This window comes from Rhizobium centroccidentale (assembly GCF_030182565.1).
GTDB lineage: Bacteria > Pseudomonadota > Alphaproteobacteria > Rhizobiales > Rhizobiaceae > Rhizobium.
On record NZ_JAQJCG010000020.1, the window covers coordinates 56,167 to 112,528 of the forward strand.

General features: G+C 60.4%; 56 protein-coding genes (1 of these 56 cut by a window edge). 29 read left to right on the top strand and 27 right to left on the bottom strand.

Features of this window, described 5'->3' with window-relative positions:
- The 3 genes in view from PH562_RS23275 to PH562_RS23285 are tightly spaced (at most 18 nt apart) and all read left to right on the top strand, a layout consistent with a single transcriptional unit that may run on beyond the window.
- Positions 1-143, top strand: partial view of a PrkA family serine protein kinase gene (locus tag PH562_RS23275; protein WP_113230881.1) — the 3' portion only. 1,804 nt of this gene lie to the left of the window's left edge; 143 of the gene's 1,947 nt are visible here — the last part of the coding sequence; its start codon lies beyond the left edge, outside the window; it ends in the stop codon at positions 141-143.
- An 18-nt stretch (positions 144-161) separates the two neighbouring features.
- Complete coding sequence (locus tag PH562_RS23280; RefSeq protein WP_285176006.1) at positions 162-1,433, top strand: YeaH/YhbH family protein; 1,272 nt, start codon at positions 162-164, stop codon at positions 1,431-1,433.
- On the top strand, positions 1,433-2,983 hold the full coding sequence (locus tag PH562_RS23285) for a SpoVR family protein (RefSeq protein WP_113230879.1): 1,551 nt from the start codon (positions 1,433-1,435) through the stop codon (positions 2,981-2,983). The genes PH562_RS23280 and PH562_RS23285 overlap by 1 nt, the downstream gene beginning before the upstream one ends.
- Positions 2,984-3,000: 17 nt before the next feature.
- Here PH562_RS23285 and PH562_RS23290 read toward each other — a convergent pair whose 3' ends face one another.
- From PH562_RS23290 to PH562_RS23315, 6 genes are all read right to left on the bottom strand, one after another.
- The gene (locus PH562_RS23290; protein ID WP_285176072.1) at positions 3,001-4,446 is read right to left on the bottom strand and encodes a DHA2 family efflux MFS transporter permease subunit; all 1,446 of its coding nucleotides are present in this window, start codon (positions 4,444-4,446) and stop codon (positions 3,001-3,003) included.
- 206 nt (positions 4,447-4,652) lie between these two features.
- A complete protein-coding gene (locus PH562_RS23295; protein WP_285176008.1) occupies positions 4,653-5,534 on the bottom strand; it encodes a DUF6030 family protein in 882 nt (293 codons plus the stop codon).
- Positions 5,535-5,776: 242 nt separating this feature from the next.
- Positions 5,777-6,487 (bottom strand): copper homeostasis protein CutC, encoded by a 711-nt coding sequence (locus tag PH562_RS23300; RefSeq protein ID WP_285176010.1) that lies wholly within the window; start codon positions 6,485-6,487, stop codon positions 5,777-5,779.
- Entirely contained in the window at positions 6,477-7,403 is a 927-nt protein-coding gene (locus tag PH562_RS23305) for an ROK family protein (protein ID WP_285176012.1), read from the bottom strand. Before PH562_RS23305 ends, PH562_RS23300 begins: the two co-directional genes overlap by 11 nt.
- A 102-nt stretch (positions 7,404-7,505) precedes the next feature.
- Entirely contained in the window at positions 7,506-8,858 is a 1,353-nt protein-coding gene (locus PH562_RS23310; protein WP_285176015.1) for an ATP-binding protein, read from the bottom strand.
- Positions 8,855-9,514 (bottom strand): response regulator, encoded by a 660-nt coding sequence (locus tag PH562_RS23315; protein ID WP_285176016.1) that lies wholly within the window; start codon positions 9,512-9,514, stop codon positions 8,855-8,857. The genes PH562_RS23310 and PH562_RS23315 overlap by 4 nt, the downstream gene beginning before the upstream one ends.
- Before the next feature lie 221 nt (positions 9,515-9,735).
- Between PH562_RS23315 and PH562_RS23320 the strand changes: the two genes are divergently transcribed.
- From PH562_RS23320 to PH562_RS23360, 9 genes are all read left to right on the top strand, one after another.
- Positions 9,736-10,191, top strand: a complete 456-nt coding sequence (locus tag PH562_RS23320; RefSeq protein ID WP_113230873.1) for an RbsD/FucU family protein — start codon at positions 9,736-9,738, stop codon at positions 10,189-10,191.
- A 59-nt stretch (positions 10,192-10,250) separates the two neighbouring features.
- Entirely contained in the window at positions 10,251-11,204 is a 954-nt protein-coding gene (locus PH562_RS23325; RefSeq protein ID WP_285176019.1) for a sugar-binding transcriptional regulator, read from the top strand.
- A gap of 146 nt (positions 11,205-11,350) precedes the next feature.
- A complete protein-coding gene (locus tag PH562_RS23330) occupies positions 11,351-12,667 on the top strand; it encodes an ABC transporter substrate-binding protein (protein ID WP_285176020.1) in 1,317 nt (438 codons plus the stop codon).
- A 144-nt stretch (positions 12,668-12,811) separates the two neighbouring features.
- The gene (locus PH562_RS23335; protein ID WP_113230870.1) at positions 12,812-13,684 is read left to right on the top strand and encodes a carbohydrate ABC transporter permease; all 873 of its coding nucleotides are present in this window, start codon (positions 12,812-12,814) and stop codon (positions 13,682-13,684) included.
- Position 13,685: 1 nt separating this feature from the next.
- On the top strand, positions 13,686-14,528 hold the full coding sequence (locus tag PH562_RS23340; RefSeq protein ID WP_075851745.1) for a carbohydrate ABC transporter permease: 843 nt from the start codon (positions 13,686-13,688) through the stop codon (positions 14,526-14,528).
- 11 nt (positions 14,529-14,539) lie between these two features.
- The gene (locus tag PH562_RS23345; protein ID WP_113230868.1) at positions 14,540-15,544 is read left to right on the top strand and encodes an ABC transporter ATP-binding protein; all 1,005 of its coding nucleotides are present in this window, start codon (positions 14,540-14,542) and stop codon (positions 15,542-15,544) included.
- Positions 15,545-15,691: 147 nt separating this feature from the next.
- Complete coding sequence (locus tag PH562_RS23350) at positions 15,692-17,173, top strand: mannitol dehydrogenase family protein (protein WP_285176027.1); 1,482 nt, start codon at positions 15,692-15,694, stop codon at positions 17,171-17,173.
- A gap of 97 nt (positions 17,174-17,270) precedes the next feature.
- Entirely contained in the window at positions 17,271-17,945 is a 675-nt protein-coding gene (locus PH562_RS23355; protein ID WP_113230866.1) for an HAD family hydrolase, read from the top strand.
- 20 nt (positions 17,946-17,965) lie between these two features.
- A complete protein-coding gene (locus tag PH562_RS23360; protein WP_285176030.1) occupies positions 17,966-19,549 on the top strand; it encodes an FGGY-family carbohydrate kinase in 1,584 nt (527 codons plus the stop codon).
- Positions 19,550-19,554: 5 nt separating this feature from the next.
- Here PH562_RS23360 and PH562_RS23365 read toward each other — a convergent pair whose 3' ends face one another.
- Positions 19,555-20,406: a MurR/RpiR family transcriptional regulator gene (locus PH562_RS23365; RefSeq protein WP_113230864.1), complete on the bottom strand. Its 852-nt coding sequence runs from the start codon at positions 20,404-20,406 to the stop codon at positions 19,555-19,557.
- A 253-nt stretch (positions 20,407-20,659) separates the two neighbouring features.
- Here PH562_RS23365 and PH562_RS23370 point away from each other — a divergent pair, with 253 nt between their 5' ends.
- Complete coding sequence (locus tag PH562_RS23370; RefSeq protein ID WP_285176033.1) at positions 20,660-21,376, top strand: sulfate transporter family protein; 717 nt, start codon at positions 20,660-20,662, stop codon at positions 21,374-21,376.
- Between the two features lie 2 nt (positions 21,377-21,378).
- On the opposite strand, the gene nth is transcribed toward PH562_RS23370, so the two are convergent.
- On the bottom strand, positions 21,379-22,158 hold the full coding sequence (gene nth, locus PH562_RS23375) for an endonuclease III (RefSeq protein ID WP_208409419.1): 780 nt from the start codon (positions 22,156-22,158) through the stop codon (positions 21,379-21,381).
- Positions 22,159-22,180: 22 nt separating this feature from the next.
- Between nth and PH562_RS23380 the strand changes: the two genes are divergently transcribed.
- Together PH562_RS23380 and PH562_RS23385 are read left to right on the top strand one after the other, a co-directional pair.
- Positions 22,181-22,684 (top strand): DUF2244 domain-containing protein, encoded by a 504-nt coding sequence (locus PH562_RS23380; RefSeq protein ID WP_285176036.1) that lies wholly within the window; start codon positions 22,181-22,183, stop codon positions 22,682-22,684.
- A 111-nt stretch (positions 22,685-22,795) separates the two neighbouring features.
- The gene (locus PH562_RS23385) at positions 22,796-23,668 is read left to right on the top strand and encodes a methylated-DNA--[protein]-cysteine S-methyltransferase (RefSeq protein ID WP_285176037.1); all 873 of its coding nucleotides are present in this window, start codon (positions 22,796-22,798) and stop codon (positions 23,666-23,668) included.
- Positions 23,669-23,938: 270 nt separating this feature from the next.
- Here PH562_RS23385 and PH562_RS23390 read toward each other — a convergent pair whose 3' ends face one another.
- Positions 23,939-24,928: a sugar-binding transcriptional regulator gene (locus PH562_RS23390; protein WP_285176039.1), complete on the bottom strand. Its 990-nt coding sequence runs from the start codon at positions 24,926-24,928 to the stop codon at positions 23,939-23,941.
- A gap of 500 nt (positions 24,929-25,428) precedes the next feature.
- Between PH562_RS23390 and tal the strand changes: the two genes are divergently transcribed.
- Positions 25,429-26,394 carry a transaldolase gene (gene tal / locus PH562_RS23395; protein WP_069615972.1) on the top strand — a complete coding sequence of 322 codons (966 nt, stop codon included), beginning with the start codon at positions 25,429-25,431 and terminating at the stop codon, positions 26,392-26,394.
- A 323-nt stretch (positions 26,395-26,717) separates the two neighbouring features.
- Here tal and PH562_RS23400 read toward each other — a convergent pair whose 3' ends face one another.
- The 4 genes from PH562_RS23400 to PH562_RS23415 form a co-directional block, all read right to left on the bottom strand.
- Positions 26,718-27,881 (bottom strand): CaiB/BaiF CoA transferase family protein, encoded by a 1,164-nt coding sequence (locus PH562_RS23400; protein WP_285176042.1) that lies wholly within the window; start codon positions 27,879-27,881, stop codon positions 26,718-26,720.
- A gap of 1 nt (position 27,882) precedes the next feature.
- Positions 27,883-28,428 (bottom strand): MaoC family dehydratase, encoded by a 546-nt coding sequence (locus PH562_RS23405; RefSeq protein WP_285176044.1) that lies wholly within the window; start codon positions 28,426-28,428, stop codon positions 27,883-27,885.
- A 29-nt stretch (positions 28,429-28,457) separates the two neighbouring features.
- On the bottom strand, positions 28,458-29,294 hold the full coding sequence (locus PH562_RS23410; protein ID WP_285176045.1) for an amidohydrolase family protein: 837 nt from the start codon (positions 29,292-29,294) through the stop codon (positions 28,458-28,460).
- A gap of 65 nt (positions 29,295-29,359) precedes the next feature.
- On the bottom strand, positions 29,360-30,151 hold the full coding sequence (locus tag PH562_RS23415) for an IclR family transcriptional regulator (RefSeq protein ID WP_285176046.1): 792 nt from the start codon (positions 30,149-30,151) through the stop codon (positions 29,360-29,362).
- Between the two features lie 180 nt (positions 30,152-30,331).
- On the opposite strand from PH562_RS23415, the gene PH562_RS23420 reads away from it, so the two are divergent.
- From PH562_RS23420 to PH562_RS23470, 11 genes are all read left to right on the top strand, one after another.
- Complete coding sequence (locus PH562_RS23420) at positions 30,332-31,648, top strand: ABC transporter substrate-binding protein (RefSeq protein ID WP_285176047.1); 1,317 nt, start codon at positions 30,332-30,334, stop codon at positions 31,646-31,648.
- A 183-nt stretch (positions 31,649-31,831) separates the two neighbouring features.
- On the top strand, positions 31,832-32,725 hold the full coding sequence (locus tag PH562_RS23425; protein ID WP_285176048.1) for a carbohydrate ABC transporter permease: 894 nt from the start codon (positions 31,832-31,834) through the stop codon (positions 32,723-32,725).
- A gap of 2 nt (positions 32,726-32,727) precedes the next feature.
- Positions 32,728-33,594, top strand: a complete 867-nt coding sequence (locus tag PH562_RS23430; RefSeq protein WP_285176049.1) for a carbohydrate ABC transporter permease — start codon at positions 32,728-32,730, stop codon at positions 33,592-33,594.
- A 5-nt stretch (positions 33,595-33,599) separates the two neighbouring features.
- Positions 33,600-34,697, top strand: coding sequence for an ABC transporter ATP-binding protein (locus PH562_RS23435; RefSeq protein ID WP_285176050.1), 1,098 nt, complete (start codon positions 33,600-33,602; stop codon positions 34,695-34,697).
- A gap of 12 nt (positions 34,698-34,709) precedes the next feature.
- A complete protein-coding gene (locus PH562_RS23440; RefSeq protein ID WP_285176051.1) occupies positions 34,710-35,822 on the top strand; it encodes a mandelate racemase/muconate lactonizing enzyme family protein in 1,113 nt (370 codons plus the stop codon).
- 13 nt (positions 35,823-35,835) lie between these two features.
- A complete protein-coding gene (locus PH562_RS23445) occupies positions 35,836-36,165 on the top strand; it encodes an L-rhamnose mutarotase (RefSeq protein WP_113230850.1) in 330 nt (109 codons plus the stop codon).
- Between the two features lie 174 nt (positions 36,166-36,339).
- Entirely contained in the window at positions 36,340-37,413 is a 1,074-nt protein-coding gene (locus PH562_RS23450) for a Gfo/Idh/MocA family protein (protein ID WP_285176052.1), read from the top strand.
- A 3-nt stretch (positions 37,414-37,416) separates the two neighbouring features.
- Positions 37,417-37,878, top strand: a complete 462-nt coding sequence (locus PH562_RS23455; RefSeq protein WP_113230848.1) for a MaoC/PaaZ C-terminal domain-containing protein — start codon at positions 37,417-37,419, stop codon at positions 37,876-37,878.
- The gene (locus PH562_RS23460; protein ID WP_285176053.1) at positions 37,875-39,008 is read left to right on the top strand and encodes an ABC transporter substrate-binding protein; all 1,134 of its coding nucleotides are present in this window, start codon (positions 37,875-37,877) and stop codon (positions 39,006-39,008) included. Before PH562_RS23455 ends, PH562_RS23460 begins: the two co-directional genes overlap by 4 nt.
- A 108-nt stretch (positions 39,009-39,116) precedes the next feature.
- A complete protein-coding gene (locus PH562_RS23465) occupies positions 39,117-39,848 on the top strand; it encodes an SDR family oxidoreductase (RefSeq protein WP_285176054.1) in 732 nt (243 codons plus the stop codon).
- A gap of 105 nt (positions 39,849-39,953) precedes the next feature.
- A complete protein-coding gene (locus tag PH562_RS23470; protein WP_113230845.1) occupies positions 39,954-40,628 on the top strand; it encodes a DUF1345 domain-containing protein in 675 nt (224 codons plus the stop codon).
- A 31-nt stretch (positions 40,629-40,659) separates the two neighbouring features.
- On the opposite strand, the gene PH562_RS23475 is transcribed toward PH562_RS23470, so the two are convergent.
- The 8 genes from PH562_RS23475 to PH562_RS23510 all read right to left on the bottom strand — a co-directional run bounded on the left by PH562_RS23475 (position 40,660) and on the right by PH562_RS23510 (position 48,308).
- Entirely contained in the window at positions 40,660-40,833 is a 174-nt protein-coding gene (locus PH562_RS23475; RefSeq protein WP_015341190.1) for a DUF1328 domain-containing protein, read from the bottom strand.
- 186 nt (positions 40,834-41,019) lie between these two features.
- Entirely contained in the window at positions 41,020-42,447 is a 1,428-nt protein-coding gene (locus PH562_RS23480) for a gamma-aminobutyraldehyde dehydrogenase (RefSeq protein ID WP_285176055.1), read from the bottom strand.
- 13 nt (positions 42,448-42,460) lie between these two features.
- Positions 42,461-43,276, bottom strand: a complete 816-nt coding sequence (locus tag PH562_RS23485) for an ABC transporter permease (protein WP_285176056.1) — start codon at positions 43,274-43,276, stop codon at positions 42,461-42,463.
- A complete protein-coding gene (locus tag PH562_RS23490; RefSeq protein WP_285176057.1) occupies positions 43,266-44,240 on the bottom strand; it encodes an ABC transporter permease in 975 nt (324 codons plus the stop codon). Before PH562_RS23490 ends, PH562_RS23485 begins: the two co-directional genes overlap by 11 nt.
- A complete protein-coding gene (locus PH562_RS23495) occupies positions 44,237-45,223 on the bottom strand; it encodes an ABC transporter ATP-binding protein (protein ID WP_285176058.1) in 987 nt (328 codons plus the stop codon). The genes PH562_RS23490 and PH562_RS23495 overlap by 4 nt, the downstream gene beginning before the upstream one ends.
- Positions 45,224-45,408: 185 nt before the next feature.
- On the bottom strand, positions 45,409-46,569 hold the full coding sequence (locus PH562_RS23500; RefSeq protein ID WP_285176059.1) for an ABC transporter substrate-binding protein: 1,161 nt from the start codon (positions 46,567-46,569) through the stop codon (positions 45,409-45,411).
- 135 nt (positions 46,570-46,704) lie between these two features.
- Entirely contained in the window at positions 46,705-47,331 is a 627-nt protein-coding gene (locus PH562_RS23505) for a 3'-5' exonuclease family protein (protein WP_285176061.1), read from the bottom strand.
- A gap of 68 nt (positions 47,332-47,399) precedes the next feature.
- Positions 47,400-48,308: a LysR family transcriptional regulator gene (locus PH562_RS23510; protein WP_113230838.1), complete on the bottom strand. Its 909-nt coding sequence runs from the start codon at positions 48,306-48,308 to the stop codon at positions 47,400-47,402.
- Between the two features lie 195 nt (positions 48,309-48,503).
- Here PH562_RS23510 and PH562_RS23515 point away from each other — a divergent pair, with 195 nt between their 5' ends.
- Positions 48,504-49,340, top strand: coding sequence for a hypothetical protein (locus tag PH562_RS23515; RefSeq protein ID WP_285176063.1), 837 nt, complete (start codon positions 48,504-48,506; stop codon positions 49,338-49,340).
- A 41-nt stretch (positions 49,341-49,381) separates the two neighbouring features.
- Here PH562_RS23515 and PH562_RS23520 read toward each other — a convergent pair whose 3' ends face one another.
- Genes PH562_RS23520 through gltX form a run of 3 tightly spaced genes read right to left on the bottom strand, consistent with a single transcriptional unit; the run spans position 49,382 to position 52,671 of the window.
- Positions 49,382-49,648 (bottom strand): hypothetical protein, encoded by a 267-nt coding sequence (locus PH562_RS23520; protein ID WP_285176064.1) that lies wholly within the window; start codon positions 49,646-49,648, stop codon positions 49,382-49,384.
- A 52-nt stretch (positions 49,649-49,700) separates the two neighbouring features.
- Complete coding sequence (gene lysS, locus PH562_RS23525; RefSeq protein ID WP_285176065.1) at positions 49,701-51,197, bottom strand: lysine--tRNA ligase; 1,497 nt, start codon at positions 51,195-51,197, stop codon at positions 49,701-49,703.
- Between the two features lie 16 nt (positions 51,198-51,213).
- On the bottom strand, positions 51,214-52,671 hold the full coding sequence (gene gltX, locus PH562_RS23530; RefSeq protein WP_285176066.1) for a glutamate--tRNA ligase: 1,458 nt from the start codon (positions 52,669-52,671) through the stop codon (positions 51,214-51,216).
- 360 nt (positions 52,672-53,031) lie between these two features.
- On the opposite strand from gltX, the gene PH562_RS23535 reads away from it, so the two are divergent.
- Complete coding sequence (locus PH562_RS23535) at positions 53,032-53,442, top strand: hypothetical protein (RefSeq protein WP_285176067.1); 411 nt, start codon at positions 53,032-53,034, stop codon at positions 53,440-53,442.
- 45 nt (positions 53,443-53,487) lie between these two features.
- Here the strand turns inward: PH562_RS23535 and PH562_RS23540 are convergent, their stop codons facing one another.
- The 3 genes from PH562_RS23540 to PH562_RS23550 form a co-directional block, all read right to left on the bottom strand.
- Positions 53,488-54,231 carry a TerC family protein gene (locus PH562_RS23540; RefSeq protein ID WP_285176068.1) on the bottom strand — a complete coding sequence of 248 codons (744 nt, stop codon included), beginning with the start codon at positions 54,229-54,231 and terminating at the stop codon, positions 53,488-53,490.
- Between the two features lie 157 nt (positions 54,232-54,388).
- The gene (locus PH562_RS23545; protein WP_285176069.1) at positions 54,389-55,228 is read right to left on the bottom strand and encodes a GyrI-like domain-containing protein; all 840 of its coding nucleotides are present in this window, start codon (positions 55,226-55,228) and stop codon (positions 54,389-54,391) included.
- 116 nt (positions 55,229-55,344) lie between these two features.
- Entirely contained in the window at positions 55,345-56,025 is a 681-nt protein-coding gene (locus tag PH562_RS23550) for a TetR/AcrR family transcriptional regulator (RefSeq protein WP_285176070.1), read from the bottom strand.
- Positions 56,026-56,362 lie beyond the last annotated feature (337 nt).

A 56,362-nucleotide genomic window follows, 5' to 3' on the forward strand; every position in this document is an offset into this window, starting at 1 on the left:
TCATCTCGTTCGGCTCCAAGAAGGATGGCGAGACGGAGAAGAAACATGGCGAATTCGTCGAGCGGATGGTCGCGCGGGGTTACACCGAACGGCAAGTCCGGCGGCTTGTGGAATGGTACATGCGTGTGAAACAGGCGGGATGAGCCACCAAGGAAGAAGGAATGCACATTGTTGACAGACGCCTGAACCCAGGCGGAAAAAGTCTGGAAAATCGTCAACGATTTTTGCGAAGAGCAAAAGCGCTGGTGCAGAGAGCGGTCTATGAATCCTCTCAAAATCGCGACATTCAGGACATTCTGAAGGGTGGCGAAATCAGCATTCCCCTGGATGGAACCGAGGAACCTCGGTTCCATCGCGGCCCAGAGGGCCTGAAGGAACATATTCTTCCCGGCAACAAGGACTTCATCGAAGGCGATATGCTTCCCCGCCCTGAGGGCGGTGGCGGCAAGTCGCGGGCCGGCGGCGATGGAACCGGCGAGGATGCCTTCCGCTTCATCCTAACGCGGGACGAATTCCTCGATCTCTTCCTCGACGATCTCGAATTGCCCGATCTTGCCAAGCGCCGCCTGATGTCGGCGGAGCAGATCAACCCGGTGCGCTCGGGCTATTCGGTGACGGGATCGCCCGCCAATCTTGCCATCAATCGCACGATGCGGCTTGCCATGATGCGTCGCGTCGCGCTGCATCGCCCGAAGCCGGAAACGGTCGAAAAGCTCATCGAGGAGGCTGAGGAGTGCACGGACGAGAAGCGCCGAGCACAACTCGAAGACGAAATCAAAAGACTGGAATCGAAGGTCCGGCGCATTCCCTATATCGATCCGATCGATATTCGCTATCGCCGCTTCGAGAACGAGCCGAAGCCGGTGGCGCAAGCCGTCATGTTCTGCCTGATGGACGTCTCCGGCTCGATGACGGAGCACATGAAGGATCTCGCCAAGCGTTTCTACATGCTGCTCTACATCTTCCTGACCCGGCAGTACCGCCGCGTCGAGATCGTCTTCATCCGCCATACCGACGTAGCGGAAGAGGTGGACGAGGAGACCTTCTTCCGCAGCCCGGCAACGGGCGGCACGCAGGTTTCGAGCGCTCTCGAGGCCATGCGGCGGATCGTGCGTGATCGTTTCCCTGCTTCCGACTGGAATATCTACGCGGCACAGGCGTCCGACGGCGACAACGCCTATTCCGACAATGCGACGACGGCGGCGCTGATGACGAGCGAGATCCTGCCCGTCTGCCAATATTTCGCTTATCTCGAAGTGGGGGAATCACGCAGCGTCGCGATCTCGTCCGGCTCGGCGATCTGGTCGCTTTACGAGCGGATGCAGGCGGGGTGGCCGGTGCTTTCCATGCGGCGTGTCAGCGATCGCAGCCAGATCTATCCGGTCTTCCACGATCTCTTCCAGCGCCGGACGGCGGAAACAAGGAGCGGATAATGGCAAAGAAGGCATCGATGGAGCGGCTTTTCGAAGGCGCGGACTGGGATTTCGCCACCATCCAGCGAATTCACGATGCCTGCGAGAAGATCGCCGTCGATGAGCTCGGGCTCGATGTTTACCCCAATCAGATCGAGATCATTACCGCCGAGCAGATGCTCGACGTCTATTCTTCGATCGGCATGCCGCTCTTTTACAAGCATTGGTCCTTCGGCAAGCATTTCGCCCATCACGAGGCCTTTTACCGTAAGGGCCTGCGCGGGCTCGCCTATGAGATCGTCATCAACAGTTCGCCCTGCATCTCCTATCTGATGGAGGAGAATAGCGCGACGATGCAGGCGCTCGTTATCGCGCATGCCGCCTTCGGCCATAATCACTTTTTCAAGAACAATTATCTCTTCAAGCTCTGGACCGATGCCGAAGGCATTCTCGACTATCTTAACTTCGCCAAGAGCTATATCGCGCGCTGCGAGGAGCGCTATGGCCATGCTGCCGTCGAGCGCACGTTGGACGCCGCCCATGCGCTGATGTCGCATGGTGTGCATCGCTATGCCGGCAAGAAGACGCCGGACTTGCGCGACGAAGAGAAGCGCGAGCGCGAGCGGCGCGAATATGACGAGAAGATCTTCAACGATCTCTGGCGCACGGTTCCTAGCGGGCCGGGCAAGAAGACCCACGATCTCGATCTGGAGCGCCGGCGTGCGCTGGCCGGTCTGCCGCAGGAGAACATCCTCTATTTCCTGGAAAAGATGGCGCCGCGCCTAAAGCCCTGGCAGCGCGAGATCATCCGCATCGTGCGGCATGTGGCACAGTATTTCTATCCGCAGAGCCAGACCAAGGTGATGAACGAGGGCACTGCGACCTATGTGCACTATCGCATCATGACGCGGCTGCACGAGCTTGGCGGCATCGGCGATGGCGATTTTCTGGAATTCCTGAAATCGCATACCAACGTGGTTTTCCAGCCGACCTTCAACGATCCGCGCTATTCCGGCCTCAACCCTTACGCGATCGGTTTTGCCATGATGCAGGATATCGAGCGCATCGTGACGAAGCCGGAGGAGGAGGATCGCCAGTGGTTCCCCGAGATCGCCGGCACCGGCGATGCCATGGCGGTGCTGCGCGATCTCTGGGCCAATTATCGCGACGAGAGTTTCGTGGCGCAGTTCTTAAGCCCGCACCTGATGCGCAAGATGCGCATGTTCCAGCTGACGGATGATCCCGAGGAGGAAGAGGGACTGAGGGTTGCAGCCATTCATGATGAGCGCGGCTACCGGCGTATCCGGCGCGAGCTGTCACGGCAATATGATGTCGGCTGGATCGATCCGCATATCGAGATCGTCGATGTCGATCTTGCCGGCGATAGGCGGTTGCTGGTCAAGCATACGGTGCTGAACGGCGCGATGCTCGATGATATGGATGCCAAGCGCGTGCTGCAGCATCTGGCCGATCTCTGGAGCTACGACGTGCTGATGCAGGAGGTCGATCGCTCCGGCGCGGTGCTGCGCGATCATCTTGTGCATCCACGGTCTTCGGCGCTCGCGGCGTAAACACCTCTATACCCGTTTTATGTCTTCGGCAGCCGGTGGTGGCCGCTCACCTGCACGCCATCCTCAGGCTGCAACTTCAGGAAGCCGGGTATGCCGAGCAGCGGGATAACCGCCATCAGCAAAAATGCAATGTGGAATTTCTCCGGCGTCAGCGGCGATCCATCCAAGGTCACCAGCCCCAGCAGCATAGCGGCAATGGAGACGCCGAAGCTGACGCTCAATTGCTGCAGCACGCCGCCCAAGCTGGTGGCGCGGCTGAGCTGTGCCGCCGGAGTATCGGAATAGGACAGCGTATTGGACGTCATGAACTGTCCGGCCCGCGCCAGCCCGAAGATGAAAACATAGATGATGATGAACCAGCGCGGCGTGTCGGGTGTGATCAATGCGAAGCCGGCGACGACGGCGGCACCGAACACGGCGCTCCAGGTGAGCATGCGATCGAAGCCATAGAGCTTCAGCAGTTTTGCCGAGACCGGCCGCACGGCAAGCGCGCTCAGGGCGCTGACGAAGGTCAGCGTGCCCGAGACGATCGGGCTCAAGCCGAAGCCGACCTGCAGCATCAGCGGCAGCAGGAAGGGCACGCCATTCAGCCCGACACGACAGATGCCGCCTGCAAGCGTGCCGATGCGGAAGGTGCGCAGCTTGAAGAGGGTGAGATCCACGGCCGGAGATTCCGCTGTTCTGGCATAGCGGATGAAGCCGACCAGCAGCAGGCCGGCGGCGGCAAGCGCGAGGAAGATGGCCCAGACCGGAATTGCAGGGCGGCCGATATTCTCGATGCCGTATTGCAGAAGTACGCAGCCGAGGCCGACCATGACGAAGCCGGGAAAATCGAACTTGATCGTCGCGTCGCGCTCCGTATCCTCGACATAGCGCAGCGCCATGGCCATGCCGATCAGCCCGAAGGGCAGGTTTACCCAGAAGATCCAGCGCCAGGACAGATAGGTCGTCAGGAAGCCGCCGAGCACCGGCCCGATGACAGGTCCCATGACGGCTGGCAGGGTCATGTAGGTCATGGCAGTCACGAGTTGGCTGCGCGGGAAGCTGCGGATGAGGATGAGGCGCCCGACCGGCGTCATCATGGCGCCGCCAAAGCCCTGCAGCGCGCGCGTGGCGATGAGCATCGGCAGGCTGGTCGCCAGGCCGCAGAGGATCGAGCCGATGGTGAAGATGAAGAGGGAAAGCGTGAAGATGCGCCGGGCGCCGAAGCGATCCGCAAACCATCCACTCACCGGAATGAACATGGCGAGCGTCAGAATATAGGTCGTGACAGCCAGATTCATGCGAAGCGGCGTCGTATCGAGGCTCTTGGCGATATCGGGAACGGCGGTAATCAGGATGGTCGAATCCAGCTGCTCCATCAGGAAGGCAACAGCGACCACGGCGGGGATGATGTAGCGCAGGCGGGGATTGCGTTCGACCGCAAAAGTCTGGCCCTGCGGATTGGGATCTATCGAATCCATGAAATGAAATGGCTTTCCAACGTCCGGCGGGGGACCGGCGCGTTTGACGATTTGCATGAATCCCTTCGGAAACCGCCTCGTGCTCTCGGGAAACATGATGCTGGCGGCCGGTGATCCGCCGACCTTCGGAATTGTCGTCTATATGAGCACCATCCATGGCGCGACGCAACAAAAACCGGAGTGCTCGAATGTTGGGGTTGCGGAGTTTAGTTGGTCGATGGGGGAGAGGGCAATGTCCAGCGCGCCTTGTCGAAGACGATCGCGGTGCGGAGCTGCTCCGGCGAGGTTCTGCGCAATTCCAGCTGTAGGTTGAAATTGTTGTCGCTCTGGAATTCCTTGAAAAAGGCAAGCTTGGCGCCGAAAGCTTGCAGCGTCACGTCCTGCAATTTGCCGATCGCCTCGAGCGCCGCTTGAAAGTCCAGCCAATGGGTCTCGTTCAGCAACAGGACGACGGTATCGACAAAGGTGCCGGCAACGGCCTTTCCATCGTCATTGTCAGGCATGATGACCTTGATGCGGATGGTATCGATTTCGCCTGATGGTTTGCCCCTGGCGATGATGAAGAAGGAAGCCGCCTTGGGATCGCCATAGGCGCCCTTCTGGACGGCATAGCTGCACTCCGAAGTGCCGGCGCCCAGCTCGCTTTGCCGCCATTCGCCTACGGACAGGCCGAACTTTTGGAGATCGGCGCAAAGCGTCTGGCCCGATATCCGCCAGCTTCGCACAAAGGCGCTCAGCAGCGCGTCGACAGGCTCGTCCAGCAGATGGGATCGTTTCTTGGGGGACGGCTTGGCGGCGACAGTCGCTGGTTTGACGCGGACGCTGCTGGCTGCCGGGGCTGATGTCTTCGGCGCCGCTGCCGGAGGCGTGGCTGCATGAGATGGCTGCTGTTCCTGCACGGGCGTGGTCGGTGCTGCGGGGTGTTGTTCCGGTTTCAGAAACAGATTGAAGTGATAGCGATCGTCCAGCGCCCGCAGATTGCGCATATCGTTAGCCAGGAGCGCGGTTACGAGGATGATCGAACCGATGACAACGGCGGCAATCCAAAAGACAGCCCTGCTTTTCTTGCGAGGTGACGCCACCGACATGGTTCAGATCACAGCTACTCCCGAGGAAACTTACCTTGCTGCAATAACCGTATGTTGCGCAGCCATGTTCATGGCTACAGCATATGCGTTTATGAACGATTGATCATTCTAATGTTTCTTTGTCAATTCATGATGTTGCTCAAAGCAGACCGCGATCTTGCGCAGCCCGTTTCCGTGTTCCGGACTTCCGGCTTTTGGATGCACTTGTCGCAAAGCTGCTGCCCGTTCCTGTGCAATCTGTTCTAGGCGAAATATGCCTTGAGCGCCTTGACAGTGGCGGCATCCGTGCGGCGGGCCGATGGCGCCGAAAAGCCGAGGGCGATGGCTCGCTCATCGATCTCGGAGAGGGGTGCCGAGCAGGAGGCATGGATCTCGCTGATCTGCAGACGCGGCCATAACTGGCCGACCGTCGCCAGCGTCACGCCGGAGCCGGGCATGATGGAGATGCGGCCGGCGGCGGCTGCAATCGCCTGTTCGAGCACGGCGAGCCCTTCCGCCGCGGTCTTTGCGCCGCCGGAGGTCAGGATGCGCTCGAATCCGAGGGAGATCGCGGCATTGACGGCTTCCTCCACGTCGGGCACCAGATCGAAGGCACGGTGCAGCGTCTTGCCGAGGCCTTCCGCATGGGCGGTGAGAGCCGTAAGCGTATCAACATCGAGTCGCCCATCGGGCAGGGAGGCACCGAGCACCACACCGGGCAAGCCGGCAGCTCGCGCCGTATCGATGTCTTGCTTCATGATATCAAGCTCATCGGCTGAGTAGACGAAGCCGCCGGCACGCGGGCGGATAATGGCGTATGCGGGAACAGGCATCTTCGCCGCAGCGGCCATCAGCCCGGCACTCGGCGTCAATCCGCCAAGAGGAAGCGCGCTGCAAAGCTCGATGCGATCGCCGCCGCCCTCGACGGCGGCCTTGAGGCCGGCAATATCCTCGACGCAGACCTCAAGCAGCATGAGTGCGTTCTCCGGCATACTGCAGGCCCAGCAGGGCGGCGCCGATGAGGCCCGGTTCCAGTTTGCACTCGCTCGGCACGACGAGCGGCCGGCCGAATTTGCGCAGGATGCGGGCACGCACCGCCTCGTCCAGCCTTGCCAGGAGTGGTTCGACGTTGGAGAGGCCGCCACCAACAGGCACGATGGTCGCTCCGGTTATGTTGACGGTGAGGGCGAGCGGCGAGGCGACCAGGTCGACCATGACGTCGATCGTGCGTTCCGCGCGGTCTCCGCCCTTGAGCCATTGGCCGATGATCTCCTCGCTGGAAAGTTCCAGCCCGTGAAGCGTCTTGTGCAGGCGTTCGATGCCGCGCGCGCCGCCGACGGTGTCGACGCAGCCCTTCTGGCCGCAGCCGCAGGCATAGGCGGGAATGACAACAGGCGGATTGCCGGCTGAGGACGCGATGATCGGGCCGTGGCCCCATTCCCCGGCAAAGCCGCCGGCAGCATTGACCAGCCGGCCATCGGCGACAAGGCCGCCGCCGACGCCGGTGCCGAGTATGGCGCCGAAGACGATGCGATGGCCACGGCCCGCGCCGGACATGGCCTCGGCCATGGCGAAGCAATCGGCATCGTTGGCGATCAGCACGGGATAGCCGAGTTCCGCTTTGAGGTCAGCGGCAAGGTGCCGGCCGTGAATGCAGGGAATATTGGCGCAGGTGAGTGTCTGTGTATCGGGATCGACGACGCCGGCGATGGAGAAGGAGAGGCAATCCGGCGTCTCGCCGGCTTCGGCAATCACTTCGCGCAGGGCAGCGACGAATTCGGCGAAATCGTGCCTGGGCGTCGGGCGCCGCGCCAGCGGCACGATATCCGTCACGGAGCGGGCGATGCCGCCTTTGATGGCGCTGCCGCCAATGTCGAAGGAAACGATCATGAATGCCGACCTGCTGGAAACATGGCGCACTTGCTCGCACCCTTTGCCGGTCTTTGCAAGATCAATCCTCTGCGGGGCCAATCCCTGACGGCCAGCGCGTCATCAGCCAGACGGCAGGGTGATCCTGGCTTCAAAGCCATCGGTCCTGCCCGTCGCCGGCGACAGTAGATCGAGATGCCCGCCGATCTGGCCGACGATGCGCTCGACGATCGACAGCCCGAGGCCGGAGCCCGCCGCTTTCGTCTTGCCGCGCCAGAAACGCTTCTTCAGGCCGGCGAGATCATGGGCGGACAGCACGGCGCCGCCATTGACCACGCGGACGGTGCGGTCATCGACGCTGACGGTCACTTCGTCATCGGCCGGGCCGTGGATCAAGGCGTTTTCAATGAGGTTGCGCATCACGATGGCAAATGCGTCGATATCGACGTTGCGGATCAGTTTCTCCGTCGTTTCGTTCTCCAGAAGGACACGGCCCGCAGTGCCGGTATCGCGGTCGTAGTCGCCGATGACGGTTTCGATGATGGCCACGAGATCGGCGGGTTTGTCACCCGTGCCGATCCCGGCCTGGGCGCGGGAAAGCTGCAGCAGCTTTTCGGCCAGCCGGCCGAGATTGGAGAGCGACGTTTCGATGCGGCCGGCGCGTTCCGTCAATTGCCCTTGCGGCAGCTCGGCGATCAGCCTCTGGGTCTGCGCAAGAGCGCCTGCAATCGGGGTGCGCAGCTCATGGGCGCTATTGGCGGTGAATTCGCGCTCGGCTTCCAGCGCCAGGCGCAGGCGCTCCAGCAGCAGATTGACGGAACGGGCGATCGGCTGCAGCTCGAGCGGCAGCGTCTCGCTCACGAGCGGCGCCATGTTGCCGCCATCCTTGGTGGCGATCTCCGAGCGCAGACGGTCGATCGGCCGTAGCGATCGGCCGACGATGACGCCGATGGCGATGATGCTGGCGGGAATGAGGGCCAGCAGCGGCCAGAGCAGGGCGACGCCGCTTTCGCGCGATGCCTCGCGGCGATTCTTGAAGGCGTCGGCGACGTGCAGGAAGATCGTGCCGTCGGCGGAGGATTCGGTGTAGATTCGGTATCGCGACGTATTGTGGAAGCCGATCTTCAGCGGCACGTCATAGGCTGTTGCCGGGGCATCGTGGGAGTGCAGGATGACCTTGCCGTTCCCATCGAGCACCTGATAGGTCAGATATTCACGGTTCAGCCCCTTGTTGAGCTCTTCCAGGCTCTGAGGATCGCCGGAATGGTCGCGGTTGGCGAGATCGTCGAGCACCAGCGGCAAAAGACGCTCGGCGGTTTCCTGCAATGCGCCGTCGAAGGTTTCCGAGAGTTCCTTGTTGACGACGTAGACACCGATACCGACCGCGATCAACCAGAAGACGACGACAGTGCCGGTCAGTGCAGTGATCAGCCGCCGGGTGATGCTGGCACGGCTGGGCTCCTTGTGTTCGGTCATCGCTCACCCAGGCAATAGCCGACGCCGCGGGCCGTCCTTATGCGGTCCTTGCCGATCTTCTTGCGCAGGCGGCTGACATAGACCTCCACCGTGTTGCTCTCGATTTCGGAGCCGAAGGCGTAGAGCGCTTCCTCTATCTTGTCCTTGGAGACGATGGCGCCCGGCCGCGTGATCAGCAGGTCGAGTACGGCCCATTCGCGACCCGTCAGGATCACATCCTTGCCCGCCAGCTTGACGCGGCGTTGCGGCTGGTCGATTTCGAGGTCGTCAAACCGGAGCGTCGGCTGCGGACTGCCGGCATAACGCCGGGCGACCGCCAGGATACGCGCCGTCAATTCGCCGAGGTTGAACGGCTTGACGAGATAATCGTCGGCGCCGCTGTTCAGGCCTTCGATGCGGTCGGAGATCTGATCTCGAGCTGTCAGGATGATGACGGGCGTTTCGTCCGGCTTGCGGCGCAGCCGCTTCAAGAAATCGATGCCGCTGCCATCCGGAAGCTGCAGATCCAGCAGGATGAGGCCGTATTGCACGGCGCTGGTAACCTCTTCCGCATCGGTCAGGTTCCTGATCCAATCCACGGCATGGGGCCCTGCCGCGATATGGTCGCGAACCGCACCGCCGATCGTGTCGTCGTCCTCCACCACAAGAATGCGCACCTGCACCTCTCAACCGTTGAACGTACTTCAGTTAATGCCGACGAACCTATCGGGTCAATAACGGCTGAAATAAGCCGCGGCGCGATGCACAGTTCATGGGTGGAATACCCGCCGAAAACGTTCCCGGCGCCTATGGACAGACAGGAACGCGATGGTTACTTGTTTGCGCGGAGAACGAAGCGGCCGCGAAGTGGCCGCCACAGGCTATCGGAGGATCGTTCATGCTGAAGGGAATTTCGCCGCTGTTGAATGCGGACGTGCTCTATGCGCTTAAATCCATGGGGCATGGCGATATGCTCGCCGTCGTCGATACGAATTTCCCCGCTGAATCGGTGGCAAGCCAGACCGTTCTGGGCGAGCTGCTGCGCATCGACAACGTGTCGTCCGCCGATGCGGTCGCGGCAATCTTGTCCTTGATGCCGCTCGATACCTTCATCGATGATGCGGCGGCTCGCATGGAGGTAGTTGGCGCGCCAGATGAGGTGCCGCAGGTGCAGCGTGAAGTCCAGGCCGTGATCGATAAGGCCGAGGGCAAGCATTGGCCGCTGACGCCGGTCGAGCGTTTTGCCTTCTACGAGCGTGCCAAGGATGCTTTTTGCGTCATTCAGACCGGCGAGCGCCGCTTCTACGGTTGTTTCACCTTGACCAAGGGTGTCATCCCGCCGGAAGCTGAATGATCCGGCGCGGATGGTCCGGATCATCCCGAGTAAGGGCGCTGTTTCGGTAAAGGAAGGCGATGGCGAAGAAGCTGGATTCCCAGGGGCGGCTTGACGATGCGGCGCGGGCAGGATGGCTCTACTACGTCGCCGGCCGGACGCAGGATGAAATCGCCGTGGCGATGGGAATATCCCGGCAGTCGGCGCAGCGTCTCGTGTCGCTGGCCGTCGCTGAACGGCTGATCAAGGTCCGGCTGGACCACCCAATCGCCGCCTGCCTGGAATATGCGGCAGAGCTCAAGAAGAAATTCAACTTGCGGCATGTCGATATCGTCCCGAGCGATCCGGACAGCACGTCCTCCACTATTGGTATCGCCGAGGCCGGTGCCGCCGAAATCGAGCGCTGGCTGCGGCGAGCCGACCCCATCGTGCTGGCGATCGGCACGGGCCGCACGCTAAAGGCTGCGGTCGATCAGCTGCCGGCGATCGAATGTCTGCAGCATCGGGTGGTGTCGCTGACGGGCAATATCGGCCCAGACGGTTCAGCCGCCTACTACAACGTCATCTTCAGCATGGCCGATGTCGTCAAGGCGCGGCATTTTCCGATGCCGCTGCCGGTGCTGGTATCTTCCGCGGAGGAACGCGAGCTCCTGCACGCGCAGGCATTGGTGCGCTCGACGCTGGATATCAGCGCACAGGCCGACGTGACCTTCGTCGGCATCGGCGAGATGGGCGTGGAAGCGCCGCTCTGTCTCGACGGCTTTCTCGAGAGGGACGAGATGCTGGCATTGATGGACCGGGGCGCCGCCGGTGAGATCTGCGGCTGGGTTTTCGATGGCAATGGCGAGCTCATGCCCGATGATGTTAATGAGCGCGTCGCCAGTGCGCCCTTGCCGTCGCGCAATACCTGTAGCGTCATCGGAATCGCCAAGGGCCGACGCAAATTCCAGGCGATCAAGGCGGCCGTCGTCGGTCAGCAGATCAACGGTTTGATCACGGACGAGGCAGTTGCCGAATTTTTGCTCAAGGCGTGAGCAAAAAATTTAACCCGTAAAAACAAAAGGATAGGCTGCTTGCTCGGCAATGCAGCAACGAATCTGCATTGACATTTTGTCGCAAGAAGTGAGTAATTGCCCACGAGCAAAGCGAATGCTCATTTTTAATCTTCTGGGAGGAAGATATGAAATTGAAAACTTTACTGCTGGGCGCCTGCTCGGCTCTGATGTTTGCCGGCCTGGCATCCGCCGAAACCCTCACGATTGCGACGGTCAATAACGGCGACATGGTCCGTATGCAGAAGCTTACGGACGATTTCAAAGCCAAGAACCCCGGTATCGACCTGCAATGGGTCACGCTCGAAGAAAACGTATTGCGCCAGAAGGTTACGACCGACATCGCTACCAAGGCCGGCCAGTACGACGTGCTGACCATCGGCACCTATGAAGTGCCGATCTGGAGCAAGCTCGGCTGGCTTGCCTCGCTCGACAAGCTTTCCGCCGACAAGAACTACGATGTGGATGACCTTCTCCCGGCCATTCGCAGCGGTCTGACGACCGACGGCAAGCTGTACGCAGCACCGTTCTATGGCGAAAGCTCGATGGTCATGTACCGCAAGGACCTGTTCGAGAAGGCCGGCCTGAAGATGCCGGACGCTCCGACCTGGGACTTCGTTGCCGATGCCGCCCGCAAGATCACCGACAAGGATCATGAAGTCTACGGCATCTGCCTTCGCGGCAAGGCAGGCTGGGGCGAAAACATGGCGTTCCTGACGGCGATGTCGAATTCGTTCGGCGCTCGCTGGTTCGACGAAAAGTGGAAGGCACAGTTCGACCAACCGGAATGGAAGGACACGCTCGACTTCTACGTCAAGCTGATGAAGGATGCCGGTCCTCCGGGCGCATCGTCCAACGGCTTCAACGAGAACCTGGCCCTGTTCCAGTCCGGCAAGTGCGGCATGTGGATCGACGCCACCGTTGCTGCCTCCTTCGTTTCCGATCCGAAGGAATCGAAGGTTGCCGACAAGGTCGGCTTCGCTCTGGCTCCGGATAAGGGCCTCGGCAAGCGCGGCAACTGGCTCTGGGCATGGAATCTCGCCATCCCGGCTTCCTCGAAGAAGACCGAAGCGGCGGAGAAGTTCATCTCCTGGGCAACCAGCAAGGACTACACCAACCTGGTCGCACAGAAGGAAGGCTGGCTGAACGCACCTCCCGGCACCCGCACCTCGCTCTATGCAAATGCGGACTACCAGAAGGCAGCGCCTTTCGCCAAGATGACGCTCGACTCGATCAACTCGGCCGATCCCACGCATCCGACCGTCAAGCCGGTTCCCTATGTCGGCGTCCAGTTCGTCGCCATTCCTGAATTCCAGGGCATCGGCACGGCTGTCGGCCAGCAGTTCTCGGCCGCTCTCGCCGGCCAGATCTCCGTCGATCAGGCTCTGAAGGCTGCCCAGCAGCTGACGGAACGCGAAATGAAGAAGGCCGGCTATCCGAAGTAAGGGCCTTCGAAGCTAAGGAAAGCAGCGCCCCCTCTCGAGCGCTGCTTTCCCCTAGGCCGCCGAGCGCCGAACTGCCCTTGGCGGCCCTTTTGTTTCAGCCGGTCCGCGGCCACCCCCTCCTTTAAAGATAGGTCGGTACTTGCCATGGCAACGTTGCACACCCGTTCCACCGCACGCGTCATGATGGCGCCTTCGGTTCTGCTCCTCTTTGCGTGGATGATCGTCCCGCTCGTGATGACGATCTATTTCTCGACGCTGAACTACAATCTTCTGAACCCCGGCACGCATGATTTCCTCGGGTTTCTCAACTACGAATATTTCATCACCGATCCTGCCTTTCTGAGCTCGCTGATCGTGACGCTGCTGCTCGTCGGCGGTGCGTTGCTGATCACCGTCATCGGCGGCATTGCGCTCGCTCTCCTTCTTGATCAGCCGATCTTCGGCCAGGGTATCGTGCGTATGCTGGTGCTTGCGCCCTTCTTCGTGATGCCGACGGTCGCAGCCCTCATCTGGAAGCATATGTTCATGAACCCGGTGAACGGGCTCCTGGCACATCTCTTCCGGTTCTTCGGGCTTGATCCGCTGACCTGGCTGGAGACGGTTCCGCTGCTGTCGATCATCATCATCATCGCGTGGCAGTGGCTGCCTTTCGCAACCCTCATCCTGCTGACGGCCCTGCAGTCGCTGGACGAGGAGCAGAAGGAAGCTGCCGAGATGGATGGCGCCGGACCGATTTCGAAATTCATCTACATCATCCTGCCGCATCTCGCCCGCGCCATCACCGTCGTCATCCTGATCGAGACGATCTTCATGCTGTCGGCTTTCGCCGAGATCCTCGTCACCACCAACGGCGGACCGGGCACGGCGACGACGAATCTGACTTATCTCGTCTATTCGCAGATCGTTCTGTCGCAGGACGTCGGCGGCGCATCGGCGGGCGGCATCATAGCCGTCATCCTCGCCAATATCGTCGCGATCTTTCTGATGCGCGCAGTCGGCAAGAATCTGGAGGCTTGAGATGGCACGCAAAGTCACCACACAACGCAAGATCGTCGTATCGATCGCCGCCTGGATCGTGGCAATTCTCATCTTCTTCCCGATCCTGTGGACGATCCTGACAAGCTTCAAGACGGAAGGCGATGCCATCGCCTCGCCGCCGCAGTTCCTCTTCTTCCACTGGACGCTGGAGAACTATTTCGAGGTGCAGTCGCGCTCGGACTACTTCCTCCACTTCGGCAACTCGGTCATCATCGCCTTCGGTTCGACCATTCTCGGCCTGCTCGTCGCAGTACCCGCCGCCTGGGCCATGGCGTTCTCGCCGACCAAGCGGACCAAGGACGTCCTGATGTGGATGCTGTCGACGAAGATGATGCCGCCGGTCGGCGCCTTCATCCCGATCTACCTGCTGTTCCAGAGCTTCGGCCTCCTGAACAACCAGTTCGCCAGCCGGGTGGGCATGGTCGTCGTGCTGATGCTCATCAACCTGCCGATCATCGTCTGGATGCTCTACACCTACTTCAAGGAAATTCCCGGCGAAATCCTCGAGGCGGCCCGCATGGACGGTGCGACGCTTGCCAAGGAGATCATCTACGTGCTGACGCCGATGGCGATCCCGGGCCTTGCCTCGACGATGCTGCTCAACATCATCCTCGCTTGGAACGAGGCCTTCTGGACGCTCAACCTCTCCGCGGTAGACGCGGCGCCGCTGAGCACCTTCATCGCCTCCTATTCCAGCCCGGAGGGCCTGTTCTATGCCAAGCTTTCGGCGGCATCGACCATGGCGATCGCTCCGATCCTGATCCTCGGCTGGTTCAGCCAGAAGCAACTCGTTCGCGGCCTGACCTTCGGCGCGGTTAAGTAAGGAAGAGAAACATGGGTAGCATTGTTCTCAAGCAAGTTTCCAAGGTCTTCGGCGAAGCCAAGGTCATTCCTTCCATTGATCTTGAGATCGATAACGGCGAGTTCGTCGTCTTCGTCGGCCCGTCGGGCTGTGGCAAATCCACGCTGCTGCGCCTGATCGCCGGCCTCGAAGACGTCTCCGGCGGCCAGATCATGATTGATGGCAAGGACGGCACCAATCTGAAGCCGTCTGAGCGCGGCCTTGCCATGGTATTTCAGTCCTACGCGCTCTATCCGCACATGAGCGTGCGCAAGAACATCGCCTTTCCGCTGAAGATGGCGAACATGCCGCAGGCGGAAATCGACAAGAAGGTCGCGGATGCCGCACGGGTCCTGAACCTGACGGATTATCTGGAGCGCAAGCCGCGCCAGCTTTCCGGCGGTCAGCGCCAGCGTGTTGCCATCGGCCGCGCCATCGTGCGCCAGCCGGCAGCCTTCCTGTTCGACGAGCCTTTGTCGAACCTCGATGCAGCGCTGCGCGTCAACATGCGCCTTGAGATCAGCGAGCTGCATCAGCAGCTGAAGACGACGATGGTCTATGTGACGCACGACCAGGTCGAGGCCATGACCATGGCCGACAAGATCGTCGTGCTCAACCGCGGCAATATCGAGCAGGTGGGCTCGCCGCTGGAGCTCTATCGCAGCCCGCGCAACCTCTTCGTCGCGGGCTTCATCGGCTCGCCGAAGATGAACTTCGTCAAGGGCGCCTATGCCCAGAGCCTCGGCGGCGACACGATCGGCGTCAGGCCGGAACACGTGCTGCTGTCGACCACGTCGGGCGACTGGCAGGGCAAGGTGCTCGTGGCCGAACATCTCGGTTCCGACACTTTCCTGCACATCGACGTTGACGGGATCGGCACGGTAACTGCGCGCGGCTCGGGCGATTTCCCGGCCCGGGCCGGCGATACCGTCTACCTGACACCGGACAAGGCGCATATTCACCGGTTTAACGCCGAAGGGCTGGCGATCTCAGCTTAAAAGCCAAGGCCGTGTGCGCTTGAGCGGGCACGGCCGACGCATCTGCTCCGGTTCGCATCCATCGATCTGCGTGGACCGGTCAAGCATAGCACCGGCGCGGGTTTCCCAGCCACCCGGAGCCAAAGACCTTTCAGAAGGACCAGAGACATGACGTGCAAATTATCGCTCGCAACTCTCCAGCAGGCGGCGGCAAAGGCAGCCATACCTGCTTATGACCGGAAGTCGCTTTCGGCTGGTATCGTGCATTTCGGTGTCGGCAATTTCCATCGTGCCCATCAGGCAATCTATCTCGACGACCTTTTCAATACCGGCGAGGCCCATGACTGGGCGATCATCGGCGCCGGCGTGCTGCCGTCGGATGCGGCCATGCGCGAGAAGCTGGCCGCCCAGGACTTCCTGACGACCGTCGTCGAGCAGGACAACAACCGCACCGCTGCGCGCGTCACCGCGCCCATGATCGACATCCTGCCGGTCGGCGACGCCAAGACCATTATCGCCAAGCTTGCCGATCCCACGATCCGCATCGTCTCGATGACGATCACCGAGGGCGGCTACTTCATCGATGCCTCCGGCAAGTTCAATCCCGCCCATCCGGCGATCGTGGCCGATGGGCAGAACCCGGATGCGCCGAAGACGGTGTTCGGCCTGATCGTCGCCGGTCTGAAGGCGCGGCAGGCTGCCGGCCTGTCGCCCTTCACTGTCATGTCCTGCGACAACATTCCTCACAATGGCGGCGTCACTAAGGCTGCCGTGGTCGGCACGGCACGGCTTTCCGATCCGGTTTTTGCCGACTGGATCGCCGCGAACGTCGCCTTCCCGAACGGTATGGTCGACCGTATCACACCGGCAACTGGTGCGCGTGAAATCGACTTGCTGAAGGACGTTTTCGATATCGAGGACAATTGGCCGGTCTATTGCGAGGAGTTCAAGCAATGGGTGCTGGAAGATAATTTCCCTGCCGGACGGCCGCCGCTGGAAAAGGTAGGCGTCACCTTCGTGCCTGATGTCACACCCTACGAGCACATGAAGATCCGCATCCTCAATGGCGGCCATGCGGCGATCGCCTATCCGGCGGCGCTGATGGATATCCATTTCGTGCATGAAGCCATGGAAGAGCCGCTGATCCGCGCCTTCCTCGCCAAGCTTGAAAACGACGAGATCATCCCCGTCATCCCGCCGGTGCCGAATACTGTGCTTGCCGACTACTTCAAGCTGATCGAGCGGCGTTTCTCCAATCCGAAGATCGCCGATACCATCCCGCGCCTGGCGCAGGACGGCTCGAACCGCCAGCCGAAGTTCATTCTGCCATCGACAGCCGATCGTCTTCGTCGCGGCGAGGATATCGTCGGCCTCGCTCTCGTTTCGGCGCTGTGGTGCCGCTACTTCGCCGGCAAGAGCGACAGCGGCAAGGAGATTGTCTTCAACGATGCCAGCGCCGATCGGCTGCATGAAGCTGCCCTCAAGGCGAAGGACGATCCGAATGTCTTCTTGGTCTTCGACGACATCTTCGGCGATGTCGCCAAGTCGGATCTTTTCCGCAAGCGCTTCGCGCATGCACTGAAAACGCTGTGGGAAAAGGGTACCCGCGTCACCCTGCAGCTATACTTGGACAACAAACTCGCGGAATAATTTCGAGCGGCCGGACCTCTCCTGTTCCGGCCGTGTTCCATTGGCGCGCCGGCATTTCCGGCGGCAGGATAGCAACAGAATTCGGGTTGGATCTGTGATGACGGGTGCGGGAACAGGGCTCGTAATCTTCGATTGCGATGGCGTGCTTGTAGATAGCGAGCCGCTGTCGGTCGGCGTGCTCATCCAGGCGATGCACGATGTCGGTGTCGAGATGAGCGAGGAGGATGTCTATAGCCGCTTCCTCGGCAAGAGCCTGGCGACGCTCGTCGACACGATGCAGACGGAATTCGATGTCTTCATCGATCAGGCATTTCTCGATCGCATCCGCAACGATCTCTACGAGCGTTTCAAGCATGAGCTGAAGCCGATCGACGGTATTGGCGCGACGCTGGATGCGCTTTCGCTGCCGCGCTGCGTCGCCTCGTCTAGCCAGCTGGAGCGCATCCGCCTCTCGCTCGGCGTGACCGGGCTTTTGGACAGGCTGGAGCCGAATATTTTCAGCGCCAGCATGGTCAAGCGCGGCAAGCCCGCGCCGGATCTCTTCCTTTATGCGGCCGAAAAGATGGGTGTCCCGCCGAAGGATTGCATCGTCGTGGAAGATAGCCCGGCGGGCATCACGGCAGCGCGTGCGGCCGGCATGACGGTCTTTGCCTTCACCGGTGGTTCGCATGCCCATTCGCCGAGTTACCGGGCGGAGCTGGAGCAGCTTTCGCCGGAAGTCGTGTTTGACGCGATGCCGGAATTGATACAACTTGTCCGCAACAAGAGATAAGTGGGCGGGACCTCTTTTGCATGCGTGATCACGTGGTTGCGGTCGATATCGGCACAGGCAGCGCACGCGCTGGTGTCTTCACCGCGAGCGGCTCACTGCTGGGAAAAAGCGAACATCCGATCCTGATGAACCGCCCGCGTGAAAACCACGCCGAGCATGATTCCGAAGATATATGGGCCGCCGTCTGCACCGCCGTTCGCGGAGCCGTGAAGGCATCCGGCGCCGATGCGTCCGCTATCGGCGCGATCGGCTTCGATGCGACCTGTTCGCTGGTCGTGCGTGACCGCGATGGCGGGCAACTCACCGTTTCCACCGGTGGCGAGAAGAGATTCGATACCATCGTCTGGCTCGATCATCGGGCGCTGGCCGAGGCTGATTACTGCACGGCCACGCGGCATGCGGTTCTCGAATATTCGGGCGAGTTCATGTCGCCGGAAATGGAAATGCCGAAGCTGATGTGGCTGAAGGAGAACCTTCCGGAAAGCTGGGCACAGGCCGGCTACTTTTTCGACCTTGCTGATTTCATGACATGGAAGGCGACCGGTTCGCTTGCGCGGTCGCGCTCGACGCTGGTGGCGAAATGGAATTACCTTGCGCATCGTGAGCCGGGCTGGCAGGCCGATTTTCTCAATGTGATCGGCCTTGGCGATCTGCGCGAACGCGGCAGCCTGCCAGACGAGAGCGTTCCCGTCGGCCGGTCCATCGGCACGCTGACGGCTGAGGCGGCGCAAGCGCTAGGTCTCGACCGTGAATGCCATGTCGGTGCGGGCATGATCGACGCCTATGCGGGCGCGCTCGGCGCACTTGCAGCCCATGCGGGCGATGCCGCCACGTTGGAGCATCAGCTGGCGCTGATTGCAGGAACATCGAGCTGCGTGGTTTCCTTTGCGCGGGAGCGCAAGCGCAGCACGGGCATGTGGGGCCCATATTACGAGGCCGTCTTCCCCGGGATGTGGCTTGCCGAAGCGGGGCAGTCGGCGACGGGCGCATTGCTTGACCATATCGTCAGCATGCATGCGGCCGGCGGGCCGCCGACGGCGGCATTGCACGATCGTATCGTTCGGCGGATTGCTCAGCTCAGGCTTGCGGAGGGTGATTCCCTTGGCGGGCGTATCCATGTGTTGCCCGATTTTCACGGCAATCGATCGCCGCTCGCCGATCCGCATGCATTGGGCGTCATCAGCGGCATGACGCTGGATGCCTCCTTCGATGGTCTCTGCCGGCTATATTGGCGCACCAGTGTCGGCATTGCGCTCGGCATTCGCCATATCCTGGAGCGGATGCGGGATTATGGCTACGTGCCCGACACACTGCATGTCGCCGGCGGCCATGTGAAGAATTCGGTGCTGATGGAACTCTACTCCGACGTGACCGGCTGCAAGGTCGTGATCCCCAAGATGAACGAGACGGTCCTGCTCGGCACGGCAATCGCCGCCTCGGTCTCCTGCGGTCTCCATGAAAGCCTGGGTGCTGCCGGCGCAGCCATGTACCCGGGCGGTCACGAGCGGCTGCCGAATGCCGAAAAGAAAGAGCTCTACGATCGCGACTACCGGCGCTTCCTCGCCATGTATCGCCATCGCGCGGAACTGGACGCCATGGAATAGGCGGCCTACCGGAGCGGCGCCTGGGCAAATATACCTTGAAGTTCTTCGATGCGGCGCGTCCTCATTTCCGCCGTTTCACCCGCGGCGTGAGCGACTGAAATCGCCAGATATTCCAGCAGCGCCATTATGGCTGAAAGGTTTTCGCGGCTATTGGCGCGTTGCGGCGGTAGGGACAGCGTGATGTTTGCGAATTCATGCGCCCATTCCGTGAATTGACCAGTTACCAGCAATACCTTGCAGCCCGCGCGACGAGCCGAGCGCGCCAGAAGACGCGAGGTGACGAAGCCCAGGGAGTCGATGACAACGAGAAGCGAATCGTCGGACGGCTCGCCGAACAGCTCGATATAGCTGCCATTGGCGCCATCGAGGAAAAGGACCTGATCACGGGCAAAGGTCAGGCGGTCGCGGAAATAGCGGCCGATCCCCGCGAGACTGGGGTGGGAGGTGATGAAGACATTGCTGGAGGACAGAATTGTCGCAACCGCGTCGTGCCATTGCGGCTGGCCGGCGAGGTTGTAGATATGCTGCAGCATCTCGACCTGTTCGGCAATTTGGGTTGCAAGCGGATGGCCTTCGCTTGCGTCCTTCTGAAGCTGTTCGAGGATATTGGGCAATTGCGACGAGAGGCTGGGCGCATTTTCCTTGAGGTGTACCTTTATCCCATCCAGACCGTGATAGCCGAGCGACCGCAGAAACCGTCCTACCGTCATCGGGCTCAGTTCCAGCCTGTCGGCAACGGAGGAAGCCGTCTCGAACGGTAGTTCATTCAGATGCTCGGAGAAATACTTAGCAATTCTTCGTTCGGCCGGAGTACCGATCTTTATATATTGTCTAAGTTTCTGACTCAGGTCTTCCAAGTTTTGCGCCTCTTTGGTGGTCTTTTCGATGTTCTATCGCGCCAATTTCTATGTCAATTGGCCATTCAATTTCGATCGGGTCGCCGATCTTGTTGCGGTTGTTGTTCTTAATGTGGCGTACAGGATATATTAGTGCAAACTGTATTACAATAATTCAAATTTTTAATTGGTACATTCATATATTTGCACGCGATATTGATATCGATGCAACCGCTTCTTAAGTGTCCAACTGCCACCAAAAGAGGTAGACCGAATGATTGGCCTTGCTGCCCGCCTCTCCCTAGAAAATCTGTTTGCGCCGGAGACGCGCAAAGTTTTCTGGAAGGTTCTGGGCCTCACATTGCTGGCGCTTCTTGTGCTCTGGTTCGTCCTGCGAGGCGCCTTCAATTCTTTCGTATTGCCTTGGCTGCAGGGCTTCATGCCGTCCGCTTCGGATTGGACGGGTTGGCTTACGCTCTTCCTTGCCATCTTCGCCGGCATCGCATTGGCATTGGTGATGGCGCTGCTGATTTCGCCGGTCACGGCCCTGATTGCCGGGCTCTTTCTCGATGATGTCGCTGAAGTTGTAGAAAAGCGCGACTACCCAGGCGATGCGCCCGGAACGGCGATGCCGATCGCCGCGGCGATGAAAAGCTCCGTGCGGTTTCTCGGCGTCGTCATCGTCGGCAATATCGTGGCGCTGTTGCTGCTGTTCATTCCGGGCGTCAACCTGATCGCCTTTTTTCTGGTGAACGGCTATCTGCTCGGACGCGAGTTCTTCGAATTCGCCGCCATGCGCTTCCGCTCACCGGACGAGGCGCGGCAATTCCGCGTCAAGCACGCCTTCACGGTCTTTCTGGCCGGCCTGGTCATCGCGGCCTTTCTGGCAATTCCGCTTCTCAATCTGCTGACGCCGCTCTTTGCCGCCGGCATGATGGTGCATCTGCACAAGCTGATTTCGCACAAGGAAGCGAACCCGCGCCTTCGATAGGTTCAGCCTGCCGCTTCAGCCCCGATGATCTGCGCCGGAAGTTCGACCAGGGGAGCGGGGATGTCCCAGGTCTTTTCCGGCGAGCGACAGAGGTCCGCGATCACGCAGCGTTCGCATTCCGGCTTGCGCGCCTTGCAGACATAGCGGCCATGCAGGATCAGCCAATGGTGGGCATGGTAGAGATACTGATCGGGGATGATCTGCATCAGTCGCTGCTCGACTTCGTCGGGCGTCTTGCCGGGGGCGAGCAGCAGCCGGTTGGCGATGCGGAAGATGTGCGTGTCGACGGCCATCGTGGCCTGGCCGAAGGCCATGGAAAGCACGACATTCGCGGTCTTGCGGCCGACGCCGGGGAGCGTTATCAACTCCTCGCGCGTCCGCGGCACTTCGCCGCCGAAATCGGTGATCAACTTTTCCGAAAGTGCTACGACATTCTTCGCCTTGTTGCGGTAAAGGCCGATCGTCTTGATATATTCGCGGATGCGCTCCTCGCCGAGATCGAGCATCTTCTGCGGGGTATCGGCGACGGCGAAGAGCGCGCGCGTCGCCTTGTTGACACCGGCATCCGTCGCCTGTGCCGACAGTGCCACCGCAACGACGAGCGTGAAGGGATTGACGTGTTCCAGCTCACCCTTCGGCTCCGGCCGCTGAATGGAGAAGCGCCGGAAAATCTCTTCCAGGTCCGCCTTGGAATAGAGGCTCTTGGCGGCCGGCTTGCGGCCTGCGGTCGCATTTGACTTTTTCGCGGTTTGGGCGCTGGATTTGATCTTTGGATTTGCCATAAACGACCTATACTCAAGTCCTATGACGGAACGCAACGCCGATACGGCTGCAGACGGCAACAGGCCGGTTTTCGCCGCCGAATTGTTTCCCCATCGCTCGCTGCCGCGAAAGGGGTTCAAGATCATGCTGGCCTTGGCCGGCATCTTTTGCCTCTTCTACAGTATCCTCTTCGTCACGCGTGGCGCCTGGCCGATCGGCATCTTCTTCGGCGCCGATTTCTTCCTGCTCTACGGCGCCTTCTGGCTGAATTATCGCTCCGGACGCGTGCGTGAAGAGGTGACGGTATCGCGCACCAACGTTTCCATCCGCAAGTTTTCGCCGACGGGGCGGATGGTGGAACATGATTTCAATCCGTTCTGGACGCGGTTCCTCGTTCGCCGCCACCGCGAGATCGGCGTCGTCTCCATGCATGTGCGCGACAGACGCCACGATACCGATGTCGGCTCCTTTCTCAATCCGGAGGATCGCGAGAGCTTTGCCAAGGCTTTCAAGCGGGCATTGGCGACGGTGACGCAGCGGATATGAGCCGCTTGCCCAAATCGGCGATATCACATTTTTGCAGAGAGACCATATGCGCAAGAAACGGGTGGTTTTAGCCCTCTTGCCGTGGTTTTCTCCTTTCCAAGGAGAAAGATCATGAATGCGATTGCACAGCTGAAGAAAGACATCACCCCGGAAGGTCAGGATTACGACACCGTGCGGGAGGTCATCGAGCTCATCACGGAGGAATATCGCGACCAGCCTTCGCTGGAGATGCTTGCCGATCGGCTTGGCCAATCGCCGACCCAATTGCAGAAGACGTTTACGCGCTGGGCCGGTCTGTCGCCCAAGGCGTTTCTGCAGGCCGTCACGCTTGATCATGCGAAGCGGCTCCTGCGCAAGGAGGATCTGCCGCTGCTGGAGACCTCCTTCGAGGTCGGCCTGTCCGGTCCGAGCCGGCTGCACGATCTTTTCGTCACGCATGAGGCGATGTCGCCGGGCGAATGGAAGGCGAGGGGCAATGGTCTGGTGATGCGCTATGCGTTTCACATCTCGCCCTTCGGGCTCGCCTTGATCATGGTCACGGATCGCGGCCTTGCCGGTCTCGCCTTCAGCGATTCCGGCAATGAGAAAGCTTGCCTCGCCGACATGACCTGCCGCTGGCCGAATGCCGAGTTCATCGAGGACCCGCATGCCACGGCGCCTTACGCGGCGCGTATCTTCGAGCGATCCAAGTGGTCGAGCGATCAGCCGCTGCGGGTGGTTCTGATCGGCTCGGATTTCCAGCTTCGCGTATGGGAAAGCCTGTTGAAGATCCCGATGGGCCGCGCCGTGACCTATTCCGACATCGCCAGGGATATCGGCCAGCCGACGGCCATGCGGGCCGTAGGTGCGGCTGTCGGACGTAACCCGATCTCCTTCGTCGTGCCCTGCCATCGTGCGCTGGGCAAGAATGGGCAGCTGACGGGCTATCACTGGGGGCTGACGCGAAAGCGGGCGATGCTGGGATGGGAAGCGGGGGATGCTTGAGGGGGGGTTCGAAAGTTTTGAGATCGCTGAGGCTCTGATACCCCCCTCTGTCGCTTTCGCGACATCTCCCCCACAAGGGGGGAGATCGTTGGGAGTTTGGGGATCGCCCTAATGAATGTTTAGCTGCTGCAACTTCAGCAGACTCGATGTTTGCTTTGAAGTGAGAGGTTGCCGCGCATTACCAATCTCCCCCCTTGTGGGGGAGATGTCACGAAGTGACAGAGGGGGGTCGCACTTTCGACGCGCTCGGAGCTGCCGGCCGAAGCGCCCTCAAGCTGCCTTAGCCATCGCCATCTGCAGTAGCGCCTTGGCGGCACTTTCATCCGTGATCAAAGTATTGCAGCCGATGCGCTTGATGGTGGCGCTGATCGCCTGCGCGCGGTGGGCGCCGCCGGAGGAGATCACGATGTGCTTTGCCTTTTTCAGCGTATCGAGATCGACCGACATGACGCGCTTGTTGATCGGGTGATCGACAGAATTTCCGTCGGCATCGAGGAAGTTGAACATGGTGTCGCAGACGCAGCCCATTTCGATCAGCTCCTCCAGTTCCCGCTTCGAGATGAAGCCTTCCGACAGTGATGTCGATTGTGGGCCGATATCGCCGCAGCTGACGATGGCGAGATCGAGGTTTTCCGCCAGCCGATAGATGGCCTCGAGGCCGCATTTCTCGATGAGATTGCGCTTGGTCTCGACGGAGTCGACGAGCAGCGGTGCCAGGAACATGTAGCACTCCGCGCCGAGCTGGCTTGCCAGACGCCAGGTATAATCGATCGGGTTTGTCTGATGGACGGCGACGATGCCGCCGAGTAGGGAGACCACCTTGCAATTGTCGCGGCGAGTCGGACGGAAGCTCGCGAGCGAAGCCGTCATCGTCCGGCCCCAGCCGACGCCGATCGTATAATTGTCGGGGATGGCCTCCGTCAGGAACTGGCCAAGCGCCAGGCCGACGCTCTTTGCCTGGGCGTTCACATCGCCGCCGGCGGGCTCGGGAACGACGATCGCCTCGTCGAGACCATATGTGCGCTCGAGTTTGATCGCCAGTTCCACGCAGTCGTCAATGTCTTCGGTGATCCAGATCTGCACTTCGGCGCGGCGCATGGCCTCGTCCAGCAGGCGGATGACCGTGGTGCGGCTGATGCCGAGCTGTTCGGCAACATCTTTCTGCGTCAGGCCCTGATTGTAATAGAGCCAGGCGGCGCGAAGCCTCAGGGAGGAGGTCTCCGAATAGGCGGTATGGGTTCCGCGTCTCAGTTTGGCCACAGGTCCTCCGGCGAGATTGTCGCATGCGCCGTTTAACGTCATGATCCGCCTGAGATGCGAAAGGATTTTGGCAGATGACTGGAGCAGGCGAGATCAGCTCTTCTGCTGCCGATATTCTATGACATGAAACTTATGTCAATCGAATTGCACAAATGTCCTTGACTTTTCCGTGCGAGATTGCTGATAGTCAGCGCTGAGGAATTCGGTCTTGTCCAGTCGAGGAGGACAATGTGCGAGTGCTGCTGAGAGCAGGTGCCAGGCCGGACAGGGAGCCATATAGGGCACCCGATACCGGCGGAAAGCTTGTTTTTGGAAGGTTGTCTCCTCATCGCTCGGCCGTTCACCGGAAATGGAACTTTCGCTGTTTTTATCCCGTTACCGAAACATAGGAGAAGGAAGGCTGCACTCCCCTGACGCCTTCGGTCCCGTCCGGCGAAAGACCGGATCCGCCGCCTGACATCTCCCATCCAAATGGGCCTCATTCAACAAGGATACCTGTTATGACTTCCAAGCTTGATCAACTCCGCGCCATGACGACGGTCGTGGCCGATACCGGCGATATCGAGGCAGTCGCTCGCCTGAAGCCGGTGGATTGCACCACCAACCCGACCATCGTCTTGAAGGCGCTCGGCACGCCGATGTTCGCCGATGCGATCAAGGAAGCCGTTGCCTGGGGCAAGAAGCAGGGCGGTGCGTCCGAAGCCGTCGTTGCCGCCGTTGCCGACCGCCTGGCGATCTCTGTCGGCGCAGCGCTCTCCGGTCTCGTTCCCGGCCGTGTCTCGACCGAAGTCGATGCCGACCTCTCCTTCAACACTGAAGCTTCGCTGGCCAAGGCCCGCGCCATCATCGCGGCCTACAAGGAGCGCGGCATCGAGCGTGACCGTATCCTGATCAAGCTCGCCTCCACCTGGGAAGGCATCCGCGCCGCTGAAGTGCTGCAGAAGGAAGGCATCGACTGCAACCTGACGCTGCTCTTCAGCAAGGCCCAGGCGATCGCTTGCGCCGATGCCAAGGCCTTCCTGATCTCGCCCTTCGTCGGCCGCATCCTCGACTGGTACAAGAAGTCGACCGGCAAGGACTACACTGCGGAAGAAGATCCGGGCGTCATCTCGGTGCGCGACATCTACCATTACTACAAGGCCAACGACATCAAGACGATCGTCATGGGCGCCTCCTTCCGCAACACCGGCGAAATCGAAGCGCTGGCCGGATGCGACCGCCTGACGATCAGCCCGAACCTGCTCGACGAACTTTCCAAGGACGAAGGCAAGCTGGAGCGTAAACTCTCGCCGGAGCCCAAGGGCTCGGTCGAGAAGATCGCGGTCGACGAAAAGACCTTCCGCTGGATGATGAACGAAGACGCAATGGCTACTGAGAAGCTCTCCGAAGGCATCCGCGCCTTCGCCAAGGATCTCGGCACGCTGCGCGCCATGGTCAGCAAGGAGCTGCAGCTCGCGGCTGCTTGAAGGTGAGATTGGCTCTCTTTGGGGAGTGGCTGCTCAGGGGTGTCGCAGGAATGCGGCGCCCTTTTGTTTTGGGTGGAGTTTTGAGTTCGCTGAGCCTGCAGCACCCCCCTCTGTCACTGTCGTGACATCTCCCCCACAACGGGGGAGATCGTGGGGGCGCATCATTGGCCCCACAAAAACGAGGCTCGATCGTTCAGCGGATGTGAGGCTTATCAGCTTTCGAGAACAGCACTGCGGGCTACCAATCTCCCCTCTCATGAGGGAGATGTCACGAAGTGACAGAGGGGTATCACGGGTGCGGCAGATGTGAAGTATGCGATAACCTATCGATCCCCAATAAACTCTGCCCTGACCTTCTCCGACTGCCCACCGATCGTCGGCGCTGCCATATCGTTTTTTGCTCGAACACCATTCACCCGGATTGGGCTTGCCGTCGTGCGCACGGAGGTGCCGTCATCGCGGGTCACTATCTGCAGCATGTCGAGCTTACGGAAGGCGGCACTTTGCAAGAGCTTTGGCCAATCCAGCACTTCCGCCGCCCAGATATCGGCAGGTTCCAGGAGATCGAGCCATGCGCGAACGGTCTTTTCCTGTAGGCGGCTGGCGATCATGCTCTTGATCTCGTCACGGCGCTGGAAGGCATCGTTCGGCGTGCACTCAGCAAGCGTGGGCAAATCGAACAGCGGCGCGAGTTTCGCCAATGGCATCATCGCGATCGCCAGCCAGCCATCGGCGCAACGATAGACGCCGTAGGGCGCGGCGAGATAGGCGTGGGCATTGCGCACGGCGGATTTCTTCGGCAGGCGGCCGCCGTCGTTCAGGTGCGTGGTCAGGACCTCGAACTGGAAGTCGACCATCGCTTCCAGCAGGCTCGTTTCCACATGCACGCCATGGCCGGTGACGCCGCGGCGCACCAGTCCGGCAAGGATGGCCTGAACCAGGAGATTACCGGCCAGCATGTCGGCGACGGCGAGCCCGAAGGGCACAGGCCCGTCATCGGCCTCGCCGTTCAGCCACATGGCGCCGGAGCGGGCCTGCGCCAGCAGATCCTGTCCGGGCAAGTGGCGCCATTCATTGTCGGGGCCGTATCCGGTGATGCTGCCATAGACGATACGGGGATTGATCGCGGCAACGGCAGCGTAATCGAGGCCAAGCCGTTCGATGACGCCGGGGCGAAAATTCTGGATGACGACGTCGGCCTTGGCGATCAGCGTGCGCAGTTCCTGAAGATCGCTTGCATCCTTCATGTTGAGGGCAAAGCTCTCCTTGCCGCGATTGATGGCGTGAAAAAGCGTGGAGTCACCGCCGATCTCGGTGTCGCTGAGATAAAGCCGGCGGCAGAGATCGCCGCCATCGGGCCGCTCGATCTTGATGATCCTCGCGCCGAGATCGCCGAGCCTTAGCGCCGCCATCGGGCCGGCAAGAAACTGACTCATATCCAGCACGATGATGCCGGAGAGCAGGCCGTCTTCATTATCCTTGGTCATGTCAGACTTTCAGCGCCGGCGCGTCCGCGGGCCGCCCGTTCCTGTAGCGCACGGTCTGGATATGCTCGCAATAGAGCACCAATTCGCCTTCGCCCTTGAAGACTTCGTAAGACGAGCGGATCAAGCCGAGTTCGCCATATTTCGGCTGCTTATCGAGATTGGTGCGGATGGTGTAGATCGTCTCACCGATGAAGGTGGGCTTGATGAAGCGCAGCTTGTCGTAACCATAGGAAAAGGCGTTCACGCAATTGGTCGCGACAAGCCCGAGGCCGGCGGAAAAGACGAAGGCGCCGGCAACCAGCCGCTTGCCGAACAGGCCCTCGGTTTCCGCAAAAATCTGATCGCTGACATAAGGATGCATGTCGAGCACCAGCGCGTTGAACTGCTGGGACTCGCCTTCGGAGATCGTGCGGCGCAGAGAACGGATCCTGTGGCCGATCTCGAAATCTTCGTAGAACCAGTTCTCCGCATTCCAGACGGGGATTTCGGCGTGATCGGCCGGCATGGTTTTTGGATGGGTGCTGGATATGCCGACGGTGGCGGTCATGGCATGTCTTTCGATGGAAACCTCCGATCTCAGAGAGACCAGAGGCGCTTGGCATTGAGGTGATAGAGCCGGCTGCGTTCGTCGATGCTTACGCCTTGCATTAGTGCGTGAGTGGCAGCGACCCAGGTGGAGAGATTGCCGCCGAGCGTGCAGACCGGCCAATCGCTGCCCCATATAACGCGGTCCCAGCCGAAGCTTGCGATGCAATGTTCGACGAAGGGCCGCAGCGTTTCCGGCGTCCAGTTGTCCGGATCGGCATAGGCGACGACGCCGGAAATCTTGACGATGACGTTCGAGCGTTTGGCAACTTCCTTGATACCAGACGCCCAGCTTTCGCTGAGCCCGTCTTTCACCGCCGGCACGCCGCAATGGTCGAGAATGAACCGGACGTTGGGATTGAGGTCGATCAGCGTGATCGCCTTGGACATCTGATGCGGCAGGACGCAGAGATCGAAGGTGAGCCTGGTATTGCCGAGCCGCTTCAGGTTCTCGCGGAAGAGGGCGCCTTCGGAGACATCATCGGGCACGACATGCAGCACACGGCGGAAACCTTTGACGAAGGGATCGGCGAGCACGCGTTCGAGATAGGCGGGGAAGTTCGTGCTCTCAGGACGGCAGGCGGCGATGGCACCCCTGAGGAGGCTGCCGGGCTCACGGCTCAGGCCTTTGACGTAATCGCTTTCCCGTTCGATATCATCCTCGGCGACGTCGACTTCCATGTGAAGCGTATCGGTGATCCCAAGCCGCTTGGCCTCGCGCGCATAGTCTTCATAGAGGCTGTCGCGATTGAGCGCGCCGGCGCCGGCCAGCCAAGGATAGGCGAGACGTTTCCGGTCGACGATGTGCAGATGGCTGTCGAAAAGCATGGCGTTCCTCCCATACCTGCTTGCTCAACATATACTCACAGAAGAATAGTTTATTCAAATAAAAATTATAACTCGGCCTTGTCCACTGTGCCGGCCACGGTTTCGGAGATTTGCTTGGCCGCTTCCCGGACATATTCGACCACCTGCTCGCGCGTAGGCGCCTTCGGGTTCACTGGCTCGATATAGGGGCAGGTGAGGGCGGCAAGCGCGTTGCCGTCCATTGCCAGCACGGGCGCGGAAATATTGTGTACGCCGCTCGTCTGCAGGCTGCTCATGGTTTCGAAGCCCTTTTCACGGATTGCTGCAAGCTTTTCCTCGAGATCGGCAGGCGGCTCCTCCGGATCCTGTTCCTGGCGTCTCTGCTCGTTGATCATCATCTGGCGCTGCTTTGCATCCCGGAATGTCAGAAGAATATGGCCGGAGCCGGTATTATAGAGATTGATCTGCGCGCCGACGCGGATGGAGATGCCCCAATAGGTCGGCGAATCCTGCTGTGCGATGACGACGACTGAGCCCCGGTCATAGATGGCCAGATGACAGGCCTGCTCGGCACGGTTGGAGAATTCGCGCATCAGCGGCGTGGCGAAGGAGACGAGGCGACGCACCGGCGCATGATAATGCGCAAGGCCGAAGAGCTTCAGCGTTAGATAGAAACGATCGCCATCCTGCCGCTGCACATAGCCGCGCCGCACGAGACGATCGAGCATGCGGTAGAATTCGTTGGGGCTCTTGTTGAGCGCCTTGGCGATTTCGGCCTGGGTCAAGCCGCCGTCGATCGTCGCCAGCAGCTCCAAAATGTCGAGTCCCTTGTCCAGCGCCGGCGCGCGGTAGCGGTCACTATCGTCTTCTATGCTCATCAACATAGTCCCCATGCGAAGAAACATGAATCATCATTCATATATGAATGAAGGCATTTTACAAGCGCACGATCGCGGCTTGACGGCCAATGAATAAGATGTTTACTTATAAATCATTGATCCATATTTGGGTCGCGAGGACGATCGGACAAGGGGTCCGAGCTTAAGGGAGGAAGTTCGATGAGGAATTGGAGGGCCGGTTTAGCTGCCGGCACGATGGCATTGCTTGCCGGCACAGCGGTCTTCGCTGCCGATCTGCCGGGTAAATTTCCGGGTGTGACGATCGACGCCAAGCTCATCGGCGGTCAGCAATATGAGCCGCTCTACGCGCGCATTTCCGAGTGGGAGAAGGAAACCGGCGCCAAGGTCAACATCCTGTCGAAGAAGAACCACTTCGAGCTCGATAAGGAAATCAAGTCGGACATGGCCTCGGGCAGCATCTCCTGGTGCGTCGGCTCGAACCATTCGTCCTTCGCGCCGCAATATCCTGATCTCTACACCGATCTTTCGAAGCTGCTGCCAAAGGAAGAAATCGCCCAGTTCGTCGATTCCACAATTCAGGCCTCGACCATCGACGGCCGTCTGATCATGTTGCCGCGTGCCCAGTTCGACGTCTCGGCGCTCTACTATCAGAAGAGCCTCTATAAGGACGAGGCCAAGAAGACGGCGTTCAAGGCGAAGTACGGCTATGATCTTGCGCCGCCGAAGACCTGGAAGGAAGTTTCCGATCAGGCGGTCTTCTTCTCCAACCCGCCGAACTTCTTCGGCACGCAATTCCCCGGCAAGGAAGAGGCCATCAACGGCCGCTTCTATGAAATGCTGGTCGCCGAAGGCGGCGAATATCTCGGCAAGGACGGGAAGCCTGCCTTCAATTCCGAAGCCGGCGTGCGCGCGCTCGACTGGTTCGTCAACATGTACAAGGCCAAGGCCGTTCCGGCTGGCACGACCAACTACCTGTGGGACGATCTCGGCGCTGGTTTTGCTTCCGGCTCGATCGCGCTCGATCTCGACTGGCCGGGCTGGGCGACCTATTTCAACGATCCGAAATCCTCGAAGATCGCCGGCAATGTCGGCGTCGTCGTGCAGCCCGTCGGCTCCTCCGGCAAGCACACCGGCTGGTCCGGGCATCACGGCTTTTCGGTGACTGAATCCTGCGCCCACAAGGATGCGGCCGCTTCGCTCGTCTGGTTCCTGACCAACGACGACTCGCAGAAGCTCGAAGCCGCCAACGGCACGCTGCCGACCCGTAAGGCCGTATGGGAGTGGGATATCCAGCAGGCTGCTTCCGATCCTTACAAGAAGGAAGTGCTGAGCACCTTCCAGGAAGCCATGAAATATGCCTTCCCGGTTCCGCGTACGCCGCAATGGATCGAGATTTCCAACGTCGTCTATCCTGAACTTCAGGCCGCGATCCTCGGCGACAAGAGCTCGAAGGAGGCGCTCGACGCCGCGGCGCAAAAGGCGACCGATGTCCTGAAGGATGCCGGCGCGCTCTAAGCGATGCAATCGGAGTCCCGCGTTTTGAAGAGCGCGGGACTTCTGCAAACTGACTTCGAGAATGGCGATCGGCATCGCGAGGGGCCAGTTCGTGCCTGCCGGTTTTGTGCCGGGTCTCGTCCCAAGTAATCCATTCCAAGCAGTCCGGGCCACGCTGCCGAGGAATGCCGACAGGTGCAAACTATGCTCAAAAGAATATCTCCACCGGCCCTGCTTCTTCTTCCGGCGATCATCGTCCTAGTGGCCGTGGTTCTATTTCCGCTGCTTCTGTCCTTCTATTCCAGCTTCACGCCGTTTCGCCTAACAAGGCCGGCGACGCTCTTCACCTTCATCGGCCTGCGCAATTACATCCGTATCCTCACCGATCCAGTGTTTCTCGCGGCTTTCGTGCGCACCGTGGTGCTTTTGACGATCGCGCTCAATCTGGAAATGCTGCTCGGTCTCGGATTGGCTTTGCTGGTCAACAAGGCGACCCACGGCAAGCGGGTGCTGCGCACGCTGATGATGTTTCCGATGATGTTCTCGCCTGTCCTCGTAGGTTTCCAGTTCAAATTCATGTTCAACGACAATGTCGGCATCATTAACAATGCCCTGCAATCCCTGGGCATTACCGAGACGGCCATTCCCTGGCTGATCGATGGCAATCTGGCACTGCTTTCCATCGTCATTGCCGAAGTCTGGTCGTCGACATCGGTCTTCGCGATCCTGATCCTTGCCGGGCTGCTCGCCATGCCGCAAGAGCCAGTCGAGGCCGCGAAGGTCGATGGCTGCACCAGCTGGCAGACCTTTCGCTATGTCACCTGGCCGTTCCTGATGCCCTTTGCCTTCATCGCCATGACGATCCGCTCGCTCGACGTTGCCCGCGCCTATGACATCGTCAAGATCATGACCGATGGCGGGCCGGCGCGGCGCACGGAGTTGATCTGGACGCTGGTCGGGCGCACTGCCTATGCCGACGCGCAGATGGGGCTCGCCAACGCCATGGCCTATGTCTCGATCATCCTTTCGATCGTCTTCACCGTCTATTTCTTCCGTAAGCTGGCGCTTGCCCGCACCCAGATCGGAGCGGAGTGGTAATCATGGATCGCAACGCTCAACAACGCTTGCAGCGCCGCCTCCGGAAGGTCGCCTATCTCATCGGCCTCTTCCTTGCGATGCTCGTCATCTGCCTGCCCGGCTTTTGGATCGTCATCAGCTCGCTGCGCCCGACCGTGGAAATCATGGCGAAGCCGCCGGTCTGGATTCCACAGGAGCTGTCGCTGGAGGCCTATCGCGCCATGTTCAGCGGCGTCGGGCAGGGCGGCATTCCCGTCTGGGATTATTTCCGCAATTCGCTCATCATCTCCGTCACCTCGACCGCCATTGCCCTCGTCATCGGGATGTCGGGCGGCTATGCCTTCGCTCGCTTTCGTTTCGCAGGCAAGTCGGCCGTGTTCCTCGGGCTGATGCTGACGCGCTCCGTACCCGGCGTGGCGCTATCGCTGCCGCTCTTCATGGTCTATGCGCGGCTCGGCATCATCGATACGCATTTCGGCCTGATCCTCACCTATGTCGCGCTGAACGTGCCGTTCACGATCTGGCTGATCGACGGCTTCTTCCGACAGGTACCGAAGGATCTCGCCGAGGCCGCGCAGATCGACGGCTGCACGCGCTGGCAGGCGTTCTGGCAGGTGGAATTTCCGCTAGCAGGCCCCGGCATCGCATCGGCCGGCATCTTCGCCTTCCTTACCTGCTGGAATGAATATGCTCTCGCCTCGCAGCTGACGCGTTCCGTCGATTCCAAGACGCTGCCTGTGGGCCTGCTCGACTACACGGCCGAGTTCACCATCGACTGGCGCGGCATGTGCGCGCTGGCGGTCGTGATGATCATTCCGGCGCTCGCTCTTACTTTCATCATTCAGAAGCATCTGGTGTCGGGTCTGACATTCGGTGCGGTCAAAGGTTGATCTCCATGGCTCAGGTTTCCCTTAAAAAACTCGTCAAGCGCTACGGCGCGCTGGAAATCGTCCACGGGATCGATCTCGACATCGCGGACAAGGAGTTCATCGCGCTCGTCGGCCCGTCCGGCTGTGGCAAGTCGACGACGCTGCGCATGATCGCCGGCCTGGAGGATGTCTCTGACGGCACGATCGAAATCGGCGATACGGTCGTCAACGACCTGCCGCCGCGCGACCGCAATATCTCCATGGTGTTCCAGTCCTATGCGCTCTATCCGCATATGACTGTGCGTGAGAACATGGGCTTCTCGCTGAAGATCGCCAAGCAGCCGCAGGCCGAGATCGACAAGCGGGTCAATGAAGCAGCGGCCATTTTGAGCCTCGAAGCCCTGATGGATCGCCGCCCGGCGCAGCTTTCCGGTGGCCAGCGTCAGCGCGTTGCAATGGGTCGCGCCATCGTCCGCCAGCCCGAGGTCTTCCTCTTCGACGAGCCGCTGTCGAACCTCGATGCCAAGCTGCGCACGCAGATGCGCACCGAGATCAAGAAACTGCATGCCAAGGTGCAGTCGACGGTGGTCTACGTGACGCACGACCAGGTAGAAGCCATGACGCTGGCCGACCGCATCGTCATCATGCGCGACGGCCACATCGAACAGGTCGGCACGCCGGACGAAGTGTTCAAGCGGCCCGCCACCCGCTTCGTTGCCGGTTTCATCGGTTCGCCGCCGATGAACATCGAAGAGGCGACGCTGAAGGGCGGAGAACTCATCTTCAAGAATGGCGACCGTCTGCCGCTGCCGAACCAGTTTGCCGGCAAGGTCAGGGAAGGAGAAAAGGTCGCCTTCGGTCTCAGGCCCGACGATATCTTCCCGACCGGCCACGGCCTGCATTCCGGCGTGGAATCGGCTGTCTACGAGCTGACCTTGCCGGTTGCCATCACCGAACCGCTCGGCAATGAAACACTCGTCTTTGTCGAATTCGCCGGGCGCGAATGGGTGACGCGTATGCTCAATCCGCGCGCGCTGAAGAGCGGCGAACGGCTGAAGATGAGCTTCGATCTCAGCCAGGCACATCTGTTCTCCGCCGAAACCGGCAAGAGCCTGGCAAACTGAGGAATAGCTCCCATGGCACGTATCGAGAAAATTGAACTGCGCATGGTCGACCTGCCGCCGAAAGTGAAGCGGACGGATGCCATCCAGAGCTTCGTCAGTCAGGAGACGCCGATCGTCACCATCACCGACAGCGACGGCGCAGTCGGCACCGGCTACAGCTATACGATCGGCACCGGTGGCTCGTCCGTCATGCGGCTGCTGTCCGACCATCTGGTGCCGCTGCTGATCGGCGCGGATGCCGATTGCATCGAGGCGATCTGGCACAGACTGGAATTCGCCACACACGCTACGACGATCGGGCCGATCACAGCGCTGGCGCTTGCGGCCGTCGATACCGCGCTTTGGGATCTACGGGCCAAGAAGCAAGGCCTGCCGCTCTGGAAGCTTGCCGGTGGCGCCAAGGATTGTTGCCCGCTCTACACGACGGAAGGCGGCTGGCTGCACATCGAGAAGGAAGCTTTGGTCGAAGATGCGCTGCAGGCGAAGGCTAAGGGTTTCTCCGGCTCGAAGGTGAAGATCGGCAAGCCGCATGGCTCGGAGGATTACGACAGATTGGCGACGATGCGTCTGGCGCTCGGCTCTGGCTTCGAGATCATGACCGACTGCAATCAGGGCTTTACCGTCGATGAGGCGATCCGCCGGGCGGCACGTCTGAAGGAGCTGGACCTCGCCTGGATCGAGGAGCCGCTGCCAGCTGATGATCTCGACGGCCACATCCGGCTGACCCGATCGACGCCGACGCCGATCGCAGTCGGCGAATCCATGTATTCGATCCGGCACTTCCGGGAGTATATGCAGAAAGGCGCCTGCTCGATCGTGCAGGTGGATGTCGCCCGCATCGGCGGCATCACGCCCTGGCTGAAGGTCGCCCATGCCGCCGAAGCCTTCGACATTCCCGTCTGCCCGCACTTCCTGATGGAGCTGCATGTCAGCCTCACCTGCGCCGTGCCGAACGGCAAATATGTTGAATACATTCCACAGCTCGACGACCTCACGACGAAGGGCATGGAAATCGTCGACGGCAAGGCGCTCGCTCCTTCGGAACCCGGCATCGGCATCGCCTGGGATTGGGAAGCCGTGAAGGCGCGCTCGATCGGCGAGTTTACGCGCGAAATCCACGGCTGAGGAGGAACGGGCCATGCAGCGGATGGGAATGGTGATCGGCCTGGAGCCGGCTAAGGTTGCGGAATACAAGGCGCTGCATGCGGCCGTCTGGCCCGAGATCCTGGCGCTGATCTCAGACTGCAACATCACCCACTATTCGATCTTCCTGAAAGAGCCGGAAAACCTGCTCTTCGGCTATTGGGAATATGTCGGCACGGACTTCGAGGCCGACATGCGCAAGATGGCCGCGAGCCCGAAGAACCAGGAATGGTGGTCCGTCTGCATGCCTTGCCAGAAGCCGCTCGAAACCCGCAAGGAGGGCGAGTGGTGGGCCATGATGGAAGAGGTGTTTCATCATGATTAGAGACTGGAGTGGAACAGACCGCGAAGCGGTCACCTCCCCCTTGAGGGGGGAGGTCGCGCGGAACGCGCGGGTGGGGGTGATGCTCCGGCCGCAAAGCGTTGCCGTTTTCGCACGAGGAGGGATCACCCCTCCCCGGACCGTTGGTCCGACCCTCCCCCTCAAGGGGAGGGTGTTATGACCTTCGATCCCAAATCTCTCCGCCAATGGTGGCCTAAACCTACAAATCCTCGCCCCATCTTGATCTTCGGTGCGGGCAGCATTGTCGGCGACGCGCATCTTCCGGCTTATAAGCAGGCCGGCTTTCCGGTCGCGGGTCTTTACGATCCGAACGCCGAGAAGGCGGCGGCGCTGGCGGCTCAATGGGGTATTCGAGCTTTCGCCTCAGAGGCAGAAGCCCTTGCCGTCGAGCGTGCGATCTTCGATCTGGCGACGCCACCCGCTGCCCACGCCTCTATTCTCGGCAAGCTGCCGCGCGGCGCCTACGCGCTGATCCAGAAGCCGATGGGCAGCGATCTTGCCGGGGCGACGGAAATCCTGCGCGTCTGCCGCGAGCGGGATATCAAGGCGGCCGTCAATTTCCAGCTTCGCTTCGCGCCGATGATGCTGGCGCTTTATGATGCCGTGAACAAAGGCTGTCTCGGCGAAGTCGTCGATTTCGACGCATGGCTGGCGCTTGCGACACCGTGGGGGCTCTGGCCTTTCCTGAAAGGCCTGCCGCGGATCGAGATCGCCATGCACTCGATCCACTATCTCGATTTCATTCGTGGGCTGCTCGGCAATCCCCAAGGCGTTCATGCCAAGACCATCGGCCATCCCAATCATGATGTCGCGCAGACGCGGACGGCGGCAATCCTCGATTATGGCGACAAGGTTCGCTGCGTGCTCTCGGTCAATCACGACCATGATTTCGGCCGCAAGTTCCAGGCCTGCGAGTTTCGCATCGCCGGCACCAAGGGTGCTGCTTATGTGAAATTGGGCGTCAATCTCGACTATCCGCGCGGCGAGCCGGACGAGCTGTGGATTCGTCCCGAGGGTGGCAGCGATTGGATCGAGGTCAAGCTGGAAGGCGCCTGGTTCCCGGATGCGTTCGTCAATCGCATGGCCAACCTGCAGCGCTTCGCATCCGGCGAAGATCAGGAGTTGATCGGCTCCGTCGAGGATGCCTGGCAGACCATGGCGCTCGTCGAGGCCGCTTATCAATCGAGCGCCACACCAGCGACACCGATTGCAGAACTTCCAAAGGCTTGAGCAATGGCAGAACAAACCCTCTATTTCGAAGATTATGAACTCGGCCACGTCAGGATGACCACGGGACGGACGATTACCGAGACCGATTTCGTTGTCCATGCCGGTCATACCGGCGATTTCTTCCCGCATCACATGGATGCGGAGTTCGCCAGGACCTTGCCCGGCGGCCAGCGCATCGCGCACGGCACGATGATCTTTGCGATCGGCGTCGGGCTCACCGCCTCGCTCATCAATCCCGTCGCCTTTTCCTATGGCTACGACCGGCTCCGCTTCGTCCGCCCGGTGCATATCGGCGATACGATCCGCACGCGCGTCACCATCTCGGCGAAGGAGGATGATCCGAAACGGCCGGCGTCCGGTCGTGTCGTTGAACGCTGCGAAGTGCTGAACCAGCGCGACGAAGTCGTACTTGCCGCCGATCATATCCTGGTCGTCGAGCGGAAGCCGAGCGCGGGGAAGGCATGATGGTGAAGCTGAAGGGAATGACATGGTCGCATCCCCGCGGCTATGATCCGATGATTGCCTGCTCGAAGGTGTGGCAGGAAAAGACTGGCGTCGAGATCGGTTGGGAAAAGCGGTCGCTACAGGATTTCGAGACCTTTCCGGTCGAAGAGCTCGCCGCGCAATACGATCTCATCGTCATCGATCATCCGCATGTCGGCCAGATCACCCGCGAGAACTGCCTGCTGCCCCTCGATGATGCTGAACATGCGGATGAAATCGCGGCGATCGCAGGCGGCACTGTCGGCTGCTCCTATTCAAGCTACAACTGGCAGGGCCGGCAATGGGCCTTTCCGCTCGATGCGGCGACGCAGGCGCAGGCCTATCGGCCCGATCGGCTGAACGCGCCGGTCAAGGACCTTGCCGAGTTCGTGACGCTTGCCAAGGAAGGCAAGGCGATTCTGCCGATGCGGCCGCCGCATTCGTTGATGACCTTCATCACGCTGGCTGCGCATCTCGGCACCCCCTGCAGCGTTGAGGGTCTGGATTTCATCGCGAAAGCAGACGGCGAAGCGGTACTCGACTGGATGGCGCGGATCGTCGCCGGTATGGATGCCCGCTGTTACGAGATGGACCCGATCGCCGTACTCGACCTGATGGGCCAGCCCGACAGCCCCCATGTGGCGTCGCCCTTCATCTACGGTTACGTCAATTATTCCTTTGCGGGTTTCAGGCCGGCACGGATCGCCTTTGCGGATATGCCAGTTATCGACAGGCGGCCGCCGAATGGTTCGGCGCTGGGTGGCACCGGCATTGCCGTGTCGGCACGGACAAAGGCGCCGGAGGAGGCGAAGGCCTTTGCGCGCTGGATCGCCGGTGGGCCAGTGCAGGCAGGCATATATGCAAGCGGAAACGGACAGCCGGGTCACGCAGACGCCTGGGTCAGCGATGCGGTCAATATGCCGGCGCTCGATTTTTACCGCAATACGCGCGCGACGCTGGAGGGCGCCTATGTGCGGCCGCGGCACGACGGCTACATGGCATTTCAAAGCGACGCATCCGAGACGATTAGCAATGGACTGCGAGCCGGCGAACAACATACAGTCCTTATCGACAAGCTGAACCGACGCTTTGCGCAGTCCTTCGAGGGTTGAGGAAGAACTGCGTCAACTGATTGTTATTGCATGATCTTGTCCCCGAGTTTCGGCGATGCAGCCGGCGGAATGGATAGGATCATGGTCCCGGAGAAAAGGATCAGGATTATGGGTCACGGATTGGAAGGCAAGAAGGTGGTCATCACGGCGGCGGGGCAAGGCATCGGCCGCGCGTCGGCGGAGCGCTTCATCTCGCTCGGTGCGCATGTCTACGCCACCGACATCAACGAGCAGACGCTCTCGACGCTGGACGGTGCCACCAAGCATGTGCTGAATGTGCTAGACGGTGCAGCCGTCAAGGCCTATGCAGAGGAGCTTGGCCCGATCGACGTACTGTTCAACTGCGCCGGTTTCGTGCATGCCGGCACGATCCTCGACTGCGAGGAAAAGGACTGGGATTTCTCCTTCAACCTGAATGCCAAGGCGATGTACACGACCTGCCGCGCTTTCCTGCCCGGGATGCTGGAAAAGGGCAAGGGCTCGATCGTCAACATGTCCTCCGTTGCTTCCAGCGTGAAGGGCGTGCCCAATCGCTTTGCCTATTGTGCCTCGAAGGCTGCCGTGATCGGCCTTACCAAGTCGATCGCCGCCGATTTCGTTGCCAAAGGCATCCGCGCCAATGCGATTTGCCCCGGCACGGTCGACAGCCCTTCGCTGCATGAGCGGCTGAAGGCAACCGGCGACTATGAGAAGGCGATGAAGGACTTTATTGCCCGCCAGCCGATGGGCCGCATCGCGACCTCCGAAGAGATCGCCGCGCTGGTGACCTATCTCGCCGGCGATGAGGCGGGCTTCACGACCGGCCAGATCCACGTCATCGACGGCGGCTGGACAGGCTAAGGCTGCATTTGAAGGTCGGAAGCCCTGTATTGCGGGGCTTCCTTTTATTTGCCACTCTCGTCGGCGAATCGGTTTGTAACGGCGATTTGCGATCAGGAGAATGGCATGGATGCGAACGGATTTTTGCATCGTTCCAAGGGGCTCATGCTGTGGCGCAAGCACCATGTCATCCTGATTTCCGTGCTTGCCGGTATTGCCGTCTTCCTGCTTCTGACATCACGTGATCTCAATGCCGGCAATCTGCTGATCGCCTGGGATGCGACCGCAGTCGTCTTCATAATATACAGCCTCTATCGAATGCTGACGGCCGACCCGCAGCGCATCCGCAAGCGCTCCGCCGATCTCGATTTCTCGGATGGCTTTCTGCTGTTTCTGTCGATTGCGGCGGCGCTCGCGAGCGTCGGCGGCATTGCCCTTGATCTGCTTGGCGTCAAGGACGCCTCACCCCAAGTCGCCTTCTATCGTGTGATGATGGCGATCGTGACGATCCTGATATCCTGGACCTTCCTGCACACGCTCTTCACCATCCACTATGCGCACCGGTTCTATAGCATTCCTGGCAAGGGGCAGGGGCTGAAATTCGCCGAACCGGTGGAGGAGCCGATCTATTGGGATTTTCTGTATTTCTCCTTCACGATCGGCGTGGCGGCGCAGACTGCCGATATCGGCATTTCCACCGTCTCGATGCGTAAGCTGGCGCTTCTGCACGCGATCCTCTCGTTCCTGTTCAACACGACAATTCTGGCGCTCGCCATAAATGTCGGGGCGAGCCTGATCTAGGCCCGCCCCGATGCGCCGATGATCCCTGCCGTCAAACGACGGCGTTGCCGGCCATGACGGCGAGGATCAGGAATACCAGGAAGATGATCAGGAAGATGGCGAAGAGAACGCGCGCAATGGTTGCGGTTGCCGCGGACACGCCGGAAAAGCCGAAAAAGCCGCTGATCAAAGAAATCACAAAGAAAATGAGAGCCCATTTCAGCATTTAGCAGTCTCCTCTGCGTTGTACTTCTTAAAGACGCGGGAGGAGGGTGATTTGTTCCGAGGACGGTTTGGTTTTGGCGGTGGTTGGGGAATTGTGGAGAGTGCGATACCCCCTCTGTCCCTATCGGGACAGAGGGGGTGCGGCGTCACACAGGCACGGGAACGTTTGTTTTACAGAAACCCCACATCACCCGTGATTGATCATCACATGCCGCACGGCCGTGTAGTCTTCGATCGCGTAGACCGACATATCCTTGCCGTAGCCGGATTGCTTGAGGCCGCCATGGGGCATTTCGTTGACCAGCATGAAGTGGGTGTTGATCCAGGTGCAGCCATATTGCAGGCGGGCAGCGGTCTGCATGCCGCGGCTGATGTCCTTTGTCCACACCGAGGAGGCGAGGCCGTAGTCGCTGTCATTGGCCCAGGTGACGGCGTCGTCGGCATTGGTGAAACGCGTTACGGAGACCACAGGCCCGAAGACTTCGCGGCGGACGATCTCGTCATCCTGCGTAGCGCCGGCAACGACGGTCGGTGCGTAGAAGAAGCCGCGTTCGCCGGAAATCTTGCCGCCTGTCGTGATCTCCATGTGCTTGTGCTCGGCGGCGCGGGTGACGAAGCTTTCGACGCGATCGCGCTGGCGCTTGGATATCAGCGGGCCGATCTCGTTTTCCGTGTCGTCGGCGAGGTTGAACTTGATGCTAGAGACGGCAGACGTCAGGTCGGCGACGAAGTTGTCATAGACTTTTGCGTCGGCATAGATGCGGCAGGCGGCGGTGCAATCCTGGCCGGCATTGTAGTAGCCGAAGGTGCGGATGCCTGACACGACGGCGTCGATATCGGCGTCGTCGAAGACGATGACGGGGGCCTTGCCGCCGAGTTCGAGATGCGTGCGCTTGACCGTCTTAGCGGCGGCGGCCAGTACCTTCTTGCCGGTGGCGACGTCGCCGGTGATGGAGACCATGCCGATCTTCGGGTGGTTGATCAGCGCGTTGCCGACGCTCTCGCCGCGGCCGAGGATTACGTTGACGACGCCCTCGGGAAGGACATCTGCCAGCAGCTTCGCCATCTTCAGCGCCGTCAGCGGTGTCTGCTCGGAGGGCTTGAAGACGACGGTGTTGCCGCCGGCAATGGCTGGCGCCAGCTTCCAGGCCATCATCATCAGCGGATAGTTCCAGGGCGCGATCGAGCCGACGATGCCGATCGGGTCGCGGCGGATCATCGAGGTGTGGCCGGGCAGATATTCGCCGGCGACCGGGCCGTGCAGGTTGCGAACCGCGCCGGCAAAGAAGCGGTAGCAGTCGACGATCGCCGGGATTTCATCGTTGAGCACGGCATTGATCGGCTTGCCGCAGTTCAGCGATTCCAGAGCAGCGAAGCCTTCGGCATCGCGCTCGATGGCGTCGGCGATCTTGAGGAGATAGGCCGAACGCTGGCTTGGCGTCGTTTGCGACCAGCTCGTAAAGGCTTTTTCGGCAGCGTCGACGGCGGCATCGATCTGGCCGAGTGACGCCTCGGGCAAGTTGAGAACGATCTCGCCCGTCTTCGGGTTGAGAACGCGTTCTTCCGTTTCCGTGCCGGCTTGGAAGCGGGAGCCGATCAACATTTGGGTATCCATTATTCTCTCCCTTTCATTTGCCGCCGCCGGCGATCTGGTCGCCGTCGCGGGTAAGATAGTAGGCTGCCAGGATCGGTAGGAAGGTGACAAGCACGACGACCATGGCGACGACGTTGGTTACGGGCCGTTGGCGCGGGCGGATGAGTTCCTCCAGCATCCAGATCGGCAATGTCATCTGCTGGCCGCCGGTGAAGGTGGTGACGATGACTTCATCGAAGGACAGCGCAAAGGCAAGCATGCCGCCTGCCAGCAGTGCCGTGCCGATATTTGGCAGGACGACATGGCGGAAGGTCTGGAAGCCATCGGCGCCGAGATCCATCGATGCCTCGATGAGCGAGCCGGAGGTTCGGCGGAAGCGGGCGACGGCGTTGTTATAAACAACGACGACGCAGAAGGTGGCATGGCCGAGAACGATGGTCCAGACCGAGAAGGGGATATCGAACAGGCTGAAGGCGGAGCGCAGGGCAATGCCGGTAATGATGCCGGGCAGTGCGATCGGCAGGATGACGAGCAGCGAGATCGCCTCGCGGCCGAAGAACTTCGTCTGGCTGACGGCAGCGGCGCAAAGTGTACCAAGGATCAATGCGATCACGGTCGCGATGGTCGCGACCTGCACCGAGAGTGCCAGGGCCGACCAGACGTCCGGCCTGTTCCAGGCGATGCCGAACCATTGCAGGGTGAGGCCCGGTGGTGGCCACTGATAGCTCTTCTCCTCCGTCGTGAAGGCATAGACGAAGATCAGCAGGATCGGCAGATGCAGGAAGAGGTGGCCGCCGGCGGCTGCGATCTTCAGAGGCAAGGAGGCACGTTGGCCACGATCAGAGCGCATCGAAAGCTCCCCGTTTCTTGGCGATCCAGAGATAGATGGCCATGATGACGATCGGCACGACCGAGAAGGCGGCGGCCAACGGTACGTTGCCGGCGGTTCCCTGCTGCGTATAGACGGCCTGGCCGATGAAGAGGCGCGAGGAGCCGATGATCTGCGGGATGATATAGTCGCCCAGGGTCAGCGAGAAGGTGAAGATGGAGCCGGCGACGACGCCAGGCAAGGCGAGCGGCAGCAGTACCGTGCGGAAGGTCTGCTTCGGCGTCGCGCCGAGATCGGAGGAGGCTTCGAGCAGGTTTGCCGGCACGCGCTCGAGGGCTGCCTGCGTCGGCAGGATCATATAGGGCAGCCAGATATAGACGAAGACAAGGAAGGTGCCGATATAGCTGACCGACAGCGAGTTGCCGCCGATGATGGGCAAGGCGAGCACGCCGTCGAGCAGCCAGCCGAGATGCAGCTTGGCGAAGATCCAGGTGAGGATGCCTTCCTTGGCGAGGATCAGTTTCCAGGCATAGACCTTGACGAGGTAGCTCGACCAGAGCGGCAGCATGACGCCGAGATAGAACAGTGCCTTCCATTTGCCCTGCGCATAGCGCGCCGCATAATAGGCGATGGGGAAAGCGACGAAGGCGGAAGCGATGGTGACGAGTGCGGCCATGACCACCGTGCGCACGATGATATCGAAATTAGCTGTATTCAGCAGCTGCGCATAGGTCGAGAGGGTGAATTCGTAATTCACCATTCCCGAGAAGTCGTCGATCGAGAAGAAGCTCTGCAGCAGCAGCGCAATCAGCGAGCCGATATAGATGATGCCGAGCCAGAGCAGCGGCGGCGTCAGCATCAGGAACAGCAAAAGCTTCGGGCGGCGCCAGAAGAGATCGGAGAGGCGACCGAAGACGCCACCGCGGCGCGGCAGGATCGAGGTTGGTGCCTGGCTCGGCGAGGCGGGGAAGGCGGCGGCGTTCATGCGGCGTCATCCATGTAATGGACATCCGTCGGCAGCCATGCGAGACGGACGGAAGCACCGGTATCCGGGGCTAGTTGCCCGGCGGGTACCGTCACATGCAGCCTGGTGCCGTTTGCTTCGACGGAGAGGCGGGTAGCGGCACCGAGAAAGCTCGTCGCTTTCACGGTCGCCGCCACGCCGCTCTCCTCAGTCAACCGGATGGCTTCGGGGCGCAGGCTCGCCCAGCGCCGCTCGCCGCCGAGCGACGACATGGTTTCGGGAGCAATGACGTTGGAGGAGCCGACGAAATCAGCAACGAAGCGGGTCTTCGGCCGCTGGTAGATGTCGTGCGGCGTACCCTGCTGCACGATGCGGCCGTCGTTGAAGACGGCGACGCGATCGGCCATGGACAGGGCCTCGCCCTGATCGTGGGTGACGAAGACGAAGGTGATGCCGAGCGCCCGCTGCAGGCTCTTCAGTTCCTCCTGCATCTGCTCGCGCAGCTTCAGGTCGAGAGCGCCGAGTGGTTCGTCGAGCAGCAGCACCTTCGGCTTGTTGACCAGAGCGCGGGCGAGCGCCACGCGCTGACGCTGGCCGCCGGAGAGCTGGCCGGGGCGGCGCGCGCCATAGCCAGGCAGCTTCACCAGCTCCAGCGCCTGTTCGGCGGCACGCACTCTTTCGTTCTTGCCGATACCCTTGACCATCAGCCCATAGGCGACGTTGTCGAGGATATTGAGATGCGGAAACAGCGCATAGTCCTGGAAGACCGTGTTGACGTTGCGCCGGTATGGCGGCACGCCTTCGGCGGTTTCACCGAAGATCTCGATATGACCGCCGGTTGGCTGCTCGAAGCCGGCAATCAGCCTGAGGCAGGTGGTCTTGCCGGAGCCGGAAGGGCCGAGCATGGCGAAGAATTCGCCGGGCGCGATCTCCAGATCGACGCGGTCCACGGCGCGGACCTGGCCGAAATGGCGCGACACCTGCTGGAAACGAACGGCGTTCATTGGCTTCTCCAGGGAAGGGTTGTTTTTTCCTTCTCCCCTTGGGGAGAAGGTGGCCCGAAGGGTCGGATGAGGGGGTGCGGCATAGCTGTCCTTCGCTTGTTGCTCAGGACATTCGTCACTTCGTTCCTCATCCCCCTCATCTGCCTTGTCAGGCATCTTCTCCCCGCTGGGGAGAAGAGGAAAGATCACCGTCCGCCGATCACGCCGATATAGTCGGAGACCCAGCGGTGATAGGGCACGCATTCGCTCTGCGTGCTGCATTTCGCAACCGGCGTCTTCCAGAACTTGATCTTGTCGAAGTGATCGTAGCCGTTGGTGGCGCAGCCGCTGTCGGTCAGCAGCTCATTGCCCTTGCAGGCGGCGGGAACCGAGGGCACGGCGCCGAACCAGGCGGCCGCATCGCCTTGAACCTTGGCCTGGAGCGAGTGTTCCATCCACATATAGGCGCAGTTCGGATGCTCGCTGTCGGCGTGCAACATGGTGGTATCGGCCCAGCCTGTGGTGCCCTCATCCGGGAAGGTGGAGGCGATCTTCTGCTTGTCGGCCTGCAGCAGGTTCACCTGGAACGGCCAGGAGCCGGAGGCGACGACGCCTTCGTTCTTGAAGTCGTCGGTCTGGATCATCGCGTCATGCCAGTAGCGGCTGACGATCTTGCGCTGGCCGCGCAGTAGCTCGAGGGCGGCCTTGTATTGGTCTTCGTTGAGCTCGTAAGGATCCTTGATGCCAAGTTCGGGCTTGTGGGCCATGAGATAGAGAGCGGCATCGGCAATATAGATCGGGCCGTCATAGGCCTGCACGCGGCCCTTGTTGGACTTGCCGTCAGGCAGGGTCGCTTCTTCGAAGACGATGTTCCAGCTCTTCGGCGCCTGGCCCTTGAAGGCGTCCGTATTGTACATCAGCACGTTCGGACCCCAGAGATAGGGCACGCCGTAGTGGACGCCGTTGACCGTGTGCCAGGGGGCATTCTTCAGGCGTTCGTCGAGGTTTTTCCAGCTCGGGATCAGATCGGTGTTGATCGGCTGGACACGCTTGCCGGCAACGAGGCGCAGCGATGCGTCACCAGAGGCTGTCACGAGGTCGAAGCCGCCTTCGTTCATCAGCGCGACCATTTCGTCCGATGTCGCAGCAGTCTTGACGCTGACCTTGCAGCCGGTTTCCTTCTCGAAGCCGGTGACCCAATCGTAATTCTTGTCGCTTTCACCGCGCTCGATATAGCCGGCCCATGCGACAATACTGACGGCGCCTTCGCCCTTGCCGAGCGTCTTCAACGGCTCGGCGGCAATGACTTGTGTGGCGAAACTTAAGGATGCGAGTGCGGCCGCGCATGATTTCAGCAGATGCTTCATCGGACTCTCCCGGTTTTTAAGCCTTGATGGCGTGGAGCCAGTGACTGGCTTCTTGTTCCCAGAAGAAAAAGTGACGCGATTTTGCCGCATTCGCAAATTCATTTATCAGAAAGGCGATATCGGAAATTCCGATTCCTAACTGTGCGTGGGCGAAAGATCGAAAACCGCCGGCCGCAGCTTTCCAGCCCGCATGAGGTGCTGCAGCGTGTAGGAAATGGAAAGGGCATCATCGAGCGCGTCATGGCCCTTAAGCGGCGGATGCTGCACGCCATAGTAATGGGAAAGCTCGTTGCCTGGCGTCTTCGCCAGATCCTCGATAGGCATTCCCGCCGCAAGCAGCAGCTTGACGGCATTGTCGAAACGATGCGCGGGGATCAGGGGCCGAATACCGGTGACATAGCAGCTGATTGCCATCATGTTCAGCTCGTCCTTGCCCCAGGACCAGAGACGGGCACCATCCGAGAAACGATCCAGACCGGCAATGGCGTCCTGCAGGGCCATTCCTTCCGCCTCGATGTTCTCTTCGGTCACACCCGTCAATGCGGTGAAGAACGGATCGAGCGCATATTGTTCGCCAAACCGATCGACCGGACGAACATAGGCCTTGTAGCTGTCCAGGACCGCGAAATCGTCTTCGAGACTGAGCTTGACGGCTCCAACTTGCGCGACGACCGGATCGGGATCATGGGCGGCACACCAGGACCGGCGTTGCGACCCTTCGAGGCAAAGGAACTCACAGTCGAATATGATTGCGGTCTTCATACCTGGCTCTCCATTCGCAGCCATCTTCGATTGTATTCCGTTCGGTCGGGTCGGAAGAACACTGCCTGTTACCGCTGCCGGCCCGAGCGCATGCTTTCTGCGACGCCGACGAAATCGCGAGCTGCTTGCGGCAGGCTGGAGCCCTTGCGCCAGACCATGCCGACCTGAACCACCGGCAACGAACCGGAGACGTCGCGGCTTTCGATGCGATCGCCTTCCAGTGACCAGGGACGATAGACGAGATCCGGCAGTAGTGCGACACCGGCGCCGGTCGCGACCAGGCTGCGCACCGCCTCGACCGAGCGGGTGCGGAAGGCGACATGCGGGCGGGCACCGAGCGCGGTCAAAAGCTTGCCGGTGTTTTCCTCGATTTCGTCGATGGTCAGCATGATCAGCGGCTCGCGGGTGATGTCCGCGACACTGATGATATCGGCCGAAACGAGAGGGTGACCCATCGGCAGCCAGAGGCGGTAGGGCGAGGTCTCCAGAATCTCGGCCTGCAGAGCCATGCGGTCTCGCAAATTGGAAATGACCATGACGGCGACGTCGAGCTCGCCACCAACCAGAAGATGTTCCAGATAACCGCCATTATCCTCGATGGCGCTGACCTCGACACCGGGACAGGCACGGCGATAGCGCGCCAGAAGATCTGACAGAACATAGCCGGCGACGAGCGATGTGACGCCGATATTCAGCGTGCCGCCGGCCTCGTTCTGCTTGCCGGAAAAGCTGGTGCGGGCATCGGAAACGGTCGCGAGGATCTTCGTCGCATGGCGCAGGAACTGGTGGCCGTTATGGGTGATCGACAGGCCGCGCGGATGGCGCTCGAACAGCTCGACGCCAAGGTCGCTTTCCAGCTCCTTGAGGGCTTCGGTCACAGAGGATTGGGAGATGGACAGGTTCTGCGCGGCCCGCGTCACGGAGCCTTGTTCCGCCACGGCGACGAAGTATTGCAACTGTCTCAGGGTGAAGGCCATGCTTCGGTTAGAGCATGTTCGCGCCAAGAAAGGCAAGTGCTCGTCATAGCTGTGAAAGTTTGGACCTTTTTTGGTAACGATATCGAAGACGATGCAAGTTTCGCCTCGGTTTTAAGTATTCCGAAACGCCAATTCCCTAACGTGAGGGTTGATCATTTTTGTCGGCTTGGAGTGGTCTATGCGGGAGCAGTTGGCGTGAGCGCCTTACTGCACATTTTCCGGGTACCCCGGAAACTTGTCGTCCTGATCGGCGGAGTGGCCCTTCTCGTGGGGTCTTCCGGCGTTTTTGCGCTTTATATTGGCAAGGACAGGCTGCTCGGTCTCGTATCTGCTTCCCCTGACGGGCTTCAGTGCACCGATGTCAATCTCATTACCATTCGCAAGGACAACCGCTTCTGGGTTCGAAAATATATTCGCACCGAGCCAACCGATGGGCTGACGCGGGTCAGGACTGCGCTCCGGGTTGCCAAGGCTGTCTATCAGGAACAGAAGCCGGATCTCGTTCAGGTTGTGGTTCTCGACCAGAACGGACCGACGTTGCGTTCCGACCTGCGCGGCCGAGCTCTTGGCGCCGATGTCGTCTATGTGGCCCATCCCGACCGACTGGTCGATGGTAGCTCCGAAGCACCGCTGACGGCACGCTATTACGATGGCGGTGCCAGCAATGCAGGCCTGTTTTACGGCGAGCAGATTACCATGCTACCTCAGGATATCGATGCGGCGATCGCTGGATTGAAGGATCTGTCCGACTGTGGCAATGCGCTGGCAGCGGACAATGGCGGCGATGCCAAGAAGGACAAGATGAAGGCGGCGATCGCTGCGGAAGAGAAAACGGCGGCAAAACAGGTCGAGAGCCACGATGCCAAGCCGCCGCTGCCGGAGCCGAAATCGACCGGCAATGTGCAGCCGGGCCATAATGAGAACGGCGAGTTCATCGGCGCCGATGCCGGTTCCAAAGATAAGAGCCCGTCACCGGGATTGGATCCGACCATGACGGGTGCAGCCGATCGCCGCTCGCCCGTCACCAACTGATCAAAACGGGATTTGCGCTATCGGGCGGAAAGGCAACAGCCTCATTCCGCCAGATGCTTCTCGCCGATAGCTTGGTAAAGCGCAAAAAGCGCCTCGTGAACTTCGCCTGCAAGGCGGTAGAAGTCGGGATTCGCCAGGATTGCGGGGTGCTGCAGCAGCTGGTCGTCGGTCATGTCGAGCATGATCGATACCGTGTGCATCGCCTCGTGGCAACCGAACGTTCCCGGCGCGTATTGCGAGAGATCGATATCGCCGATCTCAGCAAGATCGGCCAGCCGCTGATGCTCGCTATCGTCTGCGGCTGACATCTCTTTATCCGTCATAATACGCACCTTTGATGTTCGAAGGACCAGACTGGTCTCAATCGGCCTTGTTGCGGCGGGCCGGGAAGAGGATGATGTCACGGATCGACGGCGAGTTGGTCAAAAGCATGATGAGGCGGTCCACGCCTATGCCGAGACCGCCCGCCGGCGGCATGCCCTGGTCGATCGCGTCGAGGAACTCCTCATCCAGCTGTTTTTCCTTTTCGCCGCGCGCATGCGCCTGCTCGAGCTGCTCGACCATGCGGGCGCGCTGCTCTTCCGGATCGTTGAGTTCCGAGAAGGCGTTGCCGAGTTCCCAGGCGTTGCAATAGGTCTCGAAACGCTCGACGAGGCGTGGCTCGCCCGGTACTTCCTTGGCGAAGGGCGAGATGTCCTTCGGGAAGTGTGTCACGTGAGCCGGCTGGATCAGCGTACCCTCGACCTTCTCTTCGAAGATGAAGGCAAGGCATTCGCCCCAGGTCGCATCCTTCTCGACGGCGAAGCCGGCGGCCTTGGAGGCGGCGCGGGCTTCTTCGTCGGTCTTGATTGCCAGGAAGTCGATACCGGTCGCTTCCTTGACGGCATCGGGCATCGGCACGCGGCGGAACGGGCCTTTGAAGGAGATCTGCTTGTCGCCGAACGCGAATTCCGTGCTGCCATGGATCGACATGGCAAGCGTCGAGAACAGACGCTCTACGAGGTCCATGATGTCCTCGTAGTCGGCATAGGCCCAGTAGCACTCCATCATGGTGAATTCGGGATTGTGTCGGGTGGAGACGCCTTCGTTGCGGAAGTTGCGGTTGATCTCGAAGACCTTGTCGGTGAGGCCGGAGACCAGCGTGCGCTTCAGGAACAGTTCCGGCGCAATGCGCAAGTACATGTCGAGCTTCAGCGTATTGTGATGCGTCTTGAACGGCTCGGCGGTGGCGCCACCGTAAACCGAGTGCAGCATCGGTGTTTCGACCTCCATGAAGCCGTCATTTTCCATGAAACGGCGGATGCCGGAGACGATGCGGCTGCGCTGCTGGAAGCGGAGCTTCGATTCCTCGTTGGTCATGATGTCGAGGTGACGCTTGCGATAGCGCAGCTCGATATCGGAGAGGCCGTGCCACTTTTCAGGCATCGGCAGCAACGACTTTGTCAGCATCGTGATCTGCTGGGCATTGATCGTCAATTCGCCGCGCTTGGTGCGGCGCACGACGCCGGTGACGCCGATGATGTCGCCGATATCGATCATCGGCAGCAGAGAGCGGGCCTCTTCCGAGGTCACGTCCTTGTGGCTGAAGATCTGGATCTTGGCCGAGGCGTCGTGGATGTCCATGAACATGCCGGAGTTGCGCGAGGAATAGACGCGGCCGGCAACGGTGACGACATCGCCGGTTTCGGTATCCGGCTCCAGGCCTTCGTATTTCGCAGCGAGCTCGGCATTGGTCATGGTCCGGTGGAAATGCGCCGGATAGACGTCGCCGATCTGTTCGCGCAGCAGCTTCAGCTTCTGGCGGCGAACTTCCGTTGCGTCGGAGGAGAGGGCGGAGGCTTCGGTCTTGTCGTTCATGGTTTTAAAGTCCGGTTCAGTTCTTCGGGCCGACGAGTGCCGCAACGGTCTGCGCGGCCAGTTTTAGCCGCTGACGGACGACGGAGCGGCCGAGGATCGCCATGCTATCGAAAAGCGGGAGGGAGCGCGAGGAGCCCGATACGGCGACGAAAAGCGGCGCGACGATGACCTTCAGCTTCTTGCCCATGCGGTCGGCGATGGCGCGCAGCTCGGCTTCGATCGTCTCGACATTCCATTCGAGGATCTTTTCCAGATCCGGCTGCACAGTGTTCAGGATCTCAAGCAGTTCTTCCGGCGTCGACTTGATCTTGGCGAAAGCAGAGGGATCGAGGTTGAGGTCGGACTTGAACAGGAAGCCGGTCAAGTCGGGCAGCTCGCCAAGCTTGGTGATGCGCGACTGCGAAAGCTTCAGGCCTTCCTTCAGGCGATCATTTTCCATCGCCCAGGTCAGCACCCGCTGCTGGAATTCCTCTTCCGAGAGCTTTTCGCGGATCCAGCGGCCGTTCAGCCAGTCGAGCTTCTGGATGTCGAAGATCGCACCGGCCTTGGACAGGTTTTCCGGATCGAACTTTGCGGCAAGTTCATCCATGCTCAAGAGCTCTTCGCCTTCGGCGATCTGGATGAAGAACAGGCCGAGGAAATTCATCAGCGCCTCGGGAATATAGCCGAGGGCCGTATAATAGGAGATCGAGGTCGGGTTCTTGCGCTTCGACAGTTTCGACTTGTCGGCATTGCGCATCAGCGACAGGTGCATGAACACCGGCGGCTCCCAGCCGAGATACTGGTAGATCAGGATGTGCTTTGGCACCGAGGCGAGCCACTCTTCGCCGCGCGCGACATGGGTGATCTTCATCAGATGGTCGTCGACGACGTTGGCCATGTGGTAGGTCGGCATGCCATCGGCCTTGAGCAGGACCTGCATGTCGACGGCATCCCACGGGATTTCCACGTCGCCGTAAACGCCGTCGTGGAACTTGCACGAGCCTTCGGTCGGGATCTTCATGCGCACGACATGCGGCTCGCCGGCAGCAACGCGTGAGGTGACTTCCTCAGCCGAAAGGTTCAGACAGTGGCCGTCATACTTTGGCGGCAGGCCGGCGGCGCGCTGCGCCTCGCGCATCTTTTCCAGGCGCTCCGGCGTGCAGAAGCAGCGAAAGCCGTGACCGTTTGTGACGATCTGCTCGACATAGGGCTTGTAGAGGTCCTTGCGATCGCTCTGGCGATAGGGGCCGTAGGGGCCGCCGATATCGGGACCCTCCGACCATTTCAGGCCGCACCATTTCAGAGCATCGAGAACCTTGGTCTCGAATTCCGGGGTGGAGCGGGTCGCGTCGGTATCCTCGATGCGCAGGATGAACTCGCCGCCGTGTTTCTTGGCGAAGAGATAGTTGAACAGCGCGATGTAAGCGGTGCCGACATGCGGCTCGCCGGTGGGGGAGGGTGCGATGCGGACGCGAACGCCTGAGGTGGTCATCTTGTTTGCCCGTCATAAAAGGCCGGGCCGCGCTTGGGACAAGCGCCGTCCAGCCGAAAATGTCTATCTGGATCAGGAAACCGGCCGGAAAAGGGCGTCTTGCCGCTTCTATCAGCGTTTTCCGTATGGCTGGCCTTAGGCCATATTCAAGGGGTGACGTCAAGGGAAACTGCGCCGCGAGGGCAGGCAGAGGCACCGAGGACGCCGTGATGCATCGAAAAGGGCCTGCCTTCCAATTTCACGAAGCGTCTTTACACTTCGTAAGTGTTTCAGGAGAAAAGCCTTACGCTTGCCCAATTTGATTTGCAATTTTCGCGGCAGTGGCGAAATAGGTTTTCAATCGTTCACTCCGGGGATCCCATGAAGAAATTGATTCTGAGCTTGCTATTGTCGGCCTCGATGGTCGATGCTGCCGCTGCCCAATCGACCATTACGCGCGATAATTCGGCGAAACTGATCGAATCCTACCGCGCTTATATCGGCAACGACGATCTCTATAATTCCAAGGGCGAGCGCCTGACGGCGCCATGGCAGATCATCCGTCAGGACCGGGCCAACTATCACGCCTATCGCCGCCGAGACCGTGGCGACCAGGGCGACAGTTTCTTCTCATTGCCCTCCAATCGCCAGAAGCTGGAAGCCATGCTGGCAAACGGCAATATCGCCGACGATGCCGGGAATTATATCGTTCGCGGCAACGTCTGGATCAAGGTCGACATTTATGGCCGCGGCGAGATCGGCGAATGGGTCGACGTGCACGTCCAGGATTGATCGATGGGATGAAGCCGCACCTCATCATCGGTACGGCTTTTCCGATTAATGACTGCCTGAGGTCTTTTTCCGACGGTTCCGCGCCATCATGTTCAGCACTTCGACCAGAGCGGAGAAGGCCATGGCGGCGTAGATGTAGCCCTTGGGAACATGCACGCCCATGCCTTCAGCGATCAGCGTCGTGCCGATCATCAGCAGGAAGGCGAGCGCCAGCATGACGATGCTCGGGTTTTTCTCGATGAAGTTGGCGAGCGGGTTGGCGGCGACCAGCATGACCGTGACGGCGGCGATGACCGCGACAAACATGATCGGTAGGTGCGGCGTCATGCCGACGGCGGTGATGATGCTGTCGATCGAGAAGACCAGATCGAGCAGCAGGATCTGGCCGATCGCCGAAGCGAAGGTCGAGGTGGTGGATTTGGCGATGAAATCCTCACCCTGTTCCTGCGGATCGACATTGTGATGGATCTCCTTCGTCGCCTTCCAGACAAGGAAAAGGCCGCCGCCTATGAGGATCATATCCTTCCAGGAGAAGCCTTGGCCGAAGATTTCGAAGACCGGCTGGGTGAGCTGGACGATCCAGGCGACGGTTCCGAGCAGCGCAAGGCGCATGATAAGGGCGAGGCCGATACCGATCTTGCGGGCTCTGTCGCGATGTTCGGCCGGCAGCTTGTTGGTCAGGATCGAGATGAAGATGAGGTTGTCGATGCCGAGGACCACTTCCATGACGACGAGCGTGATGAGTGCCACCCATGCCCCCGGGTCCTGTATCAGCCCCACAATATCCATTGACGATGCCCCCTTTAATCAGCATTCGCCGATGCTGACCCCCAGCCCGGCCTCTCCAGAATGGCCGTAATGTAAGGAGTGTCATGGTTCGTACAAGCGGCGCCGCCATTTTCATGGCGGCGGCATTGTTTCCGGGTCTTGTTCCCAAGCTTGGTTTCTAGGCTTTGAGGGGGATCCAGATTTCCGTCACGCCCATGCCAGTGCGTGGGTCGAAGCGGTCGTCATAACGTTCCATCATGTCGGGGGTGCCGGCATGCTGTTGACCCGATTGCGGCAGCCAGTCTCCGAAGATCTGATGCACCGTCGCGGAAATGCCGGAGATGTGCCCGCGATGCGTGAAGATCGCGTAGCGCTGCTGCGGCAGTTTCGTCGTCACGAAACCTTCGGGCAGGCCGTCCACGGCGGAAACTTCGGCTGCCGACATGTAACGGAAGCTTTCGCTACCTTCTTCCGCCTGGGTGCAGACGCCATAGGCGACATTGCCGATCTGGCCGGGAATATGGCCGAAATGCTGATTGAATTTCTGCCAGAGCGAGGGGATGGCCTGTGTCGCCTCATAGGCATAGGTTTCCGCAAGGCCGGCAAGCAGCATTGCGGGATGGCTTTCGAAGCGCGGTGCCTCGAGCTTGGGAAGGCGGGTGTCGTCCATTCTGATCGGCTCCTGTAGAGTGAGGTTGCGAACGTGCCCCTGCTTGCGCAAGCTTTCCGGCGTCATGCCGAATTGCTCGCGGAAGGCACGGGTGAAGGCCTCGTGCGAGCCGTAGCCGGCATCGAGGGCAACCTGGAGAATGGAGGAGGAGCCGTCGGTCAGTGCGAGAGCCGCTTCGCTGAGGCGGCGGCTCCGGATATAGCTGCTGATCGAGTGGCCCGTCGTCATGCCGAAGACGCGCGAGAGATGAAAGCGCGACAGCCCGGCCGTCTCGGCGATCTCTTCGAGCGAGATGTCGGATTTAAAATGGCTTTCGATAAACCATATCGCTCTGCCGATCGCGCTCATTTTCAACTCCCCTGGTTGCCGGGCCACTCATAGGCCTGTGGCGGTGGCGATGCTTGATCGCCATTGCGGAGTTGAATGACTACACGCTCGCGGACAGCAGGAGAGGCCTGATCATCCTAATCCCTGCGATCCGGACCGTAGCCTGCCAGGAAGACGCGGACGGCGCCGCGCACGACATAGTCGATCTCTTCCTTCGAGGGCGGCGCGTCCATGTCGCCGAAGAGCCGCAGCTTGAAATAGCCGCCGCTGGCCATTTCCAGGAAGTGGCGGGCAGCCATGTCGAAGTCGTCGATCTTGAGATGGCCTGCGGCAACCTGCCGCTCGAGGAAGCCGCGCAGCACCGTGCGCAGATTTTCCGGACCGGTGAAAAAGCGTTGACAGAGCGAGGGCATGCGTTCACGCACGCCGATGACCGTGCGCATGGCGCTGATGGTCTTATCCGAGGTGACGTGCGTGACGAAGACGATACCGAAATCATACAGCGAAGTCGTCACATCGGCTTCGTCTGAAAGGGCATTGCGCACAAGGTTGACGAAATAGGCGCGCTCGCTCTCCATCATGGCGGCGAACAGATCTTCCTTGTTGGCGAAATAGACGTAGAGAGTGCCCTTGGAAACGCCCGCCTCGCGGGTGACATCGTTCATGCTCGCCGCATCGAAGCCCATTTTCATAAAGACACGCTTGGCGCCTTCGAGAATCTGATGACGCTTGGCAGGGTCCTCGCCGGCTGCCCAGCGTCCACCGGAGCCCGGCGCAGGTGCGTTCAACACAGCGGCATTTTGCGATTCGTGTTTCATCGGCTCTTTCATTGTCTCCTTTACGCGATACTCGATCACTTTTTCCAAATCTTAAACAGATTCGCGAAATAAATCGAACCGCTCAGTTCGATATCTCTTGATATGGCGTGAGAAAGGCTCTATGTCAATTGAACCGAACCGTTCGGTTCGATTATTTTGCCAGATTTTCGGTGGTAGGGAAATGTCGTCAAGTCATGGAAACAATGTAGCGCGTATCGTGAATGAGCCCGCTGATGCAGAAGTGGAAGCCCGGGAAACCGGTGCGCCTGCCGAGGCTCCAGCGGCCGAAACGCGCAGCAACCCCGCCCCCGCCCAGGCTGCGCCCACTGCTCCGGCC

What these genes read in the sequence shown, in the direction of transcription:
- PH562_RS23280 (WP_285176006.1), top strand. Translation starts at nt 162, where the DNA reads ATGCACATTGTTGACAGACGCCTGAACCCAGGCGGAAAAAGTCTGGAA.
- PH562_RS23285 (WP_113230879.1), top strand. Translation starts at nt 1,433, where the DNA reads ATGGCAAAGAAGGCATCGATGGAGCGGCTTTTCGAAGGCGCGGACTGG.
- PH562_RS23290 (WP_285176072.1), bottom strand. Translation starts at nt 4,446, where the DNA reads ATGGATTCGATAGATCCCAATCCGCAGGGCCAGACTTTTGCGGTCGAA.
- PH562_RS23295 (WP_285176008.1), bottom strand. Translation starts at nt 5,534, where the DNA reads ATGTCGGTGGCGTCACCTCGCAAGAAAAGCAGGGCTGTCTTTTGGATT.
- PH562_RS23300 (WP_285176010.1), bottom strand. Translation starts at nt 6,487, where the DNA reads ATGCTGCTTGAGGTCTGCGTCGAGGATATTGCCGGCCTCAAGGCCGCC.
- PH562_RS23305 (WP_285176012.1), bottom strand. Translation starts at nt 7,403, where the DNA reads ATGATCGTTTCCTTCGACATTGGCGGCAGCGCCATCAAAGGCGGCATC.
- PH562_RS23310 (WP_285176015.1), bottom strand. Translation starts at nt 8,858, where the DNA reads ATGACCGAACACAAGGAGCCCAGCCGTGCCAGCATCACCCGGCGGCTG.
- PH562_RS23320 (WP_113230873.1), top strand. Translation starts at nt 9,736, where the DNA reads ATGCTGAAGGGAATTTCGCCGCTGTTGAATGCGGACGTGCTCTATGCG.
- PH562_RS23325 (WP_285176019.1), top strand. Translation starts at nt 10,251, where the DNA reads ATGGCGAAGAAGCTGGATTCCCAGGGGCGGCTTGACGATGCGGCGCGG.
- PH562_RS23330 (WP_285176020.1), top strand. Translation starts at nt 11,351, where the DNA reads ATGAAATTGAAAACTTTACTGCTGGGCGCCTGCTCGGCTCTGATGTTT.
- PH562_RS23335 (WP_113230870.1), top strand. Translation starts at nt 12,812, where the DNA reads ATGGCAACGTTGCACACCCGTTCCACCGCACGCGTCATGATGGCGCCT.
- PH562_RS23340 (WP_075851745.1), top strand. Translation starts at nt 13,686, where the DNA reads ATGGCACGCAAAGTCACCACACAACGCAAGATCGTCGTATCGATCGCC.
- PH562_RS23345 (WP_113230868.1), top strand. Translation starts at nt 14,540, where the DNA reads ATGGGTAGCATTGTTCTCAAGCAAGTTTCCAAGGTCTTCGGCGAAGCC.
- PH562_RS23350 (WP_285176027.1), top strand. Translation starts at nt 15,692, where the DNA reads ATGACGTGCAAATTATCGCTCGCAACTCTCCAGCAGGCGGCGGCAAAG.
- PH562_RS23355 (WP_113230866.1), top strand. Translation starts at nt 17,271, where the DNA reads ATGACGGGTGCGGGAACAGGGCTCGTAATCTTCGATTGCGATGGCGTG.
- PH562_RS23360 (WP_285176030.1), top strand. Translation starts at nt 17,966, where the DNA reads ATGCGTGATCACGTGGTTGCGGTCGATATCGGCACAGGCAGCGCACGC.
- PH562_RS23370 (WP_285176033.1), top strand. Translation starts at nt 20,660, where the DNA reads ATGATTGGCCTTGCTGCCCGCCTCTCCCTAGAAAATCTGTTTGCGCCG.
- nth (WP_208409419.1), bottom strand. Translation starts at nt 22,158, where the DNA reads ATGGCAAATCCAAAGATCAAATCCAGCGCCCAAACCGCGAAAAAGTCA.
- PH562_RS23380 (WP_285176036.1), top strand. Translation starts at nt 22,181, where the DNA reads ATGACGGAACGCAACGCCGATACGGCTGCAGACGGCAACAGGCCGGTT.
- PH562_RS23385 (WP_285176037.1), top strand. Translation starts at nt 22,796, where the DNA reads ATGAATGCGATTGCACAGCTGAAGAAAGACATCACCCCGGAAGGTCAG.
- tal (WP_069615972.1), top strand. Translation starts at nt 25,429, where the DNA reads ATGACTTCCAAGCTTGATCAACTCCGCGCCATGACGACGGTCGTGGCC.
- PH562_RS23400 (WP_285176042.1), bottom strand. Translation starts at nt 27,881, where the DNA reads ATGACCAAGGATAATGAAGACGGCCTGCTCTCCGGCATCATCGTGCTG.
- PH562_RS23405 (WP_285176044.1), bottom strand. Translation starts at nt 28,428, where the DNA reads ATGACCGCCACCGTCGGCATATCCAGCACCCATCCAAAAACCATGCCG.
- PH562_RS23410 (WP_285176045.1), bottom strand. Translation starts at nt 29,294, where the DNA reads ATGCTTTTCGACAGCCATCTGCACATCGTCGACCGGAAACGTCTCGCC.
- PH562_RS23415 (WP_285176046.1), bottom strand. Translation starts at nt 30,151, where the DNA reads ATGAGCATAGAAGACGATAGTGACCGCTACCGCGCGCCGGCGCTGGAC.
- PH562_RS23420 (WP_285176047.1), top strand. Translation starts at nt 30,332, where the DNA reads ATGAGGAATTGGAGGGCCGGTTTAGCTGCCGGCACGATGGCATTGCTT.
- PH562_RS23425 (WP_285176048.1), top strand. Translation starts at nt 31,832, where the DNA reads ATGCTCAAAAGAATATCTCCACCGGCCCTGCTTCTTCTTCCGGCGATC.
- PH562_RS23430 (WP_285176049.1), top strand. Translation starts at nt 32,728, where the DNA reads ATGGATCGCAACGCTCAACAACGCTTGCAGCGCCGCCTCCGGAAGGTC.
- PH562_RS23435 (WP_285176050.1), top strand. Translation starts at nt 33,600, where the DNA reads ATGGCTCAGGTTTCCCTTAAAAAACTCGTCAAGCGCTACGGCGCGCTG.
- PH562_RS23440 (WP_285176051.1), top strand. Translation starts at nt 34,710, where the DNA reads ATGGCACGTATCGAGAAAATTGAACTGCGCATGGTCGACCTGCCGCCG.
- PH562_RS23445 (WP_113230850.1), top strand. Translation starts at nt 35,836, where the DNA reads ATGCAGCGGATGGGAATGGTGATCGGCCTGGAGCCGGCTAAGGTTGCG.
- PH562_RS23450 (WP_285176052.1), top strand. Translation starts at nt 36,340, where the DNA reads ATGACCTTCGATCCCAAATCTCTCCGCCAATGGTGGCCTAAACCTACA.
- PH562_RS23455 (WP_113230848.1), top strand. Translation starts at nt 37,417, where the DNA reads ATGGCAGAACAAACCCTCTATTTCGAAGATTATGAACTCGGCCACGTC.
- PH562_RS23460 (WP_285176053.1), top strand. Translation starts at nt 37,875, where the DNA reads ATGATGGTGAAGCTGAAGGGAATGACATGGTCGCATCCCCGCGGCTAT.
- PH562_RS23465 (WP_285176054.1), top strand. Translation starts at nt 39,117, where the DNA reads ATGGGTCACGGATTGGAAGGCAAGAAGGTGGTCATCACGGCGGCGGGG.
- PH562_RS23470 (WP_113230845.1), top strand. Translation starts at nt 39,954, where the DNA reads ATGGATGCGAACGGATTTTTGCATCGTTCCAAGGGGCTCATGCTGTGG.
- PH562_RS23475 (WP_015341190.1), bottom strand. Translation starts at nt 40,833, where the DNA reads ATGCTGAAATGGGCTCTCATTTTCTTTGTGATTTCTTTGATCAGCGGC.
- PH562_RS23480 (WP_285176055.1), bottom strand. Translation starts at nt 42,447, where the DNA reads ATGGATACCCAAATGTTGATCGGCTCCCGCTTCCAAGCCGGCACGGAA.
- PH562_RS23485 (WP_285176056.1), bottom strand. Translation starts at nt 43,276, where the DNA reads ATGCGCTCTGATCGTGGCCAACGTGCCTCCTTGCCTCTGAAGATCGCA.
- PH562_RS23490 (WP_285176057.1), bottom strand. Translation starts at nt 44,240, where the DNA reads ATGAACGCCGCCGCCTTCCCCGCCTCGCCGAGCCAGGCACCAACCTCG.
- PH562_RS23495 (WP_285176058.1), bottom strand. Translation starts at nt 45,223, where the DNA reads ATGAACGCCGTTCGTTTCCAGCAGGTGTCGCGCCATTTCGGCCAGGTC.
- PH562_RS23500 (WP_285176059.1), bottom strand. Translation starts at nt 46,569, where the DNA reads ATGAAGCATCTGCTGAAATCATGCGCGGCCGCACTCGCATCCTTAAGT.
- PH562_RS23505 (WP_285176061.1), bottom strand. Translation starts at nt 47,331, where the DNA reads ATGAAGACCGCAATCATATTCGACTGTGAGTTCCTTTGCCTCGAAGGG.
- PH562_RS23510 (WP_113230838.1), bottom strand. Translation starts at nt 48,308, where the DNA reads ATGGCCTTCACCCTGAGACAGTTGCAATACTTCGTCGCCGTGGCGGAA.
- PH562_RS23520 (WP_285176064.1), bottom strand. Translation starts at nt 49,648, where the DNA reads ATGTCAGCCGCAGACGATAGCGAGCATCAGCGGCTGGCCGATCTTGCT.
- lysS (WP_285176065.1), bottom strand. Translation starts at nt 51,197, where the DNA reads ATGAACGACAAGACCGAAGCCTCCGCCCTCTCCTCCGACGCAACGGAA.
- gltX (WP_285176066.1), bottom strand. Translation starts at nt 52,671, where the DNA reads ATGACCACCTCAGGCGTTCGCGTCCGCATCGCACCCTCCCCCACCGGC.
- PH562_RS23535 (WP_285176067.1), top strand. Translation starts at nt 53,032, where the DNA reads ATGAAGAAATTGATTCTGAGCTTGCTATTGTCGGCCTCGATGGTCGAT.
- PH562_RS23540 (WP_285176068.1), bottom strand. Translation starts at nt 54,231, where the DNA reads ATGGATATTGTGGGGCTGATACAGGACCCGGGGGCATGGGTGGCACTC.
- PH562_RS23545 (WP_285176069.1), bottom strand. Translation starts at nt 55,228, where the DNA reads ATGAGCGCGATCGGCAGAGCGATATGGTTTATCGAAAGCCATTTTAAA.
- PH562_RS23550 (WP_285176070.1), bottom strand. Translation starts at nt 56,025, where the DNA reads ATGAAACACGAATCGCAAAATGCCGCTGTGTTGAACGCACCTGCGCCG.